55 protein-coding genes, 1 tRNA gene and 1 pseudogene (1 of these 57 cut by a window edge) are annotated in these 55966 nt (G+C 71.0%); 31 read left to right on the forward strand and 26 right to left on the reverse strand.

Annotated features, from left to right (window positions below):
• The first annotated feature begins 83 nt into the window (after nt 1-83).
• Together ACZ6TB_RS34565 and ACZ6TB_RS34570 are read left to right on the forward strand one after the other, a co-directional pair.
• Nucleotides 84-368, forward strand: a complete 285-nt coding sequence (locus ACZ6TB_RS34565) for a TadE family type IV pilus minor pilin (RefSeq protein WP_465561714.1) — start codon at nt 84-86, stop codon at nt 366-368.
• 104 nt (nt 369-472) lie between these two features.
• Nucleotides 473-841 carry an Rv3654c family TadE-like protein gene (locus ACZ6TB_RS34570; protein WP_465561716.1) on the forward strand — a complete coding sequence of 123 codons (369 nt, stop codon included), beginning with the start codon at nt 473-475 and terminating at the stop codon, nt 839-841.
• Here the strand turns inward: ACZ6TB_RS34570 and ACZ6TB_RS34575 are convergent.
• Nucleotides 823-3225, reverse strand: a complete 2403-nt coding sequence (locus ACZ6TB_RS34575; RefSeq protein ID WP_465561957.1) for a DEAD/DEAH box helicase — start codon at nt 3223-3225, stop codon at nt 823-825. The genes ACZ6TB_RS34570 and ACZ6TB_RS34575 overlap by 19 nt on opposite strands.
• A gap of 160 nt (nt 3226-3385) precedes the next feature.
• Here ACZ6TB_RS34575 and ACZ6TB_RS34580 point away from each other — a divergent pair, with 160 nt between their 5' ends.
• The 7 genes and pseudogenes from ACZ6TB_RS34580 (at nt 3386) to topA (ending at nt 11538) form a co-directional block, all read left to right on the forward strand.
• A complete protein-coding gene (locus tag ACZ6TB_RS34580) occupies nt 3386-3745 on the forward strand; it encodes an STAS domain-containing protein (RefSeq protein ID WP_465561718.1) in 360 nt (119 codons plus the stop codon).
• On the forward strand, nt 3742-4182 hold the full coding sequence (locus ACZ6TB_RS34585; protein WP_433299930.1) for an ATP-binding protein: 441 nt from the start codon (nt 3742-3744) through the stop codon (nt 4180-4182). Before ACZ6TB_RS34580 ends, ACZ6TB_RS34585 begins: the two co-directional genes overlap by 4 nt.
• Nucleotides 4183-4430: 248 nt before the next feature.
• Nucleotides 4431-6785: a sodium-translocating pyrophosphatase gene (locus tag ACZ6TB_RS34590; protein WP_465561720.1), complete on the forward strand. Its 2355-nt coding sequence runs from the start codon at nt 4431-4433 to the stop codon at nt 6783-6785.
• A gap of 76 nt (nt 6786-6861) precedes the next feature.
• Nucleotides 6862-7392: a hypothetical protein gene (locus ACZ6TB_RS34595; RefSeq protein ID WP_465561722.1), complete on the forward strand. Its 531-nt coding sequence runs from the start codon at nt 6862-6864 to the stop codon at nt 7390-7392.
• A gap of 30 nt (nt 7393-7422) precedes the next feature.
• A pseudogene (locus ACZ6TB_RS34600) lies at nt 7423-7731 on the forward strand (hypothetical protein); the annotation flags it as partial.
• Nucleotides 7723-8556 carry a hypothetical protein gene (locus ACZ6TB_RS34605; RefSeq protein ID WP_465561959.1) on the forward strand — a complete coding sequence of 278 codons (834 nt, stop codon included), beginning with the start codon at nt 7723-7725 and terminating at the stop codon, nt 8554-8556. The pseudogene ACZ6TB_RS34600 and the gene ACZ6TB_RS34605, both read left to right, overlap by 9 nt.
• 195 nt (nt 8557-8751) lie before the next feature.
• The gene (topA, locus tag ACZ6TB_RS34610) at nt 8752-11538 is read left to right on the forward strand and encodes a type I DNA topoisomerase (protein WP_465561724.1); all 2787 of its coding nucleotides are present in this window, start codon (nt 8752-8754) and stop codon (nt 11536-11538) included.
• A 3-nt stretch (nt 11539-11541) separates the two neighbouring features.
• Here topA and ACZ6TB_RS34615 read toward each other — a convergent pair whose 3' ends face one another.
• The gene (locus ACZ6TB_RS34615; RefSeq protein WP_465561726.1) at nt 11542-12843 is read right to left on the reverse strand and encodes a D-arabinono-1,4-lactone oxidase; all 1302 of its coding nucleotides are present in this window, start codon (nt 12841-12843) and stop codon (nt 11542-11544) included.
• A gap of 137 nt (nt 12844-12980) precedes the next feature.
• On the opposite strand from ACZ6TB_RS34615, the gene ACZ6TB_RS34620 reads away from it, so the two are divergent.
• Nucleotides 12981-13610 carry a TetR/AcrR family transcriptional regulator gene (locus tag ACZ6TB_RS34620; RefSeq protein WP_465561728.1) on the forward strand — a complete coding sequence of 210 codons (630 nt, stop codon included), beginning with the start codon at nt 12981-12983 and terminating at the stop codon, nt 13608-13610.
• Between the two features lie 4 nt (nt 13611-13614).
• On the opposite strand, the gene ACZ6TB_RS34625 is transcribed toward ACZ6TB_RS34620, so the two are convergent.
• The gene (locus ACZ6TB_RS34625) at nt 13615-14817 is read right to left on the reverse strand and encodes an amino acid deaminase/aldolase (protein ID WP_465561730.1); all 1203 of its coding nucleotides are present in this window, start codon (nt 14815-14817) and stop codon (nt 13615-13617) included.
• 104 nt (nt 14818-14921) lie between these two features.
• On the opposite strand from ACZ6TB_RS34625, the gene tmk reads away from it, so the two are divergent.
• On the forward strand, nt 14922-17141 hold the full coding sequence (gene tmk / locus ACZ6TB_RS34630; RefSeq protein ID WP_465561961.1) for a dTMP kinase: 2220 nt from the start codon (nt 14922-14924) through the stop codon (nt 17139-17141).
• Between the two features lie 42 nt (nt 17142-17183).
• On the opposite strand, the gene ACZ6TB_RS34635 is transcribed toward tmk, so the two are convergent.
• Nucleotides 17184-17257 (reverse strand) — tRNA-Thr (locus ACZ6TB_RS34635).
• A 101-nt stretch (nt 17258-17358) separates the two neighbouring features.
• On the opposite strand from ACZ6TB_RS34635, the gene ACZ6TB_RS34640 reads away from it, so the two are divergent.
• Complete coding sequence (locus ACZ6TB_RS34640; RefSeq protein ID WP_465561732.1) at nt 17359-19086, forward strand: metallophosphoesterase; 1728 nt, start codon at nt 17359-17361, stop codon at nt 19084-19086.
• 84 nt (nt 19087-19170) lie between these two features.
• Here ACZ6TB_RS34640 and ACZ6TB_RS34645 read toward each other — a convergent pair whose 3' ends face one another.
• Complete coding sequence (locus ACZ6TB_RS34645; RefSeq protein WP_465561734.1) at nt 19171-20010, reverse strand: PSP1 domain-containing protein; 840 nt, start codon at nt 20008-20010, stop codon at nt 19171-19173.
• Between the two features lie 158 nt (nt 20011-20168).
• Between ACZ6TB_RS34645 and ACZ6TB_RS34650 the strand changes: the two genes are divergently transcribed.
• Nucleotides 20169-21959 (forward strand): hypothetical protein, encoded by a 1791-nt coding sequence (locus ACZ6TB_RS34650; RefSeq protein ID WP_465561735.1) that lies wholly within the window; start codon nt 20169-20171, stop codon nt 21957-21959.
• Nucleotides 21960-22363: 404 nt separating this feature from the next.
• On the opposite strand, the gene ACZ6TB_RS34655 is transcribed toward ACZ6TB_RS34650, so the two are convergent.
• From ACZ6TB_RS34655 to ACZ6TB_RS34665, 3 genes are all read right to left on the reverse strand, one after another.
• On the reverse strand, nt 22364-22954 hold the full coding sequence (locus ACZ6TB_RS34655; protein ID WP_465561737.1) for a hypothetical protein: 591 nt from the start codon (nt 22952-22954) through the stop codon (nt 22364-22366).
• A 185-nt stretch (nt 22955-23139) separates the two neighbouring features.
• A complete protein-coding gene (locus tag ACZ6TB_RS34660; RefSeq protein ID WP_465561739.1) occupies nt 23140-23436 on the reverse strand; it encodes a hypothetical protein in 297 nt (98 codons plus the stop codon).
• A gap of 1 nt (nt 23437) precedes the next feature.
• Entirely contained in the window at nt 23438-23764 is a 327-nt protein-coding gene (locus tag ACZ6TB_RS34665; protein ID WP_465561740.1) for a YbaB/EbfC family nucleoid-associated protein, read from the reverse strand.
• A gap of 154 nt (nt 23765-23918) precedes the next feature.
• On the opposite strand from ACZ6TB_RS34665, the gene ACZ6TB_RS34670 reads away from it, so the two are divergent.
• Nucleotides 23919-25112 (forward strand): DNA polymerase III subunit delta', encoded by a 1194-nt coding sequence (locus ACZ6TB_RS34670; RefSeq protein WP_465561742.1) that lies wholly within the window; start codon nt 23919-23921, stop codon nt 25110-25112.
• A 195-nt stretch (nt 25113-25307) separates the two neighbouring features.
• On the opposite strand, the gene ACZ6TB_RS34675 is transcribed toward ACZ6TB_RS34670, so the two are convergent.
• Together ACZ6TB_RS34675 and ACZ6TB_RS34680 are read right to left on the reverse strand one after the other, a co-directional pair.
• Nucleotides 25308-26537 carry an MFS transporter gene (locus tag ACZ6TB_RS34675; protein WP_465561744.1) on the reverse strand — a complete coding sequence of 410 codons (1230 nt, stop codon included), beginning with the start codon at nt 26535-26537 and terminating at the stop codon, nt 25308-25310.
• Nucleotides 26534-27100 (reverse strand): TetR/AcrR family transcriptional regulator, encoded by a 567-nt coding sequence (locus ACZ6TB_RS34680; protein WP_465561746.1) that lies wholly within the window; start codon nt 27098-27100, stop codon nt 26534-26536. The genes ACZ6TB_RS34675 and ACZ6TB_RS34680 overlap by 4 nt, the downstream gene beginning before the upstream one ends.
• Before the next feature lie 106 nt (nt 27101-27206).
• Here ACZ6TB_RS34680 and ACZ6TB_RS34685 point away from each other — a divergent pair, with 106 nt between their 5' ends.
• Complete coding sequence (locus tag ACZ6TB_RS34685) at nt 27207-28385, forward strand: geranylgeranyl reductase family protein (RefSeq protein WP_465561748.1); 1179 nt, start codon at nt 27207-27209, stop codon at nt 28383-28385.
• A 134-nt stretch (nt 28386-28519) separates the two neighbouring features.
• On the opposite strand, the gene ACZ6TB_RS34690 is transcribed toward ACZ6TB_RS34685, so the two are convergent.
• The 7 genes from ACZ6TB_RS34690 to ACZ6TB_RS34720 all read right to left on the reverse strand — a co-directional run bounded on the left by ACZ6TB_RS34690 (nt 28520) and on the right by ACZ6TB_RS34720 (nt 32819).
• A complete protein-coding gene (locus ACZ6TB_RS34690) occupies nt 28520-29041 on the reverse strand; it encodes a DUF6226 family protein (RefSeq protein ID WP_465561749.1) in 522 nt (173 codons plus the stop codon).
• A gap of 76 nt (nt 29042-29117) precedes the next feature.
• On the reverse strand, nt 29118-29309 hold the full coding sequence (locus ACZ6TB_RS34695) for a DUF397 domain-containing protein (RefSeq protein WP_465561751.1): 192 nt from the start codon (nt 29307-29309) through the stop codon (nt 29118-29120).
• A gap of 149 nt (nt 29310-29458) precedes the next feature.
• A complete protein-coding gene (locus ACZ6TB_RS34700) occupies nt 29459-29665 on the reverse strand; it encodes a DUF397 domain-containing protein (RefSeq protein WP_465561752.1) in 207 nt (68 codons plus the stop codon).
• A gap of 213 nt (nt 29666-29878) precedes the next feature.
• The gene (locus ACZ6TB_RS34705) at nt 29879-30070 is read right to left on the reverse strand and encodes a DUF397 domain-containing protein (RefSeq protein WP_465561754.1); all 192 of its coding nucleotides are present in this window, start codon (nt 30068-30070) and stop codon (nt 29879-29881) included.
• 63 nt (nt 30071-30133) lie between these two features.
• Nucleotides 30134-31051 carry a helix-turn-helix domain-containing protein gene (locus tag ACZ6TB_RS34710; protein ID WP_465561756.1) on the reverse strand — a complete coding sequence of 306 codons (918 nt, stop codon included), beginning with the start codon at nt 31049-31051 and terminating at the stop codon, nt 30134-30136.
• Between the two features lie 674 nt (nt 31052-31725).
• Nucleotides 31726-32142, reverse strand: coding sequence for a DUF6232 family protein (locus ACZ6TB_RS34715; protein WP_465561758.1), 417 nt, complete (start codon nt 32140-32142; stop codon nt 31726-31728).
• A gap of 242 nt (nt 32143-32384) precedes the next feature.
• A complete protein-coding gene (locus ACZ6TB_RS34720) occupies nt 32385-32819 on the reverse strand; it encodes a DUF6232 family protein (RefSeq protein WP_465561760.1) in 435 nt (144 codons plus the stop codon).
• Between the two features lie 362 nt (nt 32820-33181).
• Here ACZ6TB_RS34720 and ACZ6TB_RS34725 point away from each other — a divergent pair, with 362 nt between their 5' ends.
• Together ACZ6TB_RS34725 and ACZ6TB_RS34730 are read left to right on the forward strand one after the other, a co-directional pair.
• Nucleotides 33182-33640 carry a DUF2231 domain-containing protein gene (locus tag ACZ6TB_RS34725; protein WP_465561762.1) on the forward strand — a complete coding sequence of 153 codons (459 nt, stop codon included), beginning with the start codon at nt 33182-33184 and terminating at the stop codon, nt 33638-33640.
• Between the two features lie 57 nt (nt 33641-33697).
• Nucleotides 33698-34648, forward strand: a complete 951-nt coding sequence (locus ACZ6TB_RS34730; protein ID WP_465561764.1) for a peptidoglycan-binding domain-containing protein — start codon at nt 33698-33700, stop codon at nt 34646-34648.
• On the opposite strand, the gene ACZ6TB_RS34735 is transcribed toward ACZ6TB_RS34730, so the two are convergent.
• From ACZ6TB_RS34735 to ku, 3 genes are read right to left on the reverse strand one after another with little or no spacing between them, the layout of a single operon-like run.
• Nucleotides 34611-35915, reverse strand: coding sequence for an MFS transporter (locus ACZ6TB_RS34735; RefSeq protein WP_465561766.1), 1305 nt, complete (start codon nt 35913-35915; stop codon nt 34611-34613). The two genes, ACZ6TB_RS34730 and ACZ6TB_RS34735, sit on opposite strands and share 38 nt — an antisense overlap.
• 40 nt (nt 35916-35955) lie before the next feature.
• Nucleotides 35956-36444, reverse strand: a complete 489-nt coding sequence (locus tag ACZ6TB_RS34740) for an NUDIX domain-containing protein (protein WP_465561768.1) — start codon at nt 36442-36444, stop codon at nt 35956-35958.
• Between the two features lie 13 nt (nt 36445-36457).
• Nucleotides 36458-37336 (reverse strand): non-homologous end joining protein Ku, encoded by an 879-nt coding sequence (gene ku / locus ACZ6TB_RS34745; protein ID WP_465561770.1) that lies wholly within the window; start codon nt 37334-37336, stop codon nt 36458-36460.
• A gap of 63 nt (nt 37337-37399) precedes the next feature.
• On the opposite strand from ku, the gene ligD (ACZ6TB_RS34750) reads away from it, so the two are divergent.
• From ligD (ACZ6TB_RS34750) to ACZ6TB_RS34775, 6 genes are read left to right on the forward strand one after another with little or no spacing between them, the layout of a single operon-like run.
• Complete coding sequence (gene ligD, locus ACZ6TB_RS34750; RefSeq protein ID WP_465561772.1) at nt 37400-38353, forward strand: non-homologous end-joining DNA ligase; 954 nt, start codon at nt 37400-37402, stop codon at nt 38351-38353.
• Nucleotides 38343-39254 carry a non-homologous end-joining DNA ligase gene (gene ligD, locus ACZ6TB_RS34755; protein WP_465561774.1) on the forward strand — a complete coding sequence of 304 codons (912 nt, stop codon included), beginning with the start codon at nt 38343-38345 and terminating at the stop codon, nt 39252-39254. The genes ligD (ACZ6TB_RS34750) and ligD (ACZ6TB_RS34755) overlap by 11 nt, the downstream gene beginning before the upstream one ends.
• Nucleotides 39255-39272: 18 nt before the next feature.
• Nucleotides 39273-40688 (forward strand): Ig-like domain-containing protein, encoded by a 1416-nt coding sequence (locus ACZ6TB_RS34760; RefSeq protein WP_465561775.1) that lies wholly within the window; start codon nt 39273-39275, stop codon nt 40686-40688.
• Between the two features lie 7 nt (nt 40689-40695).
• Nucleotides 40696-41193, forward strand: coding sequence for a VanZ family protein (locus ACZ6TB_RS34765; RefSeq protein WP_465561777.1), 498 nt, complete (start codon nt 40696-40698; stop codon nt 41191-41193).
• A 3-nt stretch (nt 41194-41196) separates the two neighbouring features.
• Nucleotides 41197-41541 (forward strand): PadR family transcriptional regulator, encoded by a 345-nt coding sequence (locus tag ACZ6TB_RS34770; protein ID WP_465561778.1) that lies wholly within the window; start codon nt 41197-41199, stop codon nt 41539-41541.
• On the forward strand, nt 41538-41951 hold the full coding sequence (locus ACZ6TB_RS34775) for an HAAS signaling domain-containing protein (protein ID WP_465561780.1): 414 nt from the start codon (nt 41538-41540) through the stop codon (nt 41949-41951). Before ACZ6TB_RS34770 ends, ACZ6TB_RS34775 begins: the two co-directional genes overlap by 4 nt.
• 17 nt (nt 41952-41968) lie before the next feature.
• Here the strand turns inward: ACZ6TB_RS34775 and ACZ6TB_RS34780 are convergent, their stop codons facing one another.
• Nucleotides 41969-43630 carry a DNA repair helicase XPB gene (locus tag ACZ6TB_RS34780; protein WP_465561782.1) on the reverse strand — a complete coding sequence of 554 codons (1662 nt, stop codon included), beginning with the start codon at nt 43628-43630 and terminating at the stop codon, nt 41969-41971.
• Between the two features lie 130 nt (nt 43631-43760).
• Complete coding sequence (locus ACZ6TB_RS34785; RefSeq protein ID WP_465561783.1) at nt 43761-46193, reverse strand: helicase-associated domain-containing protein; 2433 nt, start codon at nt 46191-46193, stop codon at nt 43761-43763.
• An 84-nt stretch (nt 46194-46277) separates the two neighbouring features.
• On the opposite strand from ACZ6TB_RS34785, the gene ACZ6TB_RS34790 reads away from it, so the two are divergent.
• The 3 genes from ACZ6TB_RS34790 (at nt 46278) to ACZ6TB_RS34800 (ending at nt 47538) form a co-directional block, all read left to right on the forward strand.
• Nucleotides 46278-46481 (forward strand): hypothetical protein, encoded by a 204-nt coding sequence (locus ACZ6TB_RS34790; RefSeq protein WP_465561785.1) that lies wholly within the window; start codon nt 46278-46280, stop codon nt 46479-46481.
• Complete coding sequence (locus ACZ6TB_RS34795) at nt 46478-47089, forward strand: HAD family hydrolase (protein ID WP_465561786.1); 612 nt, start codon at nt 46478-46480, stop codon at nt 47087-47089. The genes ACZ6TB_RS34790 and ACZ6TB_RS34795 overlap by 4 nt, the downstream gene beginning before the upstream one ends.
• Before the next feature lie 62 nt (nt 47090-47151).
• Entirely contained in the window at nt 47152-47538 is a 387-nt protein-coding gene (locus ACZ6TB_RS34800; RefSeq protein WP_465561788.1) for a cold-shock protein, read from the forward strand.
• Between the two features lie 3 nt (nt 47539-47541).
• On the opposite strand, the gene ACZ6TB_RS34805 is transcribed toward ACZ6TB_RS34800, so the two are convergent.
• The 3 genes from ACZ6TB_RS34805 to ACZ6TB_RS34815 all read right to left on the reverse strand — a co-directional run bounded on the left by ACZ6TB_RS34805 (nt 47542) and on the right by ACZ6TB_RS34815 (nt 50803).
• Nucleotides 47542-48360 carry a 1,4-dihydroxy-6-naphthoate synthase gene (locus ACZ6TB_RS34805; protein WP_465561790.1) on the reverse strand — a complete coding sequence of 273 codons (819 nt, stop codon included), beginning with the start codon at nt 48358-48360 and terminating at the stop codon, nt 47542-47544.
• A 71-nt stretch (nt 48361-48431) separates the two neighbouring features.
• Nucleotides 48432-49058: a futalosine hydrolase gene (locus ACZ6TB_RS34810; protein ID WP_465561791.1), complete on the reverse strand. Its 627-nt coding sequence runs from the start codon at nt 49056-49058 to the stop codon at nt 48432-48434.
• A complete protein-coding gene (locus tag ACZ6TB_RS34815; protein WP_465561793.1) occupies nt 49058-50803 on the reverse strand; it encodes an MFS transporter in 1746 nt (581 codons plus the stop codon). Before ACZ6TB_RS34815 ends, ACZ6TB_RS34810 begins: the two co-directional genes overlap by 1 nt.
• Nucleotides 50804-50907: 104 nt before the next feature.
• Between ACZ6TB_RS34815 and ACZ6TB_RS34820 the strand changes: the two genes are divergently transcribed.
• Nucleotides 50908-51729, forward strand: a complete 822-nt coding sequence (locus tag ACZ6TB_RS34820) for a DUF3027 domain-containing protein (RefSeq protein WP_465561794.1) — start codon at nt 50908-50910, stop codon at nt 51727-51729.
• Here the strand turns inward: ACZ6TB_RS34820 and ACZ6TB_RS34825 are convergent.
• Nucleotides 51726-51929 carry a DUF2530 domain-containing protein gene (locus ACZ6TB_RS34825; protein WP_465561963.1) on the reverse strand — a complete coding sequence of 68 codons (204 nt, stop codon included), beginning with the start codon at nt 51927-51929 and terminating at the stop codon, nt 51726-51728. The two genes, ACZ6TB_RS34820 and ACZ6TB_RS34825, sit on opposite strands and share 4 nt — an antisense overlap.
• A gap of 166 nt (nt 51930-52095) precedes the next feature.
• On the opposite strand from ACZ6TB_RS34825, the gene ACZ6TB_RS34830 reads away from it, so the two are divergent.
• The 4 genes from ACZ6TB_RS34830 to ACZ6TB_RS34845 form a co-directional block, all read left to right on the forward strand.
• Nucleotides 52096-53541 (forward strand): NCS2 family permease, encoded by a 1446-nt coding sequence (locus tag ACZ6TB_RS34830; protein ID WP_465561796.1) that lies wholly within the window; start codon nt 52096-52098, stop codon nt 53539-53541.
• Nucleotides 53542-53639: 98 nt separating this feature from the next.
• Nucleotides 53640-54086, forward strand: a complete 447-nt coding sequence (locus ACZ6TB_RS34835; protein WP_465561965.1) for a MarR family winged helix-turn-helix transcriptional regulator — start codon at nt 53640-53642, stop codon at nt 54084-54086.
• A 68-nt stretch (nt 54087-54154) separates the two neighbouring features.
• Nucleotides 54155-55489 carry an MFS transporter gene (locus ACZ6TB_RS34840; RefSeq protein ID WP_465561798.1) on the forward strand — a complete coding sequence of 445 codons (1335 nt, stop codon included), beginning with the start codon at nt 54155-54157 and terminating at the stop codon, nt 55487-55489.
• 80 nt (nt 55490-55569) lie between these two features.
• Nucleotides 55570-55966, forward strand: partial view of a YciI family protein gene (locus ACZ6TB_RS34845; protein WP_465561800.1) — the 5' portion only. The gene runs 32 nt beyond the window's last position; 397 of the gene's 429 nt are visible here — the first part of the coding sequence; it begins with the start codon at nt 55570-55572; its stop codon lies off the right edge, out of view.

Here is a 55966-nt window from a genome sequence, read left to right on the forward strand (position 1 = left end):
GGATGTCTCCCCCCTCCCCCCCCCCCCCCCCCCCCCCCCTCCCCCCCCCCCCCCCCCCCCCCCCCCCCCCCCCCCCGGCGCTCATGATGCTGCTCCTCGCCGGGCTCACCGCGGTCGCGGCGGTGACGGCCAAGGGGCAGTGCGTCGACGCGGCGCGGGAGGGCGCGCTGGCCGGCGCCCGGGGCGAGGCCGCGACGGCGGCGGCGGTCCGGGTGGCGCCCGCGGGCGCGGAGATCGACGTCGGCGCGGGGACCGAGACGGTGACGGTGGTGGTGCGGGCGCCGGTTCGGTTGCTGGGCGCGCACCTTCCGGCGATCACCGTGGAGGGCCGCGCGGTGGCGGCGCGCGAGCCGGAGGCGGGCGCATGAGACGGATGGGGGCGCGAGCCGAGGGCGGGCGCATGAGACGGATGGGGGCGCGAGCCGGAGGCGGGCGCATGAGACCGATGGGCGCGCGAGCCGGAGGCGGGCGCATGAGATCGATCGGGGACGGCGATCGGGGAGCGGCGTCAATTTTCTTGCTGGCGGTCGGACTGGTGCTGGTTCTGGCGGGGCTCGCCGGCACGTCGGTGGGGACCGCGCGGGTGGGGCGGCATCGGGCGGAGAGCGCGGCCGACCTGGCGGCGCTGGCGGGGGCGGCGCATGCGATCTACGGCGAGGGGGAGGCGTGTGGGCGGGCCGCGCGGTTCGCGGTGGCCAACGGCGGGCGGATGACCTATTGCGCGGTCGACGGCCTCGAGGTGGTCGTGTGGGCCGAGGTCGAGGTGCGGCCGATGCCGGGCATGGTGCGGCGGGCGGCGGCGGGTGCGCGGGCGGGACCGGTCTACGGCGTCGTGGGGTGAGCGGGATCGGCGGCCGGCCGAGGCGGAGGCGTGGGGTGCGCGGGATCGGCGGCCGGCCAAGGCGGGGGCGTGGGCTGAGCGGGATCGGTGGCCGGCCGCGGGGTGGGCAAGGGCGCGGGGTAGGGGGCGGGGGCCGACGACAAAGCGGCGAGGACGGCGTCGAGGACGGAGACGGCGCCGGGCTTGTGGAGGGGGTTGTTGCCGTTGCCGCACTTGGGGGACTGGACGCAGGACGGGCAACCGGTCTCGCACGCGCACGCGGCGATGGCCTCTCGGGTGGCGCGCAGCCACTCGGCGGCGGTGGCGTAGGCGCGCTCGGCGAAACCGGCGCCGCCGGGGTGGCCGTCGTAGACGAAGACCGTGGGGGCCTCGGTGTCCGCGTGGTTGGCCGTGGAGAGGCCGCCGATGTCCCAGCGGTCGCACGTGGCCATCAGCGGCAGCAGGCCGATCGCGGCGTGTTCGGCGGCGTGCAGGGCGCCGGGGAAGTCGGGTGGGGTGACGCCGGCCGCCTCCAGGGCTCGGGGCGAGACCGTGAACCAGACCGCGACCGTGCGCAGCTCGCGCACCGGCAGGTCGAGCGGGCGGGTGTCGATCAGCTCGCCCGAGCCGAGGCGGCGGCGCTGGTAGGAGACCACCTGGTTGGTCACGTCGACCTCGCCGAGGAACAGGCCCACGGGGCCGGCGTCCACGTACGAGCGGACGTTGACCACCGCCAGGTCCGTCACGTCGCGGGCGTGCGTCGACCAGTCCGGGTCCTCCTGGTGCACGAGCGCGACCGCGTCGTCGAGGTCGAGCTCGTCGACGATGAACGTCACGCCCTGGTGCAGGTAGACCGCGCCGGTGTGGAGCATGACGTGGGACGAGCCGGCGTCGACCGTGCCGAGCAGGCGGCCGGTCGACGACTCCACCACCTGGACCGGGGCGCCGCCGGTGCCGCGCAGGTCGACGTCGGGGCGGCCGGTGTGCGTCCAGTACCAGCCGGACGGGCGCTTCCGCAGCGCGCCCGACTCGGTCAGGGCGTCGACCGCGGCCCGCGCCACGTCGCCGCCGAAGAGCTCGATGTCGGCCGTGGTCAGCGGGGCCTCGGAGGCGGCGCAGCACAACTGCGGGCCGAGCACGTACGGGTTGGCCGGGTCGAGCACCGTCACCTCGACCGGGCGCCCGAACAACGCCGACGGGTGGTGCACGAGGTAGGTGTCCAGCGGATCGTCCCGGGCGATCAGCACCGCGAGCGCCTCCCCGCCGGCCCGGCCGGCCCGCCCGGCCTGCTGCCACAGCGACGCTCGCGTGCCGGGGTAGCCGCAGATCAGCACCGCGTCCAGCCCGACCAGATCGACGCCGAGCTCCAGCGCGTTGGTCGAGGCGAGCCCGAGCAGGTCGCCCGACAGCAGCCGCCGCTCGATCGCCCGCCGGTCCTCCTTGAGGTAGCCGGCCCGGTACGCCGCCACGCGCTCGCCGAGCCCGACCCCGGGCACGGCCTCGTCGAGCTGCCGCCGGGTCACCGCCGCCACCACCTCGGCCCCGCGTCGCGACCGCACGAAGGCCAGCGTCCGCGTGCCGGCCACGATCGCGTCGGTCAGCAGGTCGGCTGTCTCGCGCAGCGCCGAGCGCCGGGTGGGCGGGAGCTCCGGGTCCGAGGAGACGAGCGGCGGCTCCCACAGCGCGAAGGTGGTCGCCCCGCGCGGCGACGTGTCCTCGGTGACGGCCGTGACCGGCAGGCCGATCAGCCGCGAGGCGGCGCCGGCCGGATCGCCCGATGTCGCCGACGCCAGGATGAACGTGGGCGAGCCGCCGTAGCGGGCCGCGGCCCGGCGCAGACGCCGGAGCACGTGCGCCACGTGCGAGCCGAACACGCCGCGGTACGTGTGGCACTCGTCGATCACCACGTAGGCGAGCCGGCGGAGGAACGTCGCCCAGCGCTCGTGGCCGGGAAGCATCCCATGATGCAACATGTCGGGGTTTGTCAGGACGTAACGCGAGTACTGGCGGATCCACTCCCGTTCCTCGCGCGCCGTGTCACCGTCGTACGTGGCCGGCCGTACCTCCGGAAGACCGAAACCGGCGACGGCGCGCAACTGATCCGCCGCCAGCGCCTTCGCCGGCGCGATGTAGAGCGCCGTCGCGCGCGGATCGGTCAGCAGCCGGCTCAGCACCGGCAGCTGATATCCCAGCGACTTGCCCGACGCGGTCCCGGTCGCCAGCACGACGTTGGCGCCGTCGAACGCCAGCGTGGCGGCCCGCACCTGATGAGCCCACGGCGCGGCGTGCCCGAACGCGGTGATGAGCGAGGCCGGCGCCCACGACGGCCAGTCCCCGGTCACCCCGTCCCGGGCCGGCACCCGCTCGATGTGGGTCACGGCGGGCGAGGAGAGAAAGTGGGTCACGGCGGGCGAGGAGAGCCGGAGCGAGGATGCCGTTGACGTCACGTCCAGCACTGTTACACCGGTATGGGCGCAACCTCAAACGGGTACGACGGGAGGGTGCCATGCGTCGGCCAAACTCCGTCGGTGGTTAGATTCGCTGAGTAGATCGGGAGGAGGAGCGATGGAGCTGTCCCTTGCGACTCGGACCGTCGCCGAGCACACGGTGCTCGAGGTGGGCGGCGAGGTCGACGTCTACACGGCTCCGAGGCTGCGTGAGCGCCTCGTCGAGCTGGTCGACGCGGGCGCCCGCAACGTGGTCGTCGACCTCGGCGGCGTCGACTTCCTGGACTCCACCGGTCTCGGCGTGCTGGTCGGCGCGATGAAACGGCTGCGGGTCGCGAACGGCACGTTCGGGCTCGTCTGCTCCAAGGAACCGTTGCTGAAGATCTTCCGGATCACCGCGCTGGACCAGGTTTTCCCGATCTACCCCACGATCGAGGCGGCGACCGAAGACGGCGACGGCAGCGGTCCGACTTCGTGATGGCGACGGTTCGGCTGTCCTTCTCGCCGGCGCCCGTGCACGTCCGCACGGCACGGCTCGTCGGCGTGGCGGTGGCCCGCCGCGCGGGGGTCGCCGAGGAACTGCTGGACGAGGTGCGGCTCGCGATCGGCGAGGCGTGCACGCGGGCCGTGGCCCTGCACAACCAGTACGGCCTCCCCGACCTCGTGACGGTCGAAATGTCTGATTCGGACTCATACGCGGTTCGAGTGATCGATCATGCCCCGATCGAGGCGAGCGTCGGACTGGCCAAGTTGCCGCCGGACGAGCTCGCCGACGAGTCCTTGACGGACGAGGCGCTCACCACCGGCGTGGGCTTCGCCCTGCTCGCCGGATTTGTCGATGACCTGCAGGTTCGTCCGGTCGACGACGGTCCGGGGACAGAGGTCCGAATGGTGTGGCCGGTGCAGCGGAGATGACCTCCTAAAGATCAAAAAAGATCTTTGGCCCCCTGGCGCTGCGCTAACACAGCGGCGAACATCACCACGACACGGCCGGAGCCGGGTGTGACCACCACCACGACCGGCCGATACAGTACGCGAGTTATCAGCTACTGCTCCTGGTCCCGCGTCCGCGGGGCCCAGTTGTCGTCTCCCCCGGTAGCGGGGATGCGCCCGGGCGGTCTCGTCCGTCGCCACGGGTGCGGTCGTTGTACAGGAGGACATTGATGTCCGGGACCTTGATAACTTCTGCCGCGGGCGGAGTGTCCCTGAGCGGTTCAAACGTCACATTCATCATCGTCGCGCTGGTCTTCGCGCTCGTCGCGCTGGCCTTCGCCGCGATGTTCGTCCAGTCGGTACTCAAGGCCGGGCGTGGCACCAAGAACATGCAGGAGATCGCCGGCGCCGTGCAGGAGGGCGCCTCGGCGTACCTGTTCCGCCAGTTCCGAACTCTGGCGATCTTCGTCGTCATCGCGGTCGTCCTGCTCTACCTCCTGCCGGTGCACGACACCGACAACGAGGTATGGGTCAAGATCGGTCGCTCGCTCTTCTTCATCGTGGGCGCGGTCTTCTCGTCGTTCATCGGCGGCGCGGGCATGGCCCTGGCGACGCGGGCGAACCTGCGGGTGGCCGCGGCCGCCGGCGAGGAGGGCGGTCGCGAGACCGCGATGGGCATCGCGTTCCGCACCGGCGGCGTGGTCGGCTTCCTCACGGTCGGCCTGGGCCTGTTCGGCGGCGCGCTGGTCGTCCTGATCTTCAAGAACGACGCGCCGACGGTGCTCGAGGGCTTCGGCTTCGGCGCCGCGCTGCTCGCCATGTTCATGCGGGTCGGCGGCGGCATCTTCACCAAGGCCGCGGACGTCGGCGCCGACCTGGTCGGCAAGGTCGAGCAGGGCATCCCCGAGGACGATCCGCGTAACGCCGCGACCATCGCCGACAACGTGGGCGACAACGTCGGTGACTGCGCCGGCATGGCCGCCGACCTGTTCGAGTCGTACGCGGTGACCCTGGTCGCCGCCCTGATCCTGGGCCAGGCCGCATTCGGCCAGGACGGCCTGATCTTCCCGCTGATCGTCTCCACGATCGGCGTCGTGATCGCGATCGTCGGTGTCTTCATCACCCGGCTGCGTCAGTCCGACCGGAACGGCCTCACCGCCATCAACCGGGCGTTCTACATCTCGGCCGTGCTCTCGGCGATCGCCGTGGCCGTGGTCAGCTTCATCTACCTGCCGAGCAGCTTCGCGGACTTCCATGACAACGCCATCGCGCCCGGCATCGTCGAGAGCGGGCGCGACCCGCGCTTCGTGGCGATCGGGGCCGTCGTGATCGGCATCGTGCTGGCCGCCGCCATCCAGGCGCTGACCGGCTACTTCACCGAGACCAACCGTCGCCCGGTGCAGGACATCGGCAAGTCGTCGCAGACCGGCGCCGCCACCGTCGTGCTCGCCGGCATCAGCGTCGGCCTCGAGTCGGCCGTCTACTCGGCCCTGCTGATCGGCGCCGGCGTCTACGGCGCGTTCCTGCTCGGCGGCTCGTCGCTGACCCTGTCGCTGTTCGCGGTCGCGCTGGCCGGCACCGGCCTGCTCACCACGGTCGGCGTCATCGTCGCGATGGACACCTTCGGCCCGATCTCCGACAACGCGCAGGGCATCGCCGAGATGTCCGGCGACGTCGACGAGAAGGGCGCGCAAATCCTCACCGAGCTCGACGCGGTGGGCAACACGACCAAGGCGATCACCAAGGGCATCGCGATCGCCACGGCCGTCCTCGCCGCCACGGCGCTGTTCGGCTCGTACACGAACAGCCTGGCCAGCTCGCTGGCCGACGCCGGGATCAAGGATGTCGGCGCCGAGATCCTCGGCCTGCTCAACATCGCCAACCCGCGTAGCCTGGTCGGCCTGCTGATCGGCGCCGCGGTGGTCTTCCTCTTCTCCGGCCTGGCGATCAACGCGGTCTCCCGCTCCGCCGGCGCGGTCGTGATGGAGGTTCGCCGCCAGTTCCGCGAGCACCCGGGCATCATGGACCGCACCGAGCGGCCCGAGTACGGCCGCGTCGTGGACATCTGCACCCGGGACGCGCAGCGCGAGCTGCTCACCCCCGGTCTGCTGGCGATCATGGCCCCGATCGCGGTCGGCTTCGGCCTCGGCGCCGGGGCGCTCGCGTCCTACCTGGCCGGTGCGATCGGCACCGGCACGCTGATGGCGGTCTTCCTGGCCAACTCGGGCGGCGCCTGGGACAACGCCAAGAAGCTGGTCGAGGACGGCTCGTACGGCGGCAAGGGCTCCGAGGCGCACGCCGCGACGGTCATCGGCGACACCGTGGGTGACCCGTTCAAGGACACCGCCGGCCCGGCCATCAACCCGCTGCTCAAGGTGATGAACCTGGTCTCGCTGCTGATCGCCCCGGCCGTCGTGAGCTGGAGCATCGGCAAGGACGCCAACACCCCGCTGCGGGTGACCATCGCCGTCGTGGCGGCCGCGATCGTGGTCGTGGCGGTCGTGATCAGCAAGCGCAAGCCGATCTCGATGGGCGACGACACCCCCGTGGACAACTCGACGCCGTCGGAAAAGGTCAGCGCCTGACGGATTGCCGGGGCATCCGTAACGGGTGCCCCGGCACCATGGAAGGTTGTCATACCCGGGCCGTACGCTGCTTCCCATGCGTGCGGCCCGTCCTCTTTCGGTAGTGCTCACGGTCGCGCTCGTGCTGAGCGTCGCGGCCTGCGGAGGCGCGCACGGCGCCCGGGCCTGGGCAGCGTCGGTGTGCACGACGCTGGGCCCCTGGCGCACCGAGATCGGCTCGCTGACCAACCGCGCGCAGCAGCAGATGGAGATCGCGACCACCCCCGGTCAGGCCAAGGAAAATCTGAGCCGCCTCTTCATGGGTGCCAAGGACGCGAGCGAGAAAGCGCGGGCCGGCGTGGTCAAGGCGGGCGTGCCCGACGTCGACAACGGCAAGCAGATCGCCGCCGGCTTCACCGGTTCGCTGGCCTCGATGCGCGACGCCTACGGCCGGGCCGCGACCGGCATCGACGGGCTGGCCCCGGCCCCGGCCAAGGCCTTCTACGAGCAGGTGGGCAAGGTGGTCGACCAGCTCAACGCCGACTACAAGGCGAGCAGCCTCGACACCAGCAAGCTCAACTCGACCGAGCTGCAAGAGGCCTTCGACGAAGTGCCCGAGTGCCGGTGAGCGCGGCCACGATGACCGAGTGCCGGTGAGATGACCGAGACGGGCTGGCCGCTCATCCCGCGCGAGGTGCTGCCCGCGCCCGTTCCGGCGGCCAAGCGTCGCCCGCTTCCGCGTCCGCATCATCCCGATCCGGGCCGTCAGCTCCCGTTCTTCGGGGCCGAGACCACCGAGCCGTCGCCCGCCGATCTGGCCGGTCTGCTGGCCGGGCCGGGCCGCCTGGGCCGGATGGGCGGCACGGCCCGGGTCACGGTCGAGGTCGATGCCGCGTGGCGGGTCCACGTCCTGGTCGCCGAGTTGGTGGCGCGCGGGCTCACGGTCCAGTGGCGCCCAATTCAAGATCACGATCAAGAGCAAGAGCAGCCGGCGCCCGTACGGTCGGAGCCCCCCGAAAACGAGCCGGTTGCCGACCCGCTCGACGACGTCTACCCCGACCCCGACGAGTGGCCCGACTCGTCCCCTGCGGATGAGCCGCCCGGCGGCGATCTTCTGGAGGATGGCCGGAGAGATCGCCAAGATCCGAGCGCCGGCCGGCACCTTCCTGTCCCAGGGGAGCTCTCTCTCACGGCCGGCCGGCGCCCGCATGGCGAGGAGCAGCCCGACCGGCCGACACCCCCGGTCGAGCCCGACACGGAAAGGGCACTTCACAAAGAGACAGAAGGGGACGAACCCGAGGAGGAAGGGGCAGAACAGGAGCACCGGCCGAGGTTTGAGGTGCTCACGGCGTACTCCAGTCGATTGAATGCCCTCGCCCGGGCCTGGCCGGAGGCGACCGCCCAGCTGTTTCTCTCCGGGCCGCGCCTGCGTCTCTGGGTCGCCGCGGCCGGTGAGCCGGTCGCCGGCGGCTACGCTTTGGGCCTCGGCCTGGCTCCGCCGTCCGTCGGACCAGGCTTGGGTAGAGGCCTGGCTCCGCCGTCCGTCGGACCAGGCTTGGGTAGCGGCCTGGCTCCGCCGTCCGTCGGACCAGGCTTGGGTAGAGGCGGGGTCAAAGACCTGGTCGCGATCGATGCCGCCCTGGTCCGGGTCGGTCTGGCCGGCCGCCTGTCGGACGATGGGCGACACTATTTAATAGTGGGCAAGCGACGTCTCCGGCGCCTCGCCGAGTTGGTCGGCGAACGGCCCGGCGCGGCGCCCGCGGACGGGTGGCCCGACGGCGCAGGTGCGTGATCTTCCTGGATTGTGTGCGACACGACCGCATGTTCGCGGTGTACGGTGTCGCCGTCGGACGCATGCGGTGGCCGGACCGTTACCATCCGACTCCGGGGTTCCCGGGGAATGTGTGCTCCTCCGGCGCGTTACGTTGAAAGTCTGTGCTCCGCATGTCCAGATGGCGGAACGCTGAGTGTGAAGTTTGGGAGTGCCGTGCCGAATGACACCAGGACGATCCGTCTGGTCATCGTCGAGTCCCCGTCGAAGGCCAAGACGATCGCCGGTTACCTGGGGCCCGACTATTTTGTCGAGGCCTCCTTCGGTCATGTCCGCGACCTGCCACGCAACGCCGCCGACGTGCCCGCGAAGTACAAGGGCGAGTCGTGGGCGCGACTAGGCGTCGACGTCGACAACGGCTTCCACGCGCTCTACGTCGTCTCGCAGGACCGCAAGCAACAGATCGCCAAGCTGCAGAAGCTGGCGAAGGAGGTCGACGAGATCTTCCTCGCCACCGATGAGGACCGCGAGGGCGAGGCGATCGCCTGGCACCTGGTCGAGACGATCAAGCCCAAGGTCCCGGTCAAGCGGATGGTCTTCCACGAGATCACCAAGCCGGCCATCCAGGCGGCGGTGGCCAACCCGCGCGAGATCGACCGCGACCTGGTCGACGCGCAGGAGGCCCGGCGCATCCTCGACCGTCTCTACGGCTACGAGGTCAGCCCGGTCCTGTGGAAGAAGGTGATGCCCCGCCTCTCCGCCGGGCGCGTCCAGTCCGTGGCGACGCGCATCGTGGTCGAGCGTGAGCGGCAGCGCATGGCGTTCCGCACCGCCGAGTACTGGGACATCCTCGCCACCCTGTCCGTACAGGGGCAGGTCGAGGGCCCGCGCACCTTCCCGGCCACGCTGATCGCCCTCGACGGCGACCGGATCGCCACCGGCCGCGACTTCGAGCCCACCACCGGCAAGGTCAAGCCCGGCGCCGGTGTGGTGCACCTCGACGAGGCCGGCGCACGTGGCCTGGCCGCCCGTCTCGAGGACCGCCCGTTCCGGGTCACCCGGGTCGAGGAGAAGCCGTACCGCCGCCGGCCGTACGCGCCGTTCATCACCTCGACGCTCCAGCAGGAAGCGGCCCGCAAGCTGCGGTTCTCCGCCTCGCAGACGATGCGCACCGCGCAGCGGCTGTACGAGAACGGCTTCATCACCTACATGCGTACCGACTCGGTCAACCTGTCGGAGACCGCGCTCACCGCGGCCCGCCGGCAGATCGCCGAGCTCTACGGCCAGTCGAACGTGCCGCCGCAGCCGCGCCGCTACACCGGCAAGGTGAAGAACGCGCAGGAGGCGCACGAGGCGATCCGCCCCGCCGGCGACAACTTCCGCACGCCGGGCGAGGTGGCCAACGAGCTGTCGACCGACGAGTTCAAGCTGTACGAGCTGATCTGGCGCCGCACGATCGCCTCGCAGATGACCGACGCCGTCGGCAACTCGGTGAGCGTCCGGATCCGCGCCATCTCCACCTCCGGCGAGGAGGTCGACTTCGCCGCGTCCGGCAAGACGATCACCGACCCGGGCTTCCTGCGCGCCTACGTCGAGTCGTCCGACGACGAGAACGCCGAGGCCGAGGACGCCGAGCGCCGCCTGCCGACCCTGGTCAAGGACCAGCCGCTGACCGCCGAGGAGCTGGCCGCGGCCGGGCACCACACCTCGCCGCCGGCCCGCTACACGGAGGCCTCGCTGGTCAAGGCGCTGGAGGAGCTGGGCATCGGCCGCCCGTCGACCTACGAGTCGATCATGCGGACCATCCAGGACCGCGGCTACGTCGAGAAGCGTGGCCAGGCCCTGATCCCGTCGTTCCTGGCGTTCGCGGTGATCGGCCTGCTCGAGGGGCACTACCCCCGGCTGGTCGACTACAACTTCACCGCCGCGATGGAGACCCAGCTCGACGACATCGCCGGTGGCGACCACGCGGCGCTGGACTTCCTCACCTCTTTCTACTTCGGCAGCCAGACGGCCGGCGCCGAGGACACGATCGCCGCGGCCGGCGGCCTGAAGAAGATGGTGACCGAGAACCTGAGCGCCATCGACGCGCGCTCGGTCAACTCGATCCCGCTCTTCTTCGACGAGGACGGCCGCCAGGTCGTGGTCCGGGTCGGCCGCTACGGGCCGTACCTGCAGCGTCAGCTTCCGGGTGCCACCGAGGAGCTGCCGGAGGACCGGGTCTCGATCCCCGAGGGCGTCGCGCCCGACGAGCTGACCCCCGAGAAGGTCAACGAGCTCTACCTCGGCGGCGGGGGCGAGCGCTCCCTGGGCGACGACCCGGCCACCGGCGAGTCGGTCCAGCTCAAGTCGGGCCGCTTCGGACCGTACGTGCAGGCCGGCGAGCGCAAGTCCTCGCTGTTCCGCAGCCAGTCGCCCGAGACGGTGACCCTCGAGCAGGCGCTCAAACTGCTCACCCTGCCGCGGACGCTGGGCAAGGACCCGGAGGGCAACGAGATCCTCGCCGCGAACGGCCGGTACGGGCCGTACGTGAAGCGCGACAACGACTTCCGGTCGCTGGAGAACGAGGACAAGCTGTTCACGGTCACCCTCGACGAGGCGCTCGCCCTGCTCGCGCAGCCGAAGACCCGGCAGCGTCGCGAGGCCAAGCCGCCGCTGCGCGAGATGGGCCCGGACCCGGTCACCGAGAAGCCGATGATCATCAAGGAGGGCCGCTTCGGGCCGTACGTGACCGACGGGGAGTACAACGCCTCCCTGCGGCGCGGTCAGACGCCCGAGGAGCTCACGGTCGAGCAGGCCTCCGAGATGCTGGCCGAGAAGCGGGCCAAGGGCCCGGCGCCGAAGAAGAAGGCGGCGGCCAAGAAGGCGCCGGCCAAGAACGCCGAGCCGGCCGCGGCCAAGAAGGCCCCGGCCAAGAAGGCGGCGGCGAAGAAGGCGACGCCGGCGAAGAAGGCCGCGGCCAAGAAGGCCGCCCCCAAGAAGGCGACGGCCTCCGCCGAGTAGGGATTACGCGCCGAGCACCCGGTCCAGGTAGTCGTTGGTGAAGACCCGGGCCGGGTCGAGGCGGTCGCGCACGGCCACGAAGTCGTCGAACTTTTCGTAGACGGGCCGCAGGTCGGCGGCCGAGCGGTAGTGCAGCTTGCCCCAGTGCGGCCGCCCGCCGAGCGGCTGGCAGACCGCCTCGACGGCCCGGAAATACGGCTCGTAGTCGACCCCGGTGTACTGGTGCACGGCCACGTAGGCGGACTCGCGCCCGTAGCCGTGCGAGAGCCAGACGTCGTCCGGCCCCGTGAAGCGCACCTCGACCGGGAACTGGACCTTGAACGGCATGGACTCGATCACGCGGGGCAGCGCCTCGATCACCTCGGGCAGGGCGGTACGCGGGATCTCGTACTCCATCTCGGTGAAGTGCACCCGCCGCGGCGTACAGAAGACCCGGTCGGAGCGCTCGGTGTAGGTCCTGGCGGTGAGCGCGCGGGCGGCGACCGCCGAGATGGTCGGCACCGTGCCCGGCGCCACCTTGCCGAGCCGGCAGACCGCCCCGAAGACCGTGTTGGAGAGGAACTCGTCGTCCATCCAGCCGCGGAACCGCGACAACGGCCGGTCGTTGGCCGGCACCTTGTTATTGATCTTCAGCTGGGCCCGGTCGGTGTACGGGTACCAGTAGAACTCGACGTGCTCGTTGGCCGGGATCCACTCGTCGAGGCCGGCCAGCACCTCGGTCAGCGCCATCGGCCGCTCGTCGGCCAGCAGCGTGAAGGCCTCGGTGCAGCGCAGCGTCACCTCGACCAGGATGCCCAGCGCCCCGAGCCCGAGCCGCGCGGCCGGGAAGATCGGGTCATCCTTGGTCACCTCGAGCACCTCGCCCGAGCCGGTCACCAACTTGACACCCTCTACACACGAGGCGAGGGTGGAGTGCCCGGCGCCGGTGCCGTGCGTACCGGTCGAGATCGCCCCCGCGACGGTCTGCTGGTCGATGTCGCCGAGGTTGGGCATCGCCAGACCGTGCTCGGCGAGCAGCGCGTTCAGGGCGTGCAGCGGCATGCCGGCCTGCACGGTCACCAGCGACCCGTCGATCGACACGAGACCGGCGAGCCGATGCAGGAAGAGCCGCTGATCGTCGGCCACAGCGATGGCAGTGAATGAGTGTCCGCTGCCCACGGCCTTGATCCGGCGTCCGGAACCGGACGCATCCTTGACCTGGGCCGCGAGCTCGTCGACAGTGCCAGGAGTCAGGATGTCGGTCGCGAGAGAGTGCTGGTTGCCGCCCCAGTTGGTCCACCGGCGGCCGATTACGGGGGTAGTCATTATGGCTTTGTCCTCCGTACGAGCGGACAGTCGCACAAAACTGGGCGTGTGGAGTGTCCTCCGCGTCCCGTCGATGCCTCTCGCTCGTTGATCCGAGTAACGTTCCGATTATCACTGCTGAGAGGGAGTGGCGACGCGTGTCGACACCAACCGTCACCACCGGGCCGCTGCGGCGGGTCCCGGTGCAGGGCAGAAGCGTTGCCCGGGTCCAGCGCATGCTCGACGCCTGCGCCGAGCTCGTCGATGAGGTGGGCTATGAGGGCCTGACCACGACGCTGCTCGCCGAACGAGCCGAGGTCGCCATCGGCTCCGTCTATCAGTTCTTCCCCGACAAACGAGCGATCGTGCAGGCGTTGGCCATGCGCAACATGGATGCGTACCTGCAGGGTCTTTCCGCCCGATTCGCCAGCGAGACGTTCGCCCACTGGTGGGACGGCGTCGACGCGGCCATCGACGTCTACATCCAGATGCACCGCAGCGTGCCGGGCTTCCGCACGCTGCACTTCGGCGACGTGGTGGACGTGCACCTGCTGGACATCGAGCGGGACAACAACGCGGTCATCGCCGATCGGCTGGCCGAGCTGCTGGTCGACCAGTTCCAGCTGATGGACCGGGCGCGGCTTCGCTTCGCGCTGCAGATCTCGGTCGAGGCGGCGGACGCGCTGATCAAGCTGGCGTTCCGGCGGGACACGAACGGCGACGAGTCCGTGCTGACCGAGGCAAAGGCTCTGATCCGGGAGTACCTGCACCGCCACGTCACCGCCTAGCCGGTCAGCCCAGCCAGGCATGGCCCTCTCCGCGGTAGGTCGGGGCCGGGGCCGCTGTCTCACCGTCGATCAGCTGAAGCTCGTTGACGTGCTCGCACAGTTCGCCGGCCTTCGCGTGGCGGAACCACACCCGGTCGCCGGGCCGCAGCGTGTCGGCCACCGCTCCGAGCAGGGGCGTCTGCACCTCGCCGGCGCCCTCGTCGGGCTTGAACCGCAGCCCCTCCGGCAGGTAGGGCTGCGGCAGGCGGGAGCGCTCGGCCGGGCCGGACGCGACCCAGCCGCCGCCGTGCACGGTGGCGATCCGCGGCGCCGGGCGGCGCACGACCGAGAGCGCGAAGAACGCGGCGGGGGTGGGCTGCCAGCTCCGGTACGCGTCGAAGAGCGTCGGCCCGTAGAGACCGGACCCGGCGGTGACCTCGGTGACCACCGGGTCGGCGCTGGTGGCGGCGACGCTGCCGGTGCCGCCGCCGTTCACGAACTCGAGGTCGGCGTGCTCGCGTACCGCGGCGACGGCCTCGGCGCGGCGCCGGACGATCTCGGGGTAGGACCGGGACTGCATGAGCCGGATGGCGCCGCCGCGCAGGGCCTGGCGGGGCGGCGCGTCACCCACGCCGGCGATCTGCGCCTCGTACGACATGAGGCCGACCAGCTGGAAGCCCGGACGGGCGACCAGGCGGCGGGCCAGCGCCGAGGCCTGGGCGGCGGAGTGCACGGGGGAGCGGCGTACGCCGACGTGCAGTGGCCCGGGTTTCCAGGAGGAATCGAGGTCGATGCAGAGGCGTACGTCCGGGCGCTTGCCGGGCGACGTCACCTGGTCGACCACGTCGAGGTGCGCCGGGTGGTCGACCATGATCGCGATGGCGGCCGCGAGCTTGGGGTCGCCGGTCAGTTCCGCGATCGCCGTCCGGTCCACCGTCGGGTAGGCCAGCAGCACGTCGTCGGTGACTCCCGCGCGGACCAGCCAGATCGCCTCGGCCAGCGTGTATGCCATGACGCCGTGCCAGCCCGGCTTGGCCAGCGCCCGCTCGATCAGCTGCCGGCAGCGCACCGACTTGCTGGCGAGCCGGACGGGCTTGCCACCGGCCCGCTTGACCAGCTGGGCGGCGTTGTCGTCGAACGCGGCCAGGTCGACCGCCGCGATCGGCGTCTCGAGATGCCCGGTCGCCCGGTCGAGGCGCTGCTTGAGCTTGTTGCGGTCGGCAATCACGCCAGCACGTTAGCGCCTTCATCCGGCAATGCGAAAGACATTCATTTATCCGCCACCCGAACGTGCGAAACCGGGCCGGTCGGGGCGGCCGGTTAGAGTGCTCCCTGGCAGGGATCACGGGAGGTACGGACATCGACACCGAAACGCGCGAAACCGGACCTGTCGACCTATCAGGGTTCGCGGCGCTGCGCTCCGTCCTGCGCATCCGGCCGTTCCGCCGGCTCTGGCTGGTCCTGAGCCTCGCCTCCTTCGGCGACTGGATCGGTCTCCTCGCCACGGGCATCTTCGCGGCGGCGCAGTTCCAGAGCAGCGCGGGCCAGGGTGCGGCCTTCGGCGGCACGATCGCCGTACGGCTGCTGCCGGCCCTGCTGCTGGGACCGATCGCCGGCGTCTTCGCCGACCGGTTCGACCGTCGCTACACGATGGTCATCACCGACCTCATCCGGTTCGTCTTCTACGGGTCGATCCCGATCGTGCCGCTGCTGGGCGCCTCGCCCGCGCAGACCGTCGCCTGGGCCGCGATCGCCACGTTCATCGGCGAGACGGTCACGCTGATCTGGATCCCGGCCAAGGAAGCCGCGGTCCCGAACCTGATCCCCAAGTCGCGGATCGAGATCTCCAACCAGCTCACCCTGGTCACCACCTATGGGATCACGCCGATCCTGGCCGCGCTGGCGCTTTCGGCGCTGACCGCGGGCGTGCAGCAGTCGGGCGTGACGCTGCCCGACTGGGCCCAGCCGGTGGAGCTCGCGCTCTACATCAACGCGATCTCCCGGCTCGCCACCGCGCTCACCGTCTTCTTCGGCATCAAGGAGATCGGCGGCAAGAGCGCGGAGCGGCAGCGCGAGGCGCAGCAGAGCATGGTGCGCCAGTTCCTGGACGGCTGGAAGTACATCGGGAGCACCCCGCTCGTACGCGGCCTGGTGCTGGGCATCTTCGGCGCGTTCGCGGCCGGCGGCGTGGTGATCGGCGCGGCCAAGACCTTCGCCACCTCGCTGGGCGCCGGCGAGGCCGCGTTCTACCTGCTCTTCGGCGTGATCTTCATGGGCCTCGCGGTCGGCATCGGCCTCGGCCCGATGATCATTCGCGAGCTGTCCCGGCGCCGCTGGTTCGGCATGAGCATCGTGCTGGCTAGCGGCTCGGTGATGTTCCTCGGGATCGCGTTCCACCTGTCCATGGCGCTGGTCGGCGCCCTGCTGGTCGGCGCCGGCGCGGGCATGGCCTTCCTGGCCGGCACCACGCTGCTCTACGGCGAGGTGGACGACGCCGTCCGCGGCCGGGTCTTCGCGGTGGTCCAGATCGGCGTCCGGATGGTCCTGCTGCTGGCCATCACGCTCGCCGGCTTCATCGTCGGCCTGGGCAGCTCCCGCCGGGTCGACCTGGGCGCGTTCAGCGTCGACGTCTCCACCACGCGCATCGTGCTGCTGGTGGCGGGCGCGATCGGCATCTGGGTGGGCATCGGGTCGTTCCGGCAGATGGACGACAAGCGCGGCGTCCCGGTGCTGGCCGACCTGTGGGGCTCGATCCGGGGTCGACCGCTCGCACCGGACGAGGACTTCGTGCGTACCGGCGTCTTCGTGGTTTTCGAAGGCGGCGAGGGCGCCGGAAAGTCGACGCAGTTGGGCCGCCTGGCCTCGTCGTTGCAGGCTTCGGGGCATGACGTGGTCGTGACCCGCGAGCCGGGCGCCACCGAGCTCGGCGCCCGCATCCGCAGCCTGGTGCTCGACAAGGGCAACGCGCCGGCCCCGCGCGCCGAGGCCCTGCTCTACGCGGCCGACCGCGCCCACCATGTGGCTTCGGTCGTGCGCCCGGCCCTCGCGCGCGGTGCGGTCGTGATCAGCGACCGGTACGTCGACTCGTCGCTGGCCTACCAGGGCGCCGGCCGTACGTTGCCGGTAGCCGAGATCTCCTGGCTCTCGTCCTGGGCGACCGGTGGTCTCAAGCCCGACCTGGTGGTGCTGCTGGACGTGGATCCCGGGGTCGGGCTCAGCCGGGTCGACTCCCGTGGCCAGGGCCAGGACCGCTTGGAGAGCGAGTCCCGGGCATTCCACGAGCGGGTCCGGTACGCGTTCCTGGATCTCGCCGCCGCCGACCCGAAGCGTTACCTGGTCCTCGATGCCGCCCGCCCCGCCGACGAGATCGGGTCGGCCGTGTCCGAGCGTCTGTCCGGCATGCTGACCGCGCCGCACGTGCCGCCCGCTCCGGCCTCCACCGCCGTCCCGCCGGGCCCGGATCTGGACGCTCCCGACCTGCAAAGCCCCGGAGGTCTCGAGGAGATGGCCGAGGTCCTCGGGGTCGAGGACGAGCCGCCCAAGCGCCGCTGAACGGACGAAGGCCCAGGTCGGTTGACCTGGGCCTTCATAGTGAGCCGCCTGACGGAATCGAACCGTCGACCTACGCATTACGAGTGCGTCGCTCTAGCCGACTGAGCTAAGGCGGCAACGAGAGATAAGTGTACGGGACACGGCCGCACGTTCCCCACCGGGATACCCCACCCGGCGCGCCTGTGTTCTGTCGCACCCCGGGACTAATGTGCCTGGCGTGACCGACGTCCACTCGCGGCCGGCCGAGGCCGAGCCCGTCGTCCCGCCCCGGCCTCGGAGCATGGAGCCCAAGGAGCTCGGCTTCACGCCGCAGCGCCCGGTGGGCTGGCTGGCGCCCCTGCTGCTGCTCAGCACCGGCCTGCGCGCGCTGCTGGCGATCCTCTTCGGGGCCTATCTCGACAAGCGCGAGCTGCAGAACTCCTTGGACGACTCGTGGTTCGACCACTCCGCCTCGGCCTCCGAGGACGGCGAGATGTGGTTCGACTACGTGGCCGACCTCGGCGACGGCTTCCACGCGACCTATTCGGTGGCGTGGCTGCTCGCCCAGCCGAGCCTCGAGGTCGACGGGGCCGAGCTGCCCCGGGGCCGGCTGCTGATGATGGGTGGCGACCAGGTCTACCCGCTGGCCAGCGGCGACGGTTACGAGAGCCGCATGAAGGGTCCCTATCGCGCGGCCCTGCCCGAGCCGCCCGCCGGTCAGCCGCGGCCGGCGCTGTTCGCGCTGCCCGGCAACCACGACTGGTATGACGGACTCACCGCGTTCCTGCGCCTGTTCGCGCGCCGCAAGGACGGCCACATCGGCGGCTGGCGCACCGAGCAGCGGCGGTCCTACTTCGCGATCAAGCTGCCCGGCAACTGGTGGCTGTTCGCGATGGACGAGCAGTTCGGGGCGTACATCGATGATCCGCAGTTGCTCTATTTCGAGAGCGCGGCCCGCAACGTACGCCCGGAAGATCGCATCATCCTGGCGACGCCGTCGCCGAAATGGGTCAAGGCGGCCGACGCGCCGCAGGAGTACGACGCCACCGACTACTTCCTCCGCACCATCCTCGCCCCGACCGGCGCCCACGTGCGGGTGCTGGTCTCCGGCGATCTGCACCACTACGCGCGCTACTCGGGCGACGACCGGCAGCTGATCACCTGCGGTGGCGGCGGGGCCTACCTGCTGGCCACCCACCAGCTGCCCGAGCAGATCACCGTCCCGCCGAAGGAGACGCTGACCCGCAACAAGAGCCGCAGCCGGGTCTACGACCTGGTCTCGCGCTTCCCCGACGCGGCCACCTCGCGGCGGATGAGCTGGGGCGTCTTCAAGAACGTGCCGGCCCGCAACCCCGGCTTCGCCACCATGCTCGGCATCATCCAGACGCTGACCATGCTGGCCATGGCCGGCGCCGCCAGCCAGGGCGGCAACGTCCAGCGCCTGTTCACCATCCCGCTGGGCCTGATGATCGTCCTCATCCTGGCCGGCACCGTGCTGTTCGCCCGCCCGCCGGGCGCCGCGTTCGCCCATCACGCCCGGCATTGGCTCTTCGGCCTCGGGCACGGCTTCGCCCAGATCGGCCTCGCGGTCCTCGGTACCTGGGTGTGGCTCGCGCTGCCGGCGCACGACTGGGCCTGGCCCGGCCCGCTGGTCGTGGCCGCGGTCGTCTACGGCCCGATCATCGGCTTCCTGTCCACCCAGTTGTGCGCGCTCTACCTGCTGATCGCGGGCCAGTTTCAGGTGAATGTCAACGAGCTCTTCGCCGGCCAGGGCATCGAGGATGCGAAGAGCTTTCTGCGCCTGCACATCGCGGCCGACGGCACCCTGACGATCCATCCCATCGGCATCGACAAGGTCTGCAAGAAATGGACCCCCGACCCCGACGCGGAGCCGCACGCGTCGTGGCTGCGCCCCGACGCTCCGCTGGTGGTCCACCCCATCGAGCCGCCGATCGAGGTGCGCTAGCCCTTCGCCGCATCAAGCGCCGACCTCGATGCGTTAGCTAGCTTCTTCGCCGCTTCAAGCGCACGGGCCGCCGGCCGCGGTGCGTTAGCCGCTGTAGCGCTCCTCGTGGCTCTGGCGCGGGCCGCAGACCGAGGCGCGGCTGCACGAGCAGCGGGAGCCGTCGGCGTCCATGCGCACCACCACCTCGTCGCGCGGGACGCTGTGGGCGACCACTCGGCCGTCGCCCTCGGGGGTGGTGACCCGGGTGCCGACGGCGGGGGCGGCCGCCTGGAACTTCTGGTAGAGCGGGTGCTCGTACTTCAGGCAGCACATCAACCGACCGCACGCGCCGGAGATGCGCAGGGGGTTGAGCGGCAGGTCCTGGTCCTTCGCCATCCGGATGGTGACCGGCTCGAAGTCGGTGAGGAACGTGGCGCAGCACAGATCGCGGCCGCAGGAGCCGATGCCGCCCTGCACCCGGGCCGAGTCGCGGGCCGACAGCTGGCGCAGCTCGACCCGGCAGTGCAGGGTCGCGCCGAGGTCGCGCACCAGCGACCGGAAGTCGACCCGGTGCGGCGCCGTGAAGTAGATGGTCGTGCGCGGGCCACCCGAGCCGGCCTGATCCAGCACGTGATCGACGGCGACCACCTTCATCGGCAGCTCATGCGCCTTGATCAGCTTCTTCGCGGCGACCTTGGCCTCGGCCTTGCGCTTGCGCAGCAGCTCGTCGCGGCGCAGGTCGTCGTCGGCCGCGAGGCCCACGACCTTGGGGAACGCGGTCGTCTCCTCGTCCACCCACTGCGCCGCCCAGACGCACTCCGCCACCTCGGGCCCGTCGTCGGTGGGCACGAGCACCCGGTCGCCGACCTGAGGCGAGAACTCACCCGGATCGAGGTAGTAGAGACGGCCGTACCGGTTGAAACTGACCGCGCACAGCATGCCCATGACGAACACACTACGACGCCCTGTCGGCCGTACCAAATGCCGGTTTTGAACTACCCGCGGGGGTTGTCGCATAGATATGACGCAACCGCCCAGATCGACCTTCGTTGGGCAGACCCGTAGAGCCGCCCCATTGCGGAACACTTCGGGAGGGAACTGCCATGAAGCCCGCCAGGTCGCTGGCCGCCAGTGTCGTAGCACTCGGATTCGCCGGTTCGGTCGCCGCGCCACTGCCCGCTTTCGCCGCGCCCGCGCCTTGCGAACGGGCCGAGAACTACGCGGCGCAGTCCGGCGCCGAACTGTTCCGCATCGAACGGCTGGAGGTGCGGGGCGGCGCCGGCGGCGAGGAACGGCCGGTGGCCAAGGAGCGGGCGCCGGTCGCACGGACTCTCGGCGCCGACGAAGGGGCCTTCGATCCCACCGAGGACAACGGCGAGGACAGCGACAGCCCCAGCGAGTCCATCGGCGAGACCGGGGTCGCGATCCTGCACCAGATCTTCCCGAGCGACTCGTTCCTCCCGCAGTCCGACGTCTTCCCCGTCGGTGAGTCCGGGGAGGACACCGGTGGCCAGGGTGGCGGGGGCGCGATGGCCGAGGACGACGACCGGGCGAGCCTCGGCGAGGTGGGTGTCGGCGAGGCCCGTACGGCGCTGATCGGCACCGCCTCGGTCAAGTCGGCCGCCGTGGCCCGCATTCTCGACGGTGAGGCCGACGGCAAGCCCTCGTGGACGAAGCAGGTCCTGCAGGTGGCCCCGCCGACGCACGCCAAGCCGGCGACCCGCACCACTTCGGCCGGCCGGGTCGGACCGCTCAAGCTCGGCGCCGGCGACGTTTCCGGCCACGCCCGCTGGGACGCCGGAATGGCCTGCGGGGAGGTCGCCGGCGAGGCCTCGCGCGCCGAGGCCGCGGTGAACGGCGCGAGCATCCTCGGTGGCACGAAGACGGCACTGGTCCGCATGCCGGCGAAGGCATCGAGCCTGAGCACAACGGCATTGAAAGGACAAGGCGACGGCGCCCGTACGGTGGCGACGGCCACGATCACGACCGGTCGCATAGAGCTGGCCGGCGGCCGGGTGCGGTTGCGCGTGCTGCAGGCGCCGTCCCTGTCCGCGACCATGTCGACCACCGAGGGCGGCGACGTGCACTACCAGCCGGCGCTGATCGAGGTCTCCGGCGACGGCATAGCCACAAAGCGCCTGACCACCGCCGGCGACCACGTCGACGTCACCCTGACCCCCGGCAAGCAGCCGACCGAGGGCGTGCTGGACGCCATGGGCATGCGGGGCCTGCACTCGAGCCGTCCGCTGCCCCTGCCGCACGTAGCCGGCCTGCCCACGGTGGCCGCACCGACCCCCGAGTCGGCCACCACGCCCCCCGACGGCACCCGCTTGCGCATCGAGCTGGGCGGCGTACGCGAGGCGCGCAAGGGCCACGCGATAGCAGCCCGAGCCACCGCGCTGAAGGTGTCGGTAGCCGAGGGCCGCAAGTCCGACGGCAGCGAGTCCGGCTACGGCAGCAAGTCCGACGGCGGCCAGTCCGGCTACGGCAGCAAGTCCGACGGCAGCGGCAGCGCCGACGCCAGCAAGTCCGACGGCAGCAAGTCCGGATACGGCAGCGGCAAGTCCGACGGCAGCGGCAAGTCCGACGGCAGCGGCAAGTCCGACGCCGGCAAGTCCGACGGAGGCAGCCAGTCCGATGGCAGCAAGTCCGACGGCCGCACCAAGTCCGGCTACGGCAGCAGCCAGTCGCTCACCGTCTCGGTCGGCCTGCTCGAGGCCGCCGCGGTAGCCCCCGAGTCCGCCCCCACCGGCGGCGCCGCGGGCGGCGAGGCCGCCGGCCTCCCGATCACCGGTCCGCAGGTGAGCGGCCTGGCCCTCGCCGGCGCGACGCTCCTGGTCGCCGGCGTGGCCGCCGTGCTGCTCGGCATGCGCCGCCGCCGCTCCCGCTCGTGAGTGCCGGGCCGGCGTCGTTCCCGCTCGCAAGCGCCGGGCCGCCGCTCCCGCTCGCAAGCACCGGCCCCTGCGGTTCTTGCTCGGGAGCGCCAGGCCCGCGGCTCCGAACGGGCGCCTCCGCCCTTCGCAGTGAGCGACGTTCGGGGCCGCCGTGAGCGGCGACGCGCCCCGGGTAGCCGGTTCCGCAACGAGGTCATCCGAATGGACACTCGTCTATGAACCGAGCGTCGGAACGCCCTCGACGGTCGTGCTTTCCTCGTCCGCCGAGCGTCTCTAACCGCGGCCCGGACCGCGACAACGGTCGATCGATGGCGTTGAGTAGGCATCACCTGCGGGGGGTGCAGGAGGACGCGGCGTCGTATTCGGCAGCAGACCCGAATTCGGCGCCGCGCCCGCGTCCGGGGTCACATCGGGATCGCCACCTCGAGGTCGGCCGAGCCCTCCAGCAGGTCGGCGGCATCGGCGTAGGCCTCGGCGACCGCACGCAGCACGTGGGTCGCAACCTCGGCGGCGGCCCGCCCGTCGGAGCCCGCCGCCAGGGTCAGCGCCTCGCTCGAGGCCAGCACCTCGGCCAGCGCCGTCGCCAGGCCGGCCCGGGCCTGCGCCATCCAGTCGATCAGCGCCTGGGCCAGGTCGGCCGACGCTTCCAGGCGCTCGTCCAGGCTTTCCCCGTCGCCGCTCAGGCGGTCGGCCACCCGGGTGCGCATCTCCGCGTACGCCTCCGAAGCCTCGCCGCTCCAATCACCCGGCGGCGGCAGTCCCGACGCCACCTCGGCACACGCCCGCGCGTCGGCCCGCAGCGCCGGCACCGCGTCGTCGAAGGCCGTAGGCCGCAGGGCCGCGACCGCCAGCGCCGCCTCGCCGGGCAGGAGCCGCACCCGCCGCAACTGACCCCAGACCTCGTGCTCGGGCGGCGCCCCCTCGCTGCCGAGCAGGTCGTCGACCAGCCGAAGCAACGGCAGCGCGACCGTGAGCACCTCGTCGAGCCGGTCCATCACAGCACCCGCTCCAGCCGCCGAAGCGATGACAGCACCTCGTCGAGCCGGTCCATCACAACTCCCGCTCCAGCCGCCGCCGAAGCGATGACAGCACCTCGTCGAGCCGGTCCATCACAACTCCCGCTCCAGCCGCCGCCGAAGTGACGGCAGCGCGATCGCGAGCACCTCGTCGAGCCGGTCCATCACAACTCCCGCTCGAGCCGCCGGCGGACGGCGTCGTCGGTCGCCGAATAGTCGCGGGCCGTTGCCCGCACCGACGTCGCGGTCTCGGTGAGCCGCGTCGCCAGGCCGGCCGCCTCGCGGGCGCGCGCGTCGATGACCGCCTGCCAGCGGGCATGCAGCGCCCGCCCGAGGCGGCCGGGCACGCCGGCGTCGTCGGCGCCGAACGCGGTCGCGGTGACGGTCAGCGCCGGCATCCGCCGGTCGACGGTGGCCAGCGTGTCGGCCGCCCGATCGAGGCGGTCGGCGATGTGATCCATCTCAGTCCTCTTTCAGCGGGTGCAGCTTTCCGAAGATCTCGCCGTGCAGCTTGGCCCGAGCCCATCGGGCCGCTTCCGCGGCGCCGGTCACCACCGACTGGATCTCACGGGCGAACTCGTCCGTGCTGCGATGTTGCAGCGAACCCGATATGCGTACGTCCGTGATCTCTCCAGCGGCCGTGACCACCACCTCGATCGAATCGTCCGGTGAGTGCACCGACACGGAATGCGACGCGACGGCCTTGTCGAACTCGCCGCGCAGCTGATCGAGACGTCGGTATCGATCGATTGCCTCGTCGATCCACGCCTCGTCGATCTCGCGCGCCATGGCCCAGGCTCCTCACCTTGCGTCAGCGCCTAGTCGCTTTCCGGGACCAAGACCGTACCCGGAAGCGTGACTCCTTCGCTACGGCCGGTTGTCCTCTGTGGATAACCGGCCGCGAAGTTCGGAACTGTCGGACCCGCGCAATACCATTCCGGGCGTGAGTGACGTCTTCGCAGACCTGGTGGGTCAGGACGAGCCGGTCGAGACGCTGCGCCGCGCCGCCGGGGCCGCCGCCCGGGTCGTGGCCGGCGAGCAGGTGGCCGCCGGCGCGATGACGCACGCCTGGATCTTCACCGGCCCCCCGGGGTCGGGCCGGTCGGTCGCGGCCCGGGCCTTCGCCGCCGCCCTCGAGTGCGAGCGCGGCGGCATCGGCTGCGGCGAGTGCCACGGCTGCCACACCGCGCTCGGCCGCACTCACGCCGACGTGCGCTTCGTCGTCCCCGAGGGCCTCTCGATCGGCGTCAACGAGATGCGGGCGCTCGTCCTGCGGGCGGCCAGCGCCCCTTCCGGCGGCCGCTGGCAGGTCGTCGTGATCGAGGACGCCGACCGCCTCACCGAGCAGGCGGGCAACGCGCTGCTCAAGGCGATCGAGGAGCCGCCGCCCCGCACGGTCTTCCTGCTCTGCGCGCCGTCGACGCACCCCGACGACATCTCGGTGACCATCCGCTCGCGCTGCCGAGTCGTCGCCCTGCGCCAGCCCCCGGCCACGGCCGTCGCCGAGGTCCTGACCCGCCGTGACGGCGTCGCCCCCGACGTGGCGGCGTGGGCTGCCGCGGCCGCCCAGGGCCACGTCGGCCGGGCGAAACGGCTGGCCGGCGACTCCGAGGCCCGGGGGCGCCGCGAGGCCGTCCTGGCCGTTCCCCGGCGCCTCACCGGCGTCGGCGCCTGCTACGACGCCGCCTCCGCCCTGATCAAGTCGGCCGAGGCCGAGGCGGCCGAGGCGATCGCCGAGACCGATGCCGCCGAGCGCGCGGCCCTCGAGCAGGCCCTCGGCGCGGGCGGCACGGGCCGGGGCGCGGCCGGCGCCATGCGCGGCGCCGCCGGCCAGATCAAAGACCTCGAGAAACGGCAGCGTTCCCGGGCCACCCGATCGAAGCGGGACGCGCTCGACCGCGCCCTGGTCGACCTGGCCGGCTTCTACCGCGACGTGCTGATAACCAAGCTGCGGGCGCCGGTCTCGGTCGTCCACACCGACGTGGCCGCCCAGTCCGAGGCCGCCGCCGGCAAGTGGAGCGCCGAGAGCACCCTCCGCCGCCTCGAGGCCGTCCTGGCCTGCCGCGACGCCATCGACCAGAACGTGAAGCCCGACATCGCCGTAGAGGCCATGATGCTCACCCTCTGGCGCGGCTGAGCGGCACCGCGGCTGAGCGCACCGTCGGGGGAGCGGGCCGGGCGCGGGAAACTAAGCCGGGCCGCGCTTGGGGCGCCGGGCTGACGCGAAGGGCGGGGGGCGGCTGGACCGGGAGCGGCGAGCCGGGAGCGCGGGGCAAGGCCGGGCCGGCACCACGGGGCAAGGCCGGGCCGGCACCACGGGGAGCGCGACCAATCACCCGGCCTCGGGGCTCAGCGGCTTCACCGCGCCGGCCAGGGCGATGGCCACGACCAGGACGCCGGCGACCGCCAGCAGGCCCCTCAGCACCGTCACGTGGTCGCCGAGGAAGCCGACCAACGGCGGTCCGCCCAGGAACGCGCAATAGCCGATCGTGGCCACCACGCTGACCCGCGGCGCGGCGTGTGCGGGATCGTCGGCGGCCGCGCTCATGCCGACCGGGAAGCCCAGCGACGCGCCGAAGCCCCACAGCAGCACGCCCGCGAACGCCACCGCCGGCGCCGCGCCGAAGACAAACAAGGCCAGGCCGACCAGGCTCACCCCGGCCAGGACCCGGACCACCGGCACCCGGCCGTAACGGTCGAGCCAGCCCGGCCCGAACCAGCGGCCCAGCGTCATCGCGGCCAGGAACACCGCGAACGCCAGCGTGCCGACCGTGGCCGGCACGCCGTAGCCGTCGATCATCGCGACGCTGATCCAGTCGATGCCGGCGCCCTCGGTGAACGCGAAGGCCAGCACGAACACGCCGATCAGCACCGTGCGCGGCTCGCGCCAGGTGTCCAGCGTGCGGCGCAGCCGGCTGGCCGGCGGAGCGGCGTGCGCCGGCTCGATCGGCACCGGCAGGTCGGCCTCGGCCGCCGCCGAGTCGTCGGGAACGAACGCCTGCACCGACATCATCACGACGATCGCCACGAGGATCGCGGCGACCGCCAGGTGGACCGTGACCGAGACGTGCAGCGCCACCGCCGCGGCCCCGGCCAGCGCGCCGGCGACCGTGCCGACGCTGTAGCCGGCGTGGAAGCGCGGCATGATCGCCCGGCCCAGGCGACGCTCGACGATCGCGGCCTGCACGTTCATGGCGACGTCCCAGGCGCCGTTCGCGAAGCCGTAGAAGAACAACGCCACCACCACCGGCAGCACCCCGAACCGGTAGCCGATCGCGGCCGCCGACAGCGAGACGCCGAGCAGCGCGGCCATCGCGGTGACGGTGCGCCGGGAGCCGAAATGGGCCACGATCTGCCCGGCCGCCACCAGCGACACGATCGAGCCGAGGGCGATCGCGAGCAGCACGAGGCCGAGCCGCGAAGGCGTCAGATGCAGCTGGTCGCGGACCTGCGGGATGCGGGCGGCCCAGCTCGCGCCCGCGAAGCCCATGAGGATGAAGGCCGCGTACACCGCCCGGGTTGCGCTCCGGACCGGCGCCGCGACGGTGGTCACCGCGCTCACGAGCACCCCACCATGCGGCTCACGATCGCTCGGGTGTCGGCGCGCTCGAACGTCGCCGTGGACAGCGTCATGTGCATGACCAAGCCCTCGATGAGCGCGTCGACCCCGCGTGCGGTCACCGGATCGACATATCGCTCCAGCACGGTGCGTGACCGGCGCATCCAGGACTCGGTCACGCTGCGGAGCGCGGGATTACGCAGCGCGGCGAGATATAGCTCGTACGCGATGAACCAGTCCCGTTGATCGGCTCCGGCATCGCCGTGGATCAGGTCGGTCACCGCGTCAACAAAACCTTGCTCATCCCGTACGCCCTCGAAATGCGCCTCATAGAGCGGGGACATCTGTTCGGCATGTCGCTGAAAGGCCTGCCCGAGCAGGTCGTCGAGTCCTTCGAAGTGATAGGTGAGCGAGCCCAGTGGCACGTCGGCGGCGGCCGCGATCCGGCGCATGGTCGTGCCCGTGACGCCGTAGTTCGCGACCACCCCGATGGCCGCGTCCACGATCCGGCTCTTGCGCTCGGGGTCGTAACGCCGCGGCGAGCGGGCCGCCGGCACGGCCGTCACGACTTCACCGTGGCCACGCCGCGTGACACCGCGTTGTGGCCGACAGTCACCGTCGACCGGGCGATCGAGACGGTCCGAATCTCCATGTGCCTAGCGTACCGGGGATATGTACGCCCGTACACAAGTCTCGGGTTTAGACTCTCGGCTCGTGATCGCTGAGCCGCCCTGGGATGTCGCCGTGATCGGGGCCGGCCCCGCCGGGCTCGCCGCCGCCCACGCCGCGGCAACCGCCGGCGCTCGCACGATCGTCCTCGAGCGCGCGACTCATCCGCGCTACAAGACGTGCGGCGGTGGCCTGATCGGCACCTCGCTGGCGATCGCCGAGCCCCGCCTCGAGACCGTCCCCGGCCGCGACACGATCGACGCGATCACCTTCAGCCAGGGCGGCCGGCGCACCTTCACCCGGCACTCCCGTGATCGGCGCCCGCTGCTGACCATGGTCCGCCGCGACGACTTCGACCACGCCTGGTACGAGGCGGCGCTCAAGGCCGGCGCCACGGTCCGGCAGAACTGTCAGGTGCGCTCGATCTCGTCGTCGCCCGAGACCGCCACTGTCACGCTGGCCGACGGCGAGGAGATCATCGCGTCCACGGTGATCGGCGCCGACGGCTCGGCCGGCATCAGCTCGCGCCACGTCGGCGTCACGTTTGATCAGCAGGACCTGGGCCTCGAGGTGGAGCTGTCGGCAACGCCGGACGATCGCGCGACGTGGCGAGGGCGTGTTCTGCTCGACTGGGGCCCGGTCCCCGGCTCGTACGGCTGGGTTTTCCCGAAGGACGACGAGCTCACGGTCGGCGTGATCATGACCAAGGGCCACGGCGCCGAGACGAAGCAATATCTGCGCGATTTCGTCGCGCGGCTGGGTCTGGCCGACCGCCCGGTGGTACGCGACTCGGGGCACCTGACCCGCTGCCGCCGCCCCGACGCGCCGCTGCGCCGCGACCGCGTGATCGTGACGGGCGACGCGGCCGGCCTGCTCGAGCCGTGGACCCGCGAGGGAATCAGCTACGCCCTGCGCTCCGGCTCGTGGGCCGGGGCCGCGGCCGCCGCCGGTGACCTGGCCGCCTACGAGCGCCGGATCCGGGCCGAGCTCGTCCCCGAGATGATCGCCGGTCGCCGCCTGCTGTCCGTCTTCAGCCGGCGCCCGCTGCTGGTGCACGCCGCGATGGCAACCCCGATCGGCTGGCGCGCCTTCGAGCAGTTCTGTCGAGGCGAGCTGGCGATGGCCAGCGTGATCCACCGTCCCGGCATCCACGCGGCGGTGTCTTTGCTCGGCGGCCGCTGAGGCCCGGCGTGATGCCGCGTTGTCGCTTGCGCGGCGGCGATCGGCGACGGTGACACGGGTGCCGGCGGCGGTCTGCGCGAAGCGACGGTGCGCGAGGCGGCAATGCGGCGGGGAGACGCGAGAAGGTGGAGCGGTCAGGACCGCCGCGGCCAGGGTGCCCACTGCACGGCGGCCGCGAAGCCGCCTCGCCGGGCGTCTCGGGCATCGCGGCTGGCCAGCGGGCCCTCGCGGCGGGCGCTCAAGCCGACGCCGATCAGGCGGGTCTCGAACCATGAGCCGCCGACGCCGCGTCGTACCCGCTCCCAGAGGCCGCCCTCGATCAGGGCGCCCACCTGGGTTCGCAGGACGCCGACCAGCTCGGCCGGCTCCTCGCCGCAGGCGTCGCATCCGCAGGCCGGGAGCACCTCGGCCCACCAGCGACCGAGGCGGACCATCAAACCGGGGAAGTCGGTGAAGGCCACGGCCAGCGGACCGGCCGCGGGCGTACGCGGAATGAGCCGCACCATCCGCACCAGGGCGTCCTCGGGCCCCAGCAGCTCTTTCGTCTCCCGCCGCTCGACGATGTAGCGCTCGTTGAGGTCGTCGAGCAGGGTCTCGGCCGCGTCGTGCAACACCGCGAAGCGCGCGGTGCCGGGTGCGTGCGGTTGGGCCGTCACGAGCGCCAGTATGCCCCGGTCGACCCGGTTCGGCCTCCGCTACGAGAGAGGTTGGCGAATGGTGAACGGTCGTTAACTAGTCGAATTCGCCCGCTTTGACGCCCTCCAGGAACGCCTGCCACTCCTCGGAGGTGAACACCAGCGGCGCGACTCCGGCGTTTCGCGGGTCGCGCACGAGCACGCCGTCGACGGTCCGCCCGACCTCGACACACGCGTTGGTGCTGCAGAAGCTGCTCTTCCGCCAGGTCGCGGCTTCATGGGTGGTCATCGGTGAACCTGACCTTCCACATCCATGGCGTCGCGACGCAACCCGGTGCCGGCCGCACCCGGTTGCGCGCTGATCGATCGAAATCAGCCGCGTCGAACGAAATCAGGCCGCGTCGATCGAGATCAGGTCGCGCGAACGCCGTTCGGCTCTCAGAGGTCGAACTGGCCGGCCTTCAAGGCCGACAAGAACGCCGCCCATTCGGCGGCGGAGAAGGAGAGGACCGCTCCATCGGGGTCCTTGGCATCGCGTACGAAAAAGTTGCCGTCCACCGTGGCGATCTCGACGCAGGCATTCGACCCGCAGCGCGAGGACCGCCGCCACTGCACGTGTTCCGCCGGCTTGATCAATTTGCGCACCTCCAGACGGTTCCGTCCTCCACGGTAAGGGAGCGACGGAAGTCCCCGCAGGAGCTGAGATGAGTGAAACCCGACCTAATGCTCGATTCATCCCCGAAACGCAGTTATGTCACCGGCGTTTACGCCCGTTAAGCGAACTTTGTCGCATGTTCGGGGATCATGGCGGGGGCCCTACTGGCGGTGTGCGCCGGGCAGGGCCTCCACAACACTCGGCTAAAAGCTGAACTCGCCCTGCTGAACGCCCTCGACGAAGGCGACCCACTCCTCCGGGGTGAACGTCAGCGGAGCGCTATCTGGGTTCTTGGAATCACGCACGAGGTAGCCGTTGTCGACCTTGGCGACCTCGACACAGGCGCTGCTGCCGCACCGGCTGCTCTTACGCCAGTTGACCGAGTTGGACTTCATTGTCAGCTCTCCACACACAAGTACCCGCAGCCCGAACCGGTGCTGCGGGGTTCGGGTTTGGGGTTACGGGTCTTTCCTGTTGCGGATCTGCGCTTCCAGGTCTTTTATCCGGTCACCTACGAAGTTGATTGTGTCTTCCTCGGTGGCCGCATCGTTCCACGTTTTGTCGAACCGATCGCGATGCCGGCGTACTGATGGATCCTCCACGATCTCGTCCTGCAATCCGGTCTCCCGATACAGCACTTCGCTGCGCTCTTCGGCCTCGCCGGATCTGAGGGTGAGGAGGTCGAACGTGGCGTTATTGGTGACCGCCCGATTGAAGTCGAACGGAATCATCCGTATTTTAATCTTCCCGGCGGTGGCCAAGTCTTTCAATTCGCGCAATTGCTCGAGCACAACTTCGGGAACGCCGAGCGTGCGGCGGAACACCGACTCGTCGAACAGCGCGTAGACGGTCAACCCGTTGCCCAGGCGGGAAAGCAGCGTCTCTCGGCGCAGCCGGCGAGCCTCCGCACGGGCCCGGCGGGCGGACGTGTCGATGTCGCCGTCACTGAAGATTTCGAGATTGGCCCGGGTATATGCCGGCACCTGGAGCGGGCCGGGCATGTGGAAGACCTGGTAATAACGGATCTCCACGGCCTCGGCCTCGTACTCGACCAGCCGGAGCATGGCGGGCGTCATGTGCTCTCGGAGACCCGGCTTCTGGTACCACTCGCCGCGTTGCCGGGTGCGGGCGACCTTTGCCAGATTCACCAGATCGGCGACGGTCGCGCGGTCCTTGATATTGAGGTAGGTCAACAGCGGCTTCAGATCGTTCGGCGCGATGCTGACGTCGCCGTTCTCGATCCGAATGACCTTGCTGAGGCTCCACTCCATCGCCTCGGCGACGTCGGACTGCGTGAAACCGGCAGCCTCGCGTGCCTCGCGCAGCGCGATGCGTACGCGACGTCGCGCGATCGTCGGCGAGACGTCCTCGGCCACTGTCTCTCGTCAGTCCCTCGATGTCGTGAAGCGCCAAAGTGCTACGTCGCAGTCAGCCACCACGCGGGCGGCGAGGTGGCATCATGCTATCCACTGTCTTATCAAAACGACGAAGCCCATACTCGGTGTTTGCCCAAATGAGATGAGTCACCACGCGATATCTCGACGTGATCGCCGGGACGTCGCCATCGCTCCGGTGTCGTGCCTGGTCGGAGCGGTTCCGGGCGGGGTCGGCGGGCTTCGCTCATCATCGGGCGCCGGTCCGTGGGCGCTGCCGGGTGCACTCCTGCGGGTGACGTCGCCGCACCGGGCCGGAAACAGAAAAAGCGACACCCGGTTGCCGCCGGGTGCCGCTATGTTCTTGCCCGCACTGTCGAGTACAGCATGGCCACAAGTCTGGGGGCCACCCTTCAACCTGCTATCTGGCACATTGCGCGAGGCGTCGCCCAGACGGTGGCGCGCGCGGCCGACGGCGACTACGCCGCGTCGCGCATCAGTGAGCGACTTACCCTCGGCCATGAGGTCCTTCAAAGTCCGGCGACGGGGATCGCGCGGTACCTGCGACGTCGCTGATAGCCAGCGCGCAGGAAGCGAAATCGCGCAGCAGCCTACTCAGCGCCGACCCGGGAGGGAAATCGGCGTACGTCAGTTCGGGGGACGCCGGCGCCGCCATTTCAGCCGGCGACCAGGCGGTAGGCCCGCCGTTCCATGGTGCGTCGCAGCGCCCGCGTGACCTGGTTGAAGACCCGCGGGTCGGGCGAGGTGTAGATGATGACGTCCTGCGCCCGGTAGCGCGCCCGGATCTCCCAGGCGTGCCGTCCGCGCCGCCGCAGCGCGTACACCGAGACCGCGACCAGGGCGACGGCCAGCGGCGCGGCGCCCTTGAGGCCGAATTGGAGGCCGGCGACGACGGTGAGGGCGAGCAGGCCGATTCCGAGAACGAATTCCAGGCCGGACGGTCCGGCATCGACGGTGCGCTCCAGCCGTACGTCATCGAGGTCGTCGATCGCGAAGATCTGGACCACCGGGGTCTGCCAGACGAAATGGGTGTCGGTGATGACGGCGTCGGGACCGCGGTAATACGTGCGCACTTCCGGTTCCCCTCTCGCATGGCCGAAGAGAGAGAAACGGCGCCTGGTTGCCGCCAGACGCCGTTGTGACTCTCCCCTCGAAAATCCGCCCTCCGGACTGTCTGTATCGAGTACAGCATGGCCACAAGTCTGCTCGCTACCGTTCAACCTGCCATATCGCAGATTGCGCACAAGCTACTCTGAATTGATCTCCGTTATCCCAGCTCAGGGCCTTGACGCCGCGGCAGAATGGCACGGTGCCGTCATGCCGCGGCGACTCCACCTAGTGGGCGGGACTCCTCGATGGCCCGCCGCAGGGCCCGGCTGACCTGGTGGAAGATCCGCTCGTCGGACGAGGAAAACAGCGTCACCTGCTGGTCGCGGTACATCGCGCGCAGCTCCCAGCGGCGTGGACGGTGCTGATCGATGACCATGCAGGCCAGGCAGACGGCCAGAGCCACGGCGCCGAGTGAGACGCCGATCAGCACGCCGCCGGCGGCCGAGATGACCGCCGCCGCGACCAGGACGGCCGCGGCGGCAAAGGGAACGACGGTGGTCAGCTCCACGCCTTCGTGTTCGGCGCCGGCGATTCCGACCTCGCGCAGGTCGCGAATCGCGAAACGACCGGGCGGCGAACCGCGCCGGACGAAGAGTTCGCTGGTCACGACGGCTGCGGGCCCACGGTAGTAAATACGCATGGCGAACTCCCTCCCCGTACTCCTTGCGAGAACAGGGATGTGCGAGCCACCATTGGCGCAGAGAGAATTCCCCGCCTCGCTCATACGGAGCTCAGAGGCGACAACGGCACCCGGTTGCCGCCGGGTGCCGTTGCGGTGTCTCCCCTTCAACTCCGCCTTGTTCTTTTAGTAGAACACGCCACCCGGCAATCCGCTACAACTCAATCTGCCATGTTGCAGATTGCGTACAAGCTGAGTACTGGTGGGTAGCATGCGTCACTACCGCCCTTCTGCGGCGTTTCATTGACGTATGCACCGGGTAGGCCTCACACGGAAGCCACGACGAACCTACGATTTACGCAGGTAGGAAGGGCGATGACCGGATGGAGAGCCGCCTCAGCATCGCGGGACAAGCGGTGCAGCCCGTCCTCGTGATGTTCCCTTTGGGACTGTTCACGATGGCTGTGATCTTCGACGTCGCGAACCTGTCGGGCGGCCCCGGCATGCTCGGGGCGCTCGCCTACTGGAACATCGTGGCCGGCCTGGCCGGTGGTTTCCTCGCCCTGGTGGCCGGCGTGATCGACGTCGGCTTCGTGCGCCGCCCGACCGCGAAACGGGTCGGCGTGCTGCGCGTCCTGGTGAACATGGGCGTGCTGTTCCTCTTCGCCGTCATTCTCATGGTGCGGGTCGGCGCGCACGACCGGGCCGCCGGCGTCGGACTTCTGCTCATCGAATTGCTGGCCCTGGCCATCTCCGGATTCGGCTTGTGGTTCGGCGGCGAACTGGCCAACGGCCGCATGCCCGCCTTTGCCAAAGCCGCGACGCAAAACCGCGGTTACTGACTCCTTCATCCGGCCGGGGTGATTCCCCGGGGGCGCTGGTCACCGCACGCTGTTGCCGTGAATGCGGCACGAGCGCGGTGGCTGGGCGCGGGCGGGACGGCACTTGTCCTGGCGCTGTCCGGATGCGGCGGCGGGGACAATGACAATGCCGACGAGGCCCGAGCGGACCTGGCGAAACAGGTCGGCGAATTCTGCGACAGCGCCGCGGCGTACGTCAAAGCTCTGGATCGTTACGGTGACCTGCTCACCCAGACCGCCCCGACGGTCGGCGACGTCACCGAGGCCGGCGCCGATCTCGCCAAGCCCCGCGACGACGTGATCGCCGCCGCCGAGGACGTCGAGAAGGCCAAGGGCAAGGTAGCCAAGATCGAGACGAGCCCGAGCGCCGGGCCCTCGATCGCGCCGGCCACCATCGACCGGGTCAAGCAGGCCGACGCCGACTTCACCGCGGCCCAGCAAGGCATCTCCGCGCAGACCCCGATCCGCCAGGCGTCCGAGCGGTTCAACGCCGCCGCCGTGGCCCTCGAGATGGCCTGGGTGCGGGTGCTGGACGAGGGCGGGTGCCTGGACGAGAGCCAGCAGCGGGCCGCCCGCGACTACACGCTGGCCATCCAGAAGTCGCTGGCCGAGGCCGGCTACTACGAGAACGAGATCGACGGCGTCTACGGGCCGGCCACGGTCGACGCCGTCGAGGCCCTCCAGAAGAAGAACGGCCTGCCGGTCACCGGGACCGTGGACAAGGCCACCGACGCGGCGCTGCGGGCCGAGCTGGCGGCCAAGGGGCAGGAGACGGGGGCGCAGACCGCCGCCGTGCAGCAGACGCTGAAGCTGGCCGGCCACTGGCCGGGGCCGGTCGACGGGGTGTGGACGCCGGAGCTGACCGAGGCGCTCAAGGCGTTCCAGACCGAGCTGAAGGTGGAGCCGACCGGCGCCGTCGACGCGGCCACGATCGCCGCGGTCGAGAACGCCCTCAAGCCGAAGGGGCCGGCGCCGTCGACTTCGAGCTAGACGCGGCCAGCCAGGCCTCGTCGGCCGCCTTCTTGCGGGCCGGGCCGTCCTTGCCGTCGTACCGCAGGAACTGGGGGAGGGCGGCGGCCAGCACGACCGAGCCGGCCATGCACAGGACGCCGCCCACCCAGATCGAGCCGCCCACGCCGAGGCGGGTGCGGGCCATCAGGCCGGAGCGGAGCTGGCCCAGGAGCGGGCCGGTCGTGTAGGAGAGCATCTCGATGCCGGCGAGGCGGCCGCGCAGGTGGTCGGGGATGGTCTGGCTCCAGACGATGGACCGGAAGATCCCCGAGATCATGTCGGCCCCGCCGGCGAAGGCGAGACAGAAGAGCGTCAGCCACAGGGTGTGCGACAGGCCCACGCCGACGATGCCGAGGCCCCAGAGGGCGCCCGCGACCAGCACCAACAGGCCGTGCCGATGGGCTCGCGCGGTCCAGCCCGAGGTGAAGGTGGCGATCAGCGAGCCGACCGAGGGCGCGGCGTAGAGCAGGCCGAGGATGCGTGGGCCGCCCAGTTGCGTGGCCAGGAACGGGTAGAGGGCGGTCGGCATGCCGAAGAACATCGCGTTGATGTCGACCAGGTAGGTGCCGAGCAGCTCGGGGCGGGACTTGGCGTACCGCAGGCCGATGACCACCGACCGGATCGACGGCCGGTCGGCCTCGGGCGGGGGCGGCACCGCCCGGACGAGCGTCAGGCAGGTCAGCGACACGGCGAAGGTGAGCAGGTCGAACGCGTACACCCAGGCCAGGTCGATCGCCGAGATGAGCAGTCCGGCCAGGGCGGGGCCGCCGAGCTGGGCGATCTGCATGCTGAGCGACTGCAACGCCATCACGGCCGGCAGCTGCTCGGGCTCGACCAGACGCGGGACCATCGCCTCGAGGGCCGGACGTTGCAGGCCGTCGACGCACGCGGTGAGGGCGGCGATCACGTAGAGCAGCCACAGGTGCGGGCGGTCGGACAGCGCGTTGAGCAGCAGGATGCCGCTCAGGCCGGCCATCGCGAACTCGCCGCCGCGGACCAGCAACCGGCGGTCGACGTAGTCGGCGAGCGCGCCGCCCACGAACGCCATGATCAGCAGCGGGACCAGCTCGCAGACGCCGAGCAGGCCGACCATCAGCGGGTCTTCGGTGAGCTTGGCGACCTGGTACGGGATGGTGACGTAGCTGATGAACGAGCCGAACGCCGTGACCGCGCCGCCGGTGAAGACGAGTCGGTAGTCACGGGAAGTTCGTAACGGGCTCAGGTCGAGACCGAGGCGCTTGCTCACGAACCGTGACTCTAAGTCGCGGACCGTGGCGGCGGCCACCTCATTTCAGCACGAGACGTCCCGTGGCCTCGTACGACGCAAGATCGTTAAGGGTTTCCTCGAGGACGAACGACTTCGGCCCGGGCAGCTCGTCGAGCGGGAAGAATCCGGCGTCGACCGATTCGTCCGTCTGCCGCAGCAGCTCACCCTCCCAGGTGTGGATGCGGAAGCTCATCAGGATCTGCTGGTACGTGTGCCCGTAGTCGTTCGTGTACGTGTACGCGCTGTAGAACGCGAACGGGGTCAGCGACGTCGCCCGCAGGCCCGTCTCCTCCCACACCTCGCGGATCGCGCACTCCTCCATGCTCTCGCCGAGCTCCATCGCACCGGCCGGGATCGCCCAGCGATGGTTGTCGGAGCGCTGGATCAGCAGCAGCCGGTTCTGGTCGTCCATGACCACGCCCCGCGCCCCGACGAAGAGGATCGTGTCGGTATCACCGACGCTCGCCCGCACCCTGCCCAGATAAGACTCAGCCCACGTCAACGCCACGGGGCAACTCTAGTCAGGCCGACTTCTTGGCCGCCTTCTTGGCGGGCGCGACCTTCTTGGCCGCGGTTTTCTTGGCGGGCGCGGCCTTCTTGGCCGGAGGGGCGGCTTCCTCACCCCGCGCCTTCTTGGCCCGCTCGACCGACGCCTTGAGCGCCGCCATCAGGTCGACCGCGGCGGCCGGCGCCTCCTCGGCCTCCTCCGGCTGCACGATCTCGCGCCCCTCGACCTTGGCGTCGATGACCTCCTGGAGGGCGGCCCGGTAGTTGTCGGTGAACTCGTCGGCCTTGAAGCTGCCCGCCATCGAGTCGATCAGCGACGACGCCATCGCGAGCTCGGCCGGCCGCGTCTCGATGTCCTCGTCGAGGAAGCCGAACTCCGGCGTGCGCACCTCGTCGGGCCAGAGCATGGTGTTGAGCACGAGCACGCCCTCATGCACCCGCAGCGTGGCCAGCTGCTCGCGCTGACGCAGGGCGATCTTGACGATCGCCACCCGGTCGGCGTCCTGCAGGGCGTCGCGGAGCAGCACGTACGGCTTGGCCGCCTGTCCCTCGGGCTCGAGGTAATACGCCTTCGCGAACAGGATCGGGTCGATCTGCTCGGCCGGGACGAACTCCAGCACGTCGATCGCCCGGGACGTGGTCAGCGGCAGATCGGCGAAGTCCTCGTCGGTGAGGATCACCATCTCGCCGCCGCCGATGTCGTAGCCCTTGGCGATGTCGTCGTAGGTGACGACCTCGCCGTCGATCGAGCAGGTGCGCTGGTATTTGATCCGGCCGCCGTCGGTGCGATGCACCTGGTGGAACCGGATGTCCTTTTCCTCGGTCGCGGAGTACAGCTTCACGGCGATCGACACCAGGCCGAACGAAACCGCGCCTTTCCAGATCGCGCGCATGGCTTCAGGATTACATTACTGAGACGCCTGCGTAAGGTCTTCGACCTTGCCTAAGGTGATCAGGTGCCTGGTGCGCCGCTCTCTCCGATGCTCGCCACCGCGGGCGCGCTGCCGGTCGGGCCGGGCTGGAGCTACGAGTTCAAGTGGGACGGGGTACGCGTTCTCGCCCTGTTCGCCGGCGGTCCACCCGAGCTGTTCGCGCGCTCCGGTGCGCTGGTCACTGCCGCCTACCCGGAGATCGCCGACCTGCATCTGCCCGAGGGCACGCTGCTCGACGGCGAGATGGTGGTGCTCGACGCGAAGGGGCGGCCGTCGTTCACCGCGCTGGCCGAGCGCATGCACGTGCGCGACCCGAACCGGGCCGCCCGGCTGGCGGTGACGGCGCCGGTGACGTACATGATCTTCGATCTGCTCTTCCACGAGGGCATGGACCTCACCGGCCTGCCCTATCTGGCCCGCCGGGAGCGGCTCGAGGAGCTCGAGCTCGCCGGCATGCGCTGGATGGTCCCGCCGTCGTTCGGCGACGGCGCCGCCACCGAGTCCGCGGCCCGGGAGAACAGCCTCGAGGGCGTCGTCGCCAAGCGCAGCGACTCGATCTATCTGCCCGGCTCGCGCTCGCCCGACTGGGTCAAGGTGAAGTTCGACCGCACCGGCGACTACGTGATCGGCGGGTGGCGTTCGGGCGCGCGCAAGCTCGGCGGCCTGCTGGTCGGGGTGCCCGGCGAGGACGGGCTGGCGTTCCGCGGCCGGGTCGGCGGCGGGATCGGGGCGGTGGCCGAGAGAGAGCTGCTCGCCCGGCTCGAACCGCTGGCCCGGCGAGATTCACCGTTCGCGCCCGGCGTGGTTCCGCGAGAGGATGCCAAGGGCGCCCACTGGGTGGACCCCGAGCTGGTGGTCGAGGTCCGCTACGGCAACCGGACGCCGGACGGGCGCTTGCGCTTCCCGCGCTTCCTGCGGGTGCGCGACGACAAGACGCCGCAGGAGTGCGCCGAGGAGGACGACGAGGATGGCAGCTGACCGGTTCCTCGTCTCGATCGGCGGGCGCGATCTCGAGCTCTCCAACCTCGACAAGCTGATGTTCCCGGCCGCGGGCTTCACCAAGGGCGAGGTCATCGACTACTACACCCGGGTGGCGCCGGTGATCCTGCCGCACCTGGCCGACCGGGCCGTCACCCGCATCCGCTATCCCAACGGCGTCGAGGGCGCGCACTTCTTCGAGAAGAACAAGCCCGGTGGTACGCCCGACTGGGTCCGCCTGGAGACGCTGCCCGTGCCCGGGTCCACCAAGAGCCGGGAGACGATCGATTTCGTGGTGGTGGACGACCTGCCGACCCTGGTCTGGCTGGCCAACCTCGCGGCGCTCGAGCTGCACACCCCACAGTGGCGGGTCGGCCGCGATCCGGACCTGCTCGTCGTCGACCTCGATCCCGGCGCGCCGGCCGGCCTCAAGGAGTGCAGCGCGGTGGCGGCGCTGATGCGGGACCGGCTCGCCGAGGACGGGGTGGCGGCCTATCCGAAGACGTCCGGGAAGAAGGGCATGCAACTGTGCTGCCCGATCTCGGGAACCCAATCGGCGGAGACGGCTTCGGCGTACGCGAAAAAGGTCGCCGAAGAGCTCGCGGCGATGGTGCCCGCCTCGATCACCGCCAAGATGGCGAAGGCCGTGCGGCCGGGAAAGATCTTCATCGACTGGAGCCAGAACGCGGCGGCCAAGACGACGGTCACGCCGTATTCGCTGCGGGCGCAGGAGTTCCCGACCGTGTCGACGCCGCTGACCTGGGACGAGGTCGAGGCTGTCGCCACCGGTCGGACCGAGCCGAAGCACTACCGGGCGGGCGAGGTGCTCGACCGCATCGAGAAGCACGGCGATCTGCTTGCCGATCTTCTGACCGCGGGGCCGATGCTGCCCATCGATTGATCCCCCTATTGTTCGCGCATGCGCAACAGGTGGGCCGCGACGGCGGCGGTGGCGGTTTCGTTGATGGTGCCCGGCGCGTTGCCGGCTTCGGCCGCCGAACCGGATTCGCTCGCCCTGGTCTCGACCGGTCTGACCACCGGGCAGCGGGTCGGCACCCGGCTGGGCGTGCATCCGGTCTGGACCGGCGACGTCGCCGCGGTCGACGTGCTGATCGGCGACCGGGTGACGACCGTGACCCCGGCCATCGCGCTGGCGAACGGTCTGCGCCTGCGCTTCCTGGCGGCCGAGGAGGACACCGACGTCGACGTCACCGTGCGGGTCCGGGACGCGGCCGGCGGCAGCGCCGAGGCGACGACCCGGGTGCGCGTCGACCTGACGCCGCCCTACGCCGTCCCGATCACGCCGGCGAACGGCGCGATCGTCACCGGCCTCGTCACCGTCACCTTCGCCGTGCCCGACGACGTCGCCGAGATCGTGGTGACCGACACCCCGTACGGACCGGTGCTGGCCCGGCTCACCTCGGCGCCCTGGACCATGACGTTCGACTCGACCAAGGTCAGCGGTTATCTGTTCGTCACGATGACCGACCAGGCCGGCAACTTCGCGACGTACGACCAGCGCTACCACCCGGACAACGACGGTCCCACCCTGCAGACGCCGGTCTGGACGTCCCGCGGCGAGGGCAACGTCCTGCCCGGCGGGGTGACCGGTCTCTACCTGAGCCTGAAGGATCAGTCCAAGGTGGCGCGCGTCGAGTTCTGGGCGGACGGGGCGCTGCGGGCGACCGGCACCTCCTTCGGCTACGACTTCGGCCGGACGAGCCGGACGGTCGCCGCCGAGGTCCGCGCCTGGGACGTGCTCGGCAACGAGAAGACCACCCCGATGACCTTCCGCGTGGACGCCAAGGCACCGGTCGTCGTCGCGGTGACGCCCGCCTCCGGCGCCCTGGTGCGCGGCTCGCGGATCGGCACCACGCTGCGGGCGACCGACGACGTCTCCGGGATCGGCGCGGTCTGGCTGGACAACGCGTACAGCTACCGCACCTCCGCGCCGTACAGCGGCTGGGTTCCGGCCGGGAAGGACGGCCTCAAGGCCATCCGGTGGCACGTGGCGGACAAGGTCTACAACGAGACGACGTACACGCGCTACGTGACCGTCGACAACACCCGCCCGACCCTGAAGATCATCAAGGCGCCGAAGAACAAGGCCAAGGTCAAGGGCACGGTGACGGTGACCGCGTCGGCGTCGGACCGCAACGGCGTCAGCCGGGTCGAGCTCCTGATCAACGGCAAGCTCGTGGCCCGGGACGTCAAGGCCGGTTACGCCTTCTCGATCAAGACCGCGAAATACGGCAAGACGATCAAAATGCAGCTGCGGGCGTACGACCGGGCCGGCAACGTGGTCTACACCACCGCCCGGACCTGGAAGCGGTAGCCGCCGCGTGGTCGACACGCGCATCGCCTGGATCGTCGCCACCCGGCCGGCGACCCTGGCGGTGCTCGGGCTGACGCTGCTGCTGGCCTGGCCGCTCGGTCGGCGCCGCGGGGCGACCGGGGTGCTGTTCGTGGTGACGCTCGGCGCGATCCTGGCCGCGACCGCCACCACGCAGCTGTTCCATTTCGGGGTCGCGGACGTGCGGCCCTATCTCGATCAGTTCGGCCATCCCGGGTACGTCTTCGGCGGCTTCGCGGGCAACGTCGAACGGCTCTGCAACATCGCCCTGTTCCTGCCGCTCGGCCTGCTCGCGACGCTGCTGTGGCGCCGGCCGTGGGTGGTCGTCGCCTCCTGCGCGGGGCTCAGCTTTCTGCTCGAGGCCTGGCAGGCCGTCATCGGCCGGGGCGGGGACGCGATCGACGTCGCGCACAACACCGTGGGAGCGGCGCTGGGGGTGGGTCTGGCGCGGGGGTTGGCGTACCTTGCGTCGCAAGGTACCGTGTGAGGCATGGCAGATGTCGGGCAACTGGCGACCAGCCTGCGCCGCGGGACGCTCGAGTTCTGTGTGCTCGCCATGGTCGAGCAAGAGGATCGCTACGGCACCGAGATCGTTCGCCGCCTCGGCGACGAGCCCGGCCTGGCCGCGAGCGAGGGCACGATCTACCCGCTGCTCTCCCGGTTGCGCCGGGTGGGCTGGCTGGACAGCAAGTGGGCGGAGTCGCCGTCGGGGCCGCCCCGGCGGTATTACGGGCTGACCGCCGGCGGGCGGTCCGCGCTCGAGCACTTCCGCACCGAGTGGGTTTCGTTTCGACAGACCGTCGACCGTCTCGTGGGAACCGGTGAGGCCGCATGAAGACCAAGAGCACCGACGTCGTCGCGGAATATCTGCACGAGGTTGACCTGCGCCTGGCCGGGATGCCCGTGCTCCAGCGCCGCGAGCTGCTGGCCGACCTGGCCGCGCACATCGCGAGCGAGCGGGCCGAGCGCGACCTGTCGACCGAGGGCGAGCTGATCGAGGTGCTCGAGCGGCTCGGCAGCCCCGAGGTGGTGGCGGCGGCCGCGCACGAGGAGGCGGGCACCCGTCCCGAGCCGCCGCCGCGCCGGCGTCCGGCCTGGGTCTGGCCGGTGGTCCTCGGGGTGAGCGGGCTGCTGCTGGTCGTGGTCCTGGGGCTGTGCGCGTTCTCGTTCTTCTGGGCCCGATCGAGCGGGCCGGAGCCGATGACGACGGCCCCGGCACCGATCCCGACGTTCTCGTCGCGCTGAAACCTCGCGCCGAATCTCTAGTCGATCTGGGGGAGCGGCGGGCCGAGCACGTCATCGGCGTCGACGATCGTGTACGCGTACCCCTGCTCGGCCAGGAATCGCTGGCGATGGGCCGCGTACTCGGTGTCGATCGTGTCGCGCGAGACCACGGTGTAGAAGTGCGCCTGCCGCCCGTCCGCCTTCGGCCGCAGCACCCGGCCGAGCCGCTGCGCCTCCTCCTGCCGCGAGCCGAACGTGCCGGACACCTGGATCGCGACCGCCGCCTCGGGCAGGTCGATCGAGAAGTTGCCGACCTTCGAGATGACCAGCGTCTTCAGCGAGCCGTCCCGGAAGGCGTCGAACAGCCTCTCCCGCTCCTTGTTCGTCGTCGCGCCCTGCAGGATCGGCGCCTGCAGGAACTCGCCGAGCTCGTGCAGCTGGTCGATGTAGGCGCCGATGACCAGGATCTGCTCGCCCGGGTGCCGGTCGACCAGCGCCTTGACGACCGGCAGCTTGGTGCGGGCCGTGGCGGCCACCCGGTAGCGCTCCTCGGCGTCGGTCACCGCGTACGTCATCCGCTCCGCCTCGGTGAGGGTGACCCGCACCTCGACGCACTCGGCCGGCGCGATCCACCCCTGGGCCTCGATGTCCTTCCAGGGCGCGTCGTAGCGCTTGGGCCCGATCAGCGAGAAGACGTCGCCCTCCCGGCCGTCCTCGCGCACCAGCGTGGCGGTGAGGCCGAGCCGGCGGCGGGCCTGCAGGTCGGCGGTGAACCGGAAGATCGGCGCGGGCAGCAGGTGCACCTCGTCGTAGATCACCAGGCCCCAGTCGCGGGCGCCGAACAGGTCGAGGTGGGTGAACGCGCCGCCGCGGCGGGCGGTGAGCACCTGGTAGGTCGCGATGGTGACCGGGCGGATCTCCTTCCGCTCGCCCGAGTACTCGCCGATCTCCTCCTCGGTGAGCGACGTGCGGGCGATCAGCTCGCGCTTCCACTGCCGGCCGGCCACCGTGTTGGTGACCAGGATCAGCGTGGTCGCCTTGGCCGTCGCCATCGCGGCGGCGCCGACCAGCGTCTTTCCGGCGCCACAGGGCAGCACCACGACGCCGGAGCCGCCGGCCCAGAAGCCGTCCACCGCCTCCTGCTGGTACGACCGGAGGTGCCATCCATCCTCGGCCAGGTCGATCTCGTGCGCCTCGCCGTCGACGTAGCCGGCCAGGTCTTCCGCCGGCCAGCCCAGCTTGAGCAGCGCCTGCTTGAGCCGGCCGCGCTCGGACGGGTGCACCACGATCGTCTCGTCGTCGACCCGGGCGCCGAGCATGCCGGCCAGCTTCTTGGACTTCGCCACCTCGATCAGGACGATCTTGTCGAGGCCGCGGAGCACGAGGCCGTGCACCGGGTCGTTCAGCAACTGGAGACGGCCGTACCGGTCCATCGTCTCGGCGACGTCGACCAGCAGCGCGTTGGGCACCGGGTAGCGCGAGAAGCGGATCAGCGAGTCGACCACGCCCTCGGCGTCGTGCCCGGCGGCCCGCGCGTTCCACAGCCCGAGCGGGGTCAGCCGGTAGGTGTGCACGTGCTCGGGCGACCGCTCGAGCTCGGCGAAGGGCGCGATGGCCATGCGGCAGGCCTTCGCGTCCGGGTGGTCGACCTCGAGTAGGAGTGTTTTGTCCGACTGCACGATCAGTGGTCCGCCGCTCACCGAAGTCCCTCTCTTACGCGAAAGCCGACCCTCCAGTTTGCCACGGTGCAACCTCGCCGCCGATCCCCGCGTTTATTGATATGCGGGATCAGGTCGCGCGATGGCTTCGGGGGCGTGCGACCTGACCCCGTCACTCCTCCTGCTCGGGCACCGCCGCGGTGATCCGGTGCAGGGCGAAGGTGTGCAGCGTCTCCGTGCGCTCGTCCTCGGCCCGCAGGTACCCGGCGCTCAGCGACACCGGGCGCACCAGCCTCGACAGCGTGGCGCCGTGCGAATCGACATAACCCACCCAGACCCGGGCCTTTTCCCGTACGGCCTGTTGCAGCACCGCCATCGCCTCGCCGTGCCGCTGCACCGACGTGAGACCGGTCACGCCGTGCCCGTTGGCGGCGCGCACGGTGACCGGGGCGCGGCGGGCGGCCCGGGTGGCGATGTCACCCTTGCGGATCTGCTCGACCACCCCGGCGAGACGTGGTCCGGCGAGGACGGGGGGTCCGGCCTGGTCGGAGAGGCGGGCGGCCAGCGACGTACGCGTCGGAGCCCGTCGCACCTTGGGCCGGGAGAGCACCGCGGCGCCGCCGGCGTCCTCGGCGACCGGCGCGAAGCCCGCGTCCCGCAGCGCGGTCAGCAACCGGGTCGTCTGCGCCGGGCTGACCAGCACGGTGGGCGCGATCTGGCGCAGGCTCAGCGGGCCGAACCGCTTGTCCGCCAGCACCTCGGCGATCAGCGCCTCGTCGTCGCTGCGCAGGTAGGAACCGGCCGAGCCGGTGCGCAGGCCGCCGTGCCGCCGGGCGGCGTCGTCGATCATGTAGGTCAGCGTCTGCGGCACCGGCGTGCGCGAGCGGCGCTTGAACAGCGCGTGCAGCTCGCTCGCCGGGTAGCCGACGTCGAGCGCCCGCCGGATGCTGGCCGCGGTCACCCGGAACACGCTCGCGCCGCCCGCCGACTCCGGTTCGGCCACCACGTCGAGCTCGGCCGCGAGCTCGGGCTCCGGCGGCCCGGGCACCACCACGGACAGGTCGGCCTGCACCAGGATGTGATCGACCGGGGCGGGCAGCAGGCCGTCCAGCAGCCGCAACGAGTCGCTGCTCTGGTGCGCGGCGGAGGCCCGCACGCCGAGCGGATCGGTCTCGTCGGCGTCGTCCTGGTCTTCCAAGATCAGGCGGGCGTACGAGGTGAGGGCGCCCAGTGCGGTGACGCCCAGCAGCGCGGCGCCGCCCAGGGCGTCCCGGTGTGCCGCCTCGCGGCCACGGGCTCGCCGCGGCGCCTGCCAGGCCAGCAACTCGAGCACCTCGTCGGCGCCGGCCGCGGTGCCCGGCTCGAGGTCGGCGAGCACGAGCAGCGCCTCCCGCCGGGCCTGCGGCGCGCCGGCCCGCTCGGCCTCGGGGGCGAGCGCGTTGATCGGGCGGTCCCGGTCGTCGCGGGTGCCGACCAGGCCGGGCTGACGGGTCATCGCGAGCCAGGCGCGGGTCAGCGTGTGCCAGCGCTGGGCAATGCTGAGCGCGCGCCACAGGTCGAACGCGCCGGTGGGCAGGAAGATCTCGTCGACCGGCGCGCCGGCCCGGCTGACCGTCACCGAGCGGGAGGAGCCGTGCGCGTCGGCCTCGCCGAGCAGGCCGGCCGCGTACGCGATCTCGATGAGCAGCGCCGTGCCCGTCTCGTCGAGCCCGGCCGAGCGGGAGAGCCGGCGCAGGTCGCGGACGCCGAGGCCGCCGGCGCGCAGGACCGGCGCGGGCTCGGCCGCGAGCGCGTCGAGCAGCGCCTCGGTGCTGCGGACCGCCTCCATCACCTGCCCGGCCCCGGCCGAGTCGACCGATTTCCGGTCGCGGCGGGAGCCCTCGGGCAGCGGCGGGAACGGGCGCAGCTCGCCGAGCGGGCCGGTCTCGCGGCGCAGCAGCATGCCCACCTCGCGGGGCAGCTCGACCAGCTCGCCGTCGGGACGCGGCGACCGGCCGGCCTCGCCGATCGGCACCAGCACGTGCTGGTCGATCAGCCAGCGGACGGGCTCGGCCATCGAGTCGCGGCCGAGCGCGCCGATGGGCGGCCCGGCGGCGAGCCGGTCGAGAACCGCCCGCGCGGCCGGCGGGGCGGCCAGGACCGTGCGGCGCAGCTTGGCCCGGTCGGCGACCAGCGCGGCGGCCTGCGGGTCGAGGTAGTCGGCGGGCCGGCCGAGACCGGCCGGATAGGGGGACGTGACCTCGTCGACCGCGCCGGTGACCTCCAGCGCCTCCTCGGGACCGTGCAGCAGGAAGCGCACCCGGAGCCGGTCGACGGCGGCCCGCACGTCGTCGGCGGAGACCCCGCCGGCCAGTTCGAGCACGGCGTCGACCGAGGTCAGGGCGGTGGTGGGGGACCGGCCGAGCCGGGCCGCGTCGAGGATGCGCAGGGTGAACTCGTCCAGCCCGTCCAGGCAGCGGGCGACCGAGCCGCGGGACTGCGCCCGAACGGCCAGCGCGGAGACGTCGGCGGGCAGCGGCACGACGAGGTCGGGGCGCAGCTGGATGAGCGCGCTCAGCGCCTCGTCCGTGAGCGCGCGCAGCTGATCGGCGAATGTGGTGGGCATCGTTCTCAACGCTAGCCGCCGTGGGACGATATTGAGGTGTCCGGGCGTCGCGCCCGGTTCCGCGAACACCTGAAGGGGAGACCAGTGGCTCAGAACAAGTTGCCGGGTACCGACGTCCGAGGCGGCGCCGGCGCGCGTCCGTCGACCGGTGTCGCGCCCGACAAGGGCCCGCACTCCGTCTCCGAGTTCCTGGCCGACCGCGCCGCCGCGCCCTCGCCGTTCGGTGACGACCTGACCTTTCCGCTGCCGGTGGACCGCCTGACCTACATCCCGTCCACCCCCGCGTGACTGCGGCGGTCGGTTTCGATCTGGACATGACCCTGATCGACTCCCGGCCGGGGATCCATGCCGCGTACGTGGCGCTGACCGCCAAGACCGGCGTCTACGTCGACGCCGATCTGGCGGTCACCCGGCTCGGGCCGCCGCTGCGGGTGGAGCTGGCCGAGTGGTTTCCGGCCGAGGACCTCGAGCAGGCGGTGGTCACCTACCGCGCGCTCTATGCCGAGCACGCGATCGCGCCCAGCGTGCCGATGCCCGGCGCGATCGAGGCGCTGGCCGCGGTGCGCGAGTTCGGCCTGCGGGTGGTCGTCGTGACCTCGAAGCTGGGCCGGCTCGCGCGTCTGCATCTCGACCATCTGGGCATGCGCGTCGACGAGCTCGCCGGCGACCTGTTCGCCGAGGGCAAGGCGGCCGCGCTGACCGAGCACGGGGTGCGCTGGTACGTCGGCGACCACGTGGCCGACATGGTCGCGGCCGGAACCGCGGGGGTGCCCGGCATCGGCGTGGCGACCGGACCGTGCGCGCCGGACGAGCTGCGGACGGCCGGCGCGGCGTACGTCCTGACGGATCTCACCGGTTTCCCGGCGCTGCTGCGCGAGATTGCAGTTGGGTACTAGCCCGCGCCTTCAGTAGCCTTGCGGTGAGCGGTTGTTTCCATTGAGTGAAGTTGAGGTCAGCGGTGCCCACGGGTCGAGTGAAGTGGTATGACGCGGCGAAGGGATTCGGGTTCGTCACCAGCGATGAGGGCGGTGACGTGTTCCTGCCCAAGGGCGCGCTGCCGACCGGCGTGACCGAGCTGAAGGCGGGTCAGCGGCTCGAGTTCGGCGTGGTGGACAGCCGCAAGGGCGCGCAGGCGATGGGCGTCAAGCTCATCGACGCGCCGCCGTCGCTGGCCGAGCTGCGCCGCCGTCCAGCCGAAGAGCTGCACAGCATGGTCGAAGACATGATCAAGGTGCTGGAGTCGCAGGTGCAGCCGAGCCTGTCGCGGGGGCGCTACCCCGACAAGAAGACGTCGCAGAAGATCGCGCAGGTCGTGCACGCGGTCGCGAAGGAGTTCGAGGCCTGACCTTTACAGGAAGGGCTTCACCGACGGCGTCAGACCCGCCGCCGCCGAACGCTGCAAGAGGGCGTCGGCGGCGGCGAGTCCGTCTCGGCCCAGTTCCAGGGTGAACTCGTTGACGTAAAGGTCGATGTGCTGCTTGACCACGTCGGGCTCCATCTCCTGCGCGTTGGCGAGGATGAACTCCTCGCTCGCGGCCGGGTTGGCCCAGGCCATGCTCACCGAGTTGCGGATCCACTCGGTGGCCAGGGCCGGGTCGACGACGCCCTTCTTGGCGAGGATGGCGCCGAGCGGGATCGGCAGGCCGGTCTCGGCCTCCCACCACTCGCCCAGGTCCTTCAGCGCGACGAGCTGATGGCGCTGGTACGTGAACCGAGCCTCGTGGATCACCAGGCCGGCGTCGTAGGTGCCGTCGGCGACCCCCGGCATGATCTGGTGGAACGGGACCACCTCGATCTTCCCCGGCTTTTGCCCGGTCTGCTCGGCCCAAAGACGGAAGAGGAGATACGCCGTGGTGCGGTCACCGGGCACGGCGACGGTCGCGCCGGTCAGGTCTTGATCGGCGGTCCGCGCCAGGACGAGCGGGCCGCACCCACGCCCGAGGGCGCCGCCGGTCGGCAGCAGCTCGTAGTCGTCGAGCAGCCAGGGCAGCGCCGCGTAGCTGACCTTGACGAGGTCGTACTCGCCCCGCTCCGCCGCCGTGTTCGTGACGTCCACGTCGGCGAAGGTCAGGTTGACCTCGGGGGTGCCGGGAATGAGCCCGTGCACCAGGGCGTGGAAGACGAACGTGTCATTGGGACACGGAGAGACCGCGAGTGAAAGCGCCACGAACCTCACGCTAGACCCGACATCGGGCTCCCGCGCGGCGCGACGGGTGTCTCTCATCCCACACGGTGAAGTTATCCACAGGCTGTCCACAGGGCGCCCGAAGCTGTGGATAAGGCCGCGAACGCCTCCTTGAGCCGCCAGGCGGCCCGATCCCGCGGCCCGATCGGGTTGGAGATCGTCCGCAGCTCGGCGAACGGAAGTCCCGCGGCCGCGACGGCGACCCCGAACCCTTCCATGGCCTCGGCCACGGCCTGCGGAAAGCGTTCCGCCAGCGCTCGGGCGGTGGCCGCCGTCCCGGTGACGGTGGCGAGCGTGAGCACGTCGCCGGAGATGGCTTCGGGCAGCGCCGTTTGCAGCCCCTTGAGCAGAACCGGGTCGGCGGCGAGCACGCTGGTGCCGAAGCCGAGCTCCTCGATGGGGAGGAAGCCGTCGGGCGACTCGGCGCCGAGGTCGGCCGAGATGCTGCGGGTGGCCAGCACCGTCGCCCCGACGGGCGCCCGCCCGGCGAACCCGCCGGCGATCCCCGCGCTGATGACCGCGCGGTAGCGGCGGGTGGCCAGCAGCCGGGCCGTGCCCGCGGCGGCCGCGGCCGGGCCCACCCCGACCGGCTCGACGACCACGTGGTCGGGGTCAGCCCCGGCGCGGACGGCCTCGGCCTCGGCGGCCACGGCGGTGACCACCAGCAGCGGATAGGCCATCAGCGGTCGTCGTCCTGCGGGATGTCGCCGTTCAGATCCTGCCCCGCCGGGCTGGGCCGATAGACGTGGAACCCGGGCGGCGCGAGCGCGGGATCGGGCTTCGGGGCAGCCTCGGCCGGAGGCGGCGGCGTCGGCGGCGCCTCCGTGCGCTTGTCCTTGCGCTTGCCGAAGCCGAAGCGTCGGCCGTCGGGCTTACCGGGGCTCGGATCGACCTTGGTCTGGTCGACCGGCCGCGCCTGGGTGGTGGTGCCGACGGGAGCGCGGGGAGCCGGCGGTGCAGGCGGGTGGGGCTGATTCCGGGCCGGGACCGTGGGGGCCTCGGGCCATGGGTCGGTGGGGGCGCGGTCCTCGGGTGCGGCGTCGGCGGGCTTTTCCTCGGGCTCGCCGGCGCGGCCGGAGAGGCGCTCGTTGCGCAAGCGGGCGGCGGCCCAGGCGGCGCGGACGGCCATCGCCACCGCCAGCAGCGCGGCCAGGGCGATGCCGAGGCGGCCGGGGAGGGGGATGATGCCGATCCCGCCACCGGCGACCCAGGCGATCATCAGGACCGTCTCGGAGTGGGCGAAGGCGCTGGCCCGCAGGCGCTCGGGGACCCGTTCCTGAATGCTCGCGTCGATGGCCAGCTTCGAGATGCCGCTGAAGATGGCCGTGACCAGGGCGAGCAGGGCGACCGTGGTGAGGCTGTAGAACAGGGCCGCGAGCACCGCCACGCCGGCGGTGATGGTCAGGCCGGCCGACTGCAGCGCCAGCGGGCGGCGGATGCGCAGACGGGTGCCGACCGCGGTGGACAGGAACGTGCCGACGGCCAGGGCGCCGCCCACCACGCCGACCGCGGCCTGGCGGCCCACCTCCTTGCCGAGCAGCGTCGTGTCCAGCTGGTTGGCCATGATGACGAAGGCCAGGAACAGCAGCAGGAAGCCGTAGAGCAGGCGCAGGCTGGCGCTGCCGATCAGGGTGGCGATCACGAGCTTGCCGGAGAGCGGGCGGTCGCCGTTGCGGCCCAGGCCGAGGGCGGCGCGCCAGGGGCGGGGGACGGCCTCGGGCGGGTCGGAGTCGGCGCGCGGGGGCAGAGCCAGCGAGATGATCATGCCGACCACGAAGATGAGCGTGGCGACCCGCAGCGGCCACTGCGGGCCGATCTTGAAGGCGAGCAGGCCGAGCGGCGCGACCACGGCGCCCGCGAAGGTGCCGTAGACGCTGGCCCGCGCGCCGACCTGGGACAGGCCGACGCCCTCGGGCAGAAGCCGGGGCACGGCGGCGGAGCGGGCCACACCGTACGCCCGGGAAAGCGCGAGCACCCCGAAAGCCGCCGGGTAGAGGCCCCACCCGAAAAGGTGATCGGAGATCACGTAGGCCAGGAACGCCCGGCCGAGCATGGTCGCCGCGAGGGCATAGCGGCGGCCGTGCCGGAAGTGGTCGAGCAGCGGGCCCACGACGGGCGCGAGCAGCGCGAACGGCACCATCGTGATCAGCAGGTAGAGCGCCACCTTGCTGCGGGCCTCGCCCAGCGGCACGTTGAAGAAGATCGTCCCGGCCAGGCCGATGGCGATGAGGGTGTCGCCGGCGCAGGAGATCGCGTGCAGGTCGAAGAGCCGGATCATGCCGACCTCGTTGGCGGCGCCCTTCGCCCGCGCGGTGCCGACGCGGCGGGTCGCCCAGACGCTGCCGCGCATGGAGCCGCGCGCCAGCACCCGCACGGCCTTGATCCCGGTGCCGACGGTGCGTCCGAGGGTGGGAAGCAGCGGCATGGCAACCATCCTGACTCATCCGGTCGACCCGCGTCCTGTCCCGCGCCCGCGGAATTCGGGGGAGTCCCTGCGGCTCACCTGTCCCGGTAGGGGACAATGGATACGTGACGACCAGGACCACCGCGCGCGCCGCCCGCCTCGACCAGGTTTGTGCCGATGCCGTCGGAGTGGCTCGGGGTGCCATCACCGATGTTGATGCGGCCGACATCGGCGAGCATCTCGAGGCGATCGCCGAGGGCGACCGGGTCGTGACCCACTTCTTCGAGAGCCATCTCGCGGGCTACCGCGGCTGGCGCTGGGCCGTGACCGTGACCCGGGTGCCGCGCAGCCGGCACGTCACGGTCTGCGAGACGGTGCTGCTCCCCGGCCCCGACGCGCTGCTCGCCCCCGGCTGGGTGCCGTGGAACGAGCGACTCCAGCCCGGCGACCTCGGCGTGGGCGACCTCATGCCGACCGCGCCCGACGACGATCGGCTCGCCCAGGGGTACGTGCTGAGCGACGATCCCGCGGTCGAGGAGGTCAGCTGGGAGCTCGGCCTCGGCCGGTCCCGGGTGATGTCCCGCGAGGGCCGCATCGAGACCGCCCAGCGGTGGTACGACGGCGAGTCCGGTCCCGAGGCGCCGATCTCCACCGCGGCCCCGCGCAACGCCCGCTGCGGCACCTGCGGCTTCTACCTGCCGCTGGCCGGCACGCTGCGCGTGATGTTCGGCGTCTGCGGCAACCTCTACGCGCCCGACGACGGCCGCGCGGTGAGCGCCGACCACGGCTGCGGGGCGCACTCCGAGGCGCTGCTCGGCACGGCCGAGCAGCCGGTCGACGAGCTGCCGACGGTCTACGACGACAGCGAGGTCGAGTCGGTCGCGGTGAGCCGCGGCCACGGCTCGGTGGAGAACGAGGAGCCGGCCGAGGACTACGGCCACAGCTAGTTCTCGGTGAACGCCGCGTGAGTGATCGCGCGGCGCCGCCGCCGGTTCCGGTCGTGGATGATCATCGTGATCAGGCCCGGGATGCCGACGATGAAGCCGGCGATGCAGGCGTCGAGCCAGCTGTCCGGGCCGTCGGCCAGCGCGACGATCACTCCCGCGATCACGAAGGCGGCCAGGCCGGCGATCGCGAACGGAACCATCGGCGGGTCGAGTGGTTCGACCCGGGGCTTCGGCTGAGTCACACCGACAGGGTACGTCCGTGGCGATCATTCATCGTGACCGGTGCCTCCGGGTCTTTGCGCAGCTCATCCCATCTGACAGCATCTGCGCGAAGGAGTTTCATCCGACCTTTCCGGAGGAGCCTGCATGTCGACCGCTACTACCAATGCGGGCGTACGCAACGCTTTTGACCGATATTTCGAGATATCTGCGCGTGGATCAAACCTGTCCCGTGAGATTCGCGGCGGCTTCGCCACCTTCTTCACGATGGCGTACATCGTCGTCCTCAACCCGCTGATCCTCGGGTCGGGCGCCGACGGCGACGGCGGCAAGCTGCCGATCGCGGCGCTCGCGGCGGGCACCGCCCTGGTGGCCGGCGTAATGACGATCCTGATGGGCGTCGTGGCCCGGTTCCCGCTCGCACTCGCCGCCGGCCTCGGCGTGAACGCCCTGGTCGCGTACGAGATCGCCCCGGAAATGACCTGGGCCGACGCGATGGGCCTGGTCGTGATCGAGGGCGTCCTGATCGCCATCCTCGTGCTGACCGGTCTGCGCACGCTGGTCTTCAAGGCCGTACCCACCCAGCTCAAGACCGCCATCGGCGTCGGTATCGGGCTCTTTCTCATGATCATCGGCCTCGTCGACGCGGGCTTCGTGCACCGCGTGCCGGACGCCGAGAACACCACCGTCCCGGTCGAGCTGGGGCTCGGTGGCCGGCTGATGAGCTGGCCGTCGGTCGTCTTCGTGATCGGCCTGCTGTTCACCCTGGTGCTCTTCGTCCGCAAGGTGAAGGGCGCGATCCTGATCGGCATCCTCGGCAGCACGGTCCTGGCGATCATCGTCGAGGCCATCGCCGGCGTCGGCTCCTCGGTGTCCAACCCGCACGGCTGGTCGCTGAACGTGCCGAAGCTGCCCGAGAAGATCGTCAGCACCCCCGACCTCTCGCTGATCGGCCACTTCAACGTGCTCGACTCGTGGTCGAAGGCCGGCTGGCTGGTCTGCGTGATGTTCGTCTTCACGCTGCTGATCACCGACTTCTTCGACACCATGGGCACGATGGTGGCGATCGGCCAGGAGGGCGGGCTGCTCGACGAGTCCGGCATGCCACCGCGTACCCGGGAAATCTTGTTGATCGACTCGGTCGCCGCGGCGGCCGGCGGCGCGGCCAGTGTGTCCAGCAACACGTCCTACATCGAGAGCGCGGCCGGTGTCGGCGAGGGCGCGCGGACCGGCGTGGCCAACCTGGTCACCGGCGTGATGTTCCTGCTGGCGATGTTCCTGGCGCCGCTGGTGCAGGTGGTGCCGTTCGAGGCGGCGTCGACCGCGCTGGTCGTGGTCGGGTTCCTGATGATGACCTCGGTGCGGCAGATCGACTGGAGTGACTACTCGATCGCCGTGCCGGCGTTCCTGGCGATCACGCTGATGCCGTTCACCTACTCGATCTCCAACGGCATCGGGGCGGGCATCATCTCGTACGTCGTGCTCAAGGTCGCCACCGGCAAGGCGCGCGAGGTCCACCCCATCCTGTACGGCGTCGCCGTGCTCTTCGTCCTCTACTTCCTCCGTGGTCCCCTGGAGTCGTGGATTCTCTAGACTTTCCGCCACCGGGCGTGCTCCGCGCGCCCGGTGACGGCGGTCATACGCGTTCCCATAGTCGTTAGCCTGGCTCATTAGCTAAGCTAAGTATCGTGATGGAGTTGCCGGTGGCGACGGAGCGAGGGACAGCGGACGAGCTGGCCAGGACGCTGCGCGAGGCCATCCAGCGGCTCAACCGGCGGGTCCGGCAGACCCGCGCGGTCGGTGATCTCACGTCCAGCCAGCTCTCCGCCCTGACCAGCCTCCAACTGGCCGGCGCGCTGACCCCGCGCGAGCTCGCCGACGTCGAACGGGTCCAGCCCCCGACGATGACCAAGATCGTCGGGAAGCTGGAGGATCGCGGGCTCGTGGTCCGCACTCCGCACCCCACCGACGGACGGCAGGTCATCCTGGCGCCCACCGAGCAGGGGCGGGCGATGTACGCCCAGTTCGAAAAGGTGCGCAACGAGTGGCTGGCCGACCAGCTGGCCGCCCTCAGCGCCGACGATCGGGACGTGCTCGTCCGGGCTGCACAGATATTGCAGCAGGTCGCCCGCGCCTGACCGCTCCCCGGTCGCCGTGCTTCATCACATGTCGATGACGCGTACGGCGGAAAGGGAGGCGCAGCCACGTGCGGGCAGTGCTGAGTACCACGTTCCGGTCCCTCGGAGTTCGCAACTATCGAATCTTCTCCACCGGCCAGCTCGTGAAGCTGATCGGCGTGTGGATGATGTTCACCGCCCAGGACTGGTTGGTGCTCGATCTGTCCGGCAACTCGCCGAGCGCGCTCGGTTCGGTGGCCGCGCTCCAGTTCGTGCCGGTGCTGCTGCTGACCCTCTACAGCGGCCGGCTCGCCGATCGCTACGACAAGCGCCACCTGTTGATCGCCTCCAACGCGGCCTTCGCGATCACCGCGATCGTCTTCGCGATCCTGGTGGACTCGGGCGCCGTACGTCTGTGGCACGTCTTCCTCTTCGCCGGCCTGCTCGGCATCGCGAACGCCATCGAGACGCCCGTGCGGCAGGCGTTCGTCTCCGAGCTGGTCGAGGTGCCGCTGCTGCCCAACGCGCTCGCGCTGTCGGCGGCGACCTTCAACACCGCCCGGATCAGCGGGCCGGCGCTGGCCGGCGTGGCGCTGGCGATCTTTCACACGGGACCGGTGTTCCTGATCGCGACGGCGCTGGCGGTCGCGCCGGTGTTCAGCTACTGGCGGATGCGGCCGTCCGAGCTCTACCGCAAGGACGTGGCCGGAAAGAAGGACGCGCGGGTGCTGGACGGCCTTCAGTACGTACGCCTCCGCCCGGACCTGCTGCTGCCGATCAGCCTGATGGCGGTCGTCGGCATGATCGGCTTCAACTTCCCGGTGACGCTGGCCGCCCTCGCGAAAATCAACTTCCACGCCGGCCCGTCGTCCTTCGGCCTGCTCACCACGACCCTGGCCGTCGGCGCGCTCGGCGGCGCCCTGGCCGGCAGCGCCCGGCGTGCCCGCCCCGGCGTCTACCTCGTGCTGGGCGCCGCACTGGCGTTCGGCCTGTTCGAGTTCGCGGTCGGTTTCGCGCCAAACTTCCTGGTCGCGATGGCCGTGCTGCTGCCCACCGGCTTCTTCTCGATCTTCCTGGCCCAGGCCGCGAACCACCGGGTCCAGATGGGCGTGGACGGCGAGTACCGGGGCCGCGTGATGGCCCTGTACGTCCTGGTCTTCCTGGGCACGACCCCGATCGGCGCGTCGGTGGTCGGCTGGTGGGGCCAGCACTACGGGGTGCCGTCCAGCATCTGGGGCGCCGGCTTGATCTGCTTCGTGGCCGCCGTGGTCGCCCTGGTCTGGCAGCTGCGCGTGAGCGGCGACCGGATCGTGGTGCGGGCCCGTCCGTGGCCGCGGGTGCAGATCGTCCGCCACGAGCCCGCGGCCGCTCCACTGGACACCGTCCCCGTCCCGGCCGCGCCGGCACTCAGCTCGACCCGATAATTTTTTCGGGCCGGGTGTCGAGTGGGCCACTTCTCGTTCGACGCGTAGAGGAGAAGGCACCACGACATGAGGAGACCGCAATGCGTTTCATGGTGATCACCAAGGCCACCGCCGAGACCGAGGCCGGCACGCCGGCCACCACCGAGGACATCGAGACGATGGGCGGCTTCATCCAGGAGATGATGGACGCCGGCGTGCTGCTGGCCGCCGAGGGCATCCACCCCAGCGCCAAGGGCGCCCGGATCTACTTCGACGGCGAGAAGAAGACGGTGGTGGACGGGCCGTTCGCCGAGACCAAGGAGCTGGTCGGCGGCTTCTTCCTGGTCGAGACGAAGTCGCTGGAGGAGTGCGTCGAGTGGTTCAAGCGCTGCCCGGTGAAGCCGTCGGCGGACGGGGAGCCGACCAACATCGAGATCCGTCGGGTCATCTCGGCCGAGGACCTGGGCGACGCGCTCACCGACGAGCAGCGCGAGACCG

The sequence above is a fragment of the Actinoplanes sp. NPDC051537 genome, assembly GCF_055586105.1.

What these genes read in the sequence shown, in the direction of transcription:
- ACZ6TB_RS34595 (WP_465561722.1), top strand. Translation starts at nt 6,862, where the DNA reads ATGCGTGCGGCCCGTCCTCTTTCGGTAGTGCTCACGGTCGCGCTCGTG.
- ACZ6TB_RS34615 (WP_465561726.1), bottom strand. Translation starts at nt 12,843, where the DNA reads ATGACTACCCCCGTAATCGGCCGCCGGTGGACCAACTGGGGCGGCAAC.
- ACZ6TB_RS34685 (WP_465561748.1), top strand. Translation starts at nt 27,207, where the DNA reads ATGTACGCCCGTACACAAGTCTCGGGTTTAGACTCTCGGCTCGTGATC.
- ACZ6TB_RS34655 (WP_465561737.1), bottom strand. Translation starts at nt 22,954, where the DNA reads ATGGACCGGCTCGACGAGGTGCTCACGGTCGCGCTGCCGTTGCTTCGG.
- ACZ6TB_RS34770 (WP_465561778.1), top strand. Translation starts at nt 41,197, where the DNA reads ATGGCAGATGTCGGGCAACTGGCGACCAGCCTGCGCCGCGGGACGCTC.
- ACZ6TB_RS34835 (WP_465561965.1), top strand. Translation starts at nt 53,640, where the DNA reads ATGGAGTTGCCGGTGGCGACGGAGCGAGGGACAGCGGACGAGCTGGCC.
- ACZ6TB_RS34825 (WP_465561963.1), bottom strand. Translation starts at nt 51,929, where the DNA reads ATGGTTCCGTTCGCGATCGCCGGCCTGGCCGCCTTCGTGATCGCGGGA.
- ACZ6TB_RS34580 (WP_465561718.1), top strand. Translation starts at nt 3,386, where the DNA reads ATGGAGCTGTCCCTTGCGACTCGGACCGTCGCCGAGCACACGGTGCTC.
- ACZ6TB_RS34810 (WP_465561791.1), bottom strand. Translation starts at nt 49,058, where the DNA reads ATGGCCTATCCGCTGCTGGTGGTCACCGCCGTGGCCGCCGAGGCCGAG.
- ACZ6TB_RS34565 (WP_465561714.1), top strand. Translation starts at nt 84, where the DNA reads ATGATGCTGCTCCTCGCCGGGCTCACCGCGGTCGCGGCGGTGACGGCC.
- ku (WP_465561770.1), bottom strand. Translation starts at nt 37,336, where the DNA reads ATGCGCGCGATCTGGAAAGGCGCGGTTTCGTTCGGCCTGGTGTCGATC.
- ACZ6TB_RS34650 (WP_465561735.1), top strand. Translation starts at nt 20,169, where the DNA reads ATGAAGCCCGCCAGGTCGCTGGCCGCCAGTGTCGTAGCACTCGGATTC.
- ACZ6TB_RS34830 (WP_465561796.1), top strand. Translation starts at nt 52,096, where the DNA reads ATGTCGACCGCTACTACCAATGCGGGCGTACGCAACGCTTTTGACCGA.
- ACZ6TB_RS34660 (WP_465561739.1), bottom strand. Translation starts at nt 23,436, where the DNA reads ATGGATCACATCGCCGACCGCCTCGATCGGGCGGCCGACACGCTGGCC.
- ACZ6TB_RS34570 (WP_465561716.1), top strand. Translation starts at nt 473, where the DNA reads ATGAGATCGATCGGGGACGGCGATCGGGGAGCGGCGTCAATTTTCTTG.
- ACZ6TB_RS34775 (WP_465561780.1), top strand. Translation starts at nt 41,538, where the DNA reads ATGAAGACCAAGAGCACCGACGTCGTCGCGGAATATCTGCACGAGGTT.
- ACZ6TB_RS34720 (WP_465561760.1), bottom strand. Translation starts at nt 32,819, where the DNA reads ATGCGTATTTACTACCGTGGGCCCGCAGCCGTCGTGACCAGCGAACTC.
- ACZ6TB_RS34760 (WP_465561775.1), top strand. Translation starts at nt 39,273, where the DNA reads ATGCGCAACAGGTGGGCCGCGACGGCGGCGGTGGCGGTTTCGTTGATG.
- ACZ6TB_RS34785 (WP_465561783.1), bottom strand. Translation starts at nt 46,193, where the DNA reads ATGCCCACCACATTCGCCGATCAGCTGCGCGCGCTCACGGACGAGGCG.
- ACZ6TB_RS34725 (WP_465561762.1), top strand. Translation starts at nt 33,182, where the DNA reads ATGGAGAGCCGCCTCAGCATCGCGGGACAAGCGGTGCAGCCCGTCCTC.
- ACZ6TB_RS34665 (WP_465561740.1), bottom strand. Translation starts at nt 23,764, where the DNA reads ATGGCGCGCGAGATCGACGAGGCGTGGATCGACGAGGCAATCGATCGA.
- ACZ6TB_RS34590 (WP_465561720.1), top strand. Translation starts at nt 4,431, where the DNA reads ATGTCCGGGACCTTGATAACTTCTGCCGCGGGCGGAGTGTCCCTGAGC.
- ACZ6TB_RS34645 (WP_465561734.1), bottom strand. Translation starts at nt 20,010, where the DNA reads ATGGGCATGCTGTGCGCGGTCAGTTTCAACCGGTACGGCCGTCTCTAC.
- ACZ6TB_RS34695 (WP_465561751.1), bottom strand. Translation starts at nt 29,309, where the DNA reads ATGACCACCCATGAAGCCGCGACCTGGCGGAAGAGCAGCTTCTGCAGC.
- ACZ6TB_RS34815 (WP_465561793.1), bottom strand. Translation starts at nt 50,803, where the DNA reads ATGCCGCTGCTTCCCACCCTCGGACGCACCGTCGGCACCGGGATCAAG.
- ACZ6TB_RS34705 (WP_465561754.1), bottom strand. Translation starts at nt 30,070, where the DNA reads ATGAAGTCCAACTCGGTCAACTGGCGTAAGAGCAGCCGGTGCGGCAGC.
- ligD (WP_465561774.1), top strand. Translation starts at nt 38,343, where the DNA reads ATGGCAGCTGACCGGTTCCTCGTCTCGATCGGCGGGCGCGATCTCGAG.